Raw genomic sequence first — 56,825 nt, forward strand, 5'->3', positions numbered from 1 at the left:
GCCGCCCTCGGCGACCCCGACGTGGGGGTCGGCGCCCACCCCGCCGGGGGGGCGTTCCCCGCGCTCGCGGCGGCCCACCCCCGGGGCCACGCCCGGGGGGGCGCGGGGGGGCGGCCCCCCGCGCACGCCTCCGTGGCCCGTACCGCCCGGGCCGGGGACGCCGTCGCCCCGGACCCGGTGGACGCGCTGGTCCGGGAGAACGTACGGGCCCAGCTCGCCAACCTGGCCACCCACCCCTCGGTGGCCCGCGGCCTCGCGGCGCGGACCCTGGCCCTGCACGGCTGGGTCTACGACATCCCCTCCGGGACCGTCGAACGGCTCGAGGGCGCAGGCCGCCCCGTCACCCTCGCGGCCTGACCGCATACCCCCGTACCGGCACACCCCGTGTACGCCTTCGAAAGGAACCCGTCCCATGACGCACGCCCAGTTCGCCCCCGCCGTCCGTGAGCGGATCGCCGACGCGGCCGTCGAGGCCAAGGTCCGCAAGAACCTGACCTGGCGCCAGATCGCCGACGTCACCGGCCTGTCCGTGGCCTTCGTCACCGCCGCCGTCCTCGGCCAGCACCCGCTGCCCGAGCCCGCCGCGAAGGCCGTCGCCGACCTCCTCGGCCTGGACGAGGACGCCGAGATGTGGCTGCGGACCATCCCCACCCGGGGCTCCATCCCCGGCTCGGTCCCGACCGACCCGACGATCTACCGCTTCCACGAGATGCTCCAGGTCTACGGCACCACCCTCAAGGCCCTGGTCCACGAGGAGTTCGGCGACGGCATCATCAGCGCCATCAACTTCCGCCTCGACGTCCGGAAGGTCGCCGACCCCGACGGCGGCGAGCGCGCCGTGATCACCCTCGACGGCAAGTACCTCCCGACCAGGCCCTTCTGATCAGACTCCAGCGGGCCCGGGCGCGGGCACGGGCGCGGGACGGGGCCGCAGGCAGGCCAGGGCCGCCGCCGTGAGCGCGGCCGTCCCCGCCGGGAGGGCCGTGCGCGGATCGGGGGCGAAGTCCGGGGCGTGGTGGGCGGGGAGCGCGGCCATCTTCTCCGCGGCGCCCTCCCCGGGCGCCGCCGCCCAGGCCGCCGGGCCGATCACGCCCAGCATCCAGTAGCCGAGCCGCACCCCCGGGGCGCCGTGCACGGACCGGCCCGCGTCGCCGAACAGCCCGAAGTCCTCCGTGGCCAGCGACGGCGGCCACATCGCCACCCGCTCCGCCCCGAAGTGCCCCGCGTGCGCCTCCCGCACGGCGGCCGTCGTCGCCGGGTCGGGATGGGTGACGGGGGACTCCCGCTCGCGGACCACCTCCGGTTCCCGGGGACAGCCGGCGGCGGCGCACTCGGCGCGCACGATCCGCTCGACGGCCGCCGCCGCCCGCGCGAGCGCCGCCGCGCCCGCCGCCCGTACGGTGATGCCCAGCTCGGCCCGGTCCGGGATCACGTTGGCCCGTTCGCCCGCCCGGAAGGAGCCCACCGTCACGGCCACGTGGTCGGACGGCGCCGTCTCCCGCGCGACCACCGTCTGGAGCCGGGTCACCACGTGGGCCGCCGTCACCACCGGGTCCACCGTCAGGTGCGGGGCGCCCGCGTGGCCGCCCCGCCCGTGCACCACCACCCGGAAGGTCACGCTCCCCGCCGTCATCGGCCCGTACCCGTGCGCCACCATCCCGGCCGGCAGCGGGGCGCCGTGCTGCGCGAGCACCGCGTCCGGACGCCCGGTCCGCTCGTACAGCCCGTCGGCCAGCATCGCCCGGGCGCCCTCCAGGGTTTCCTCCGCGGGCTGCCCCACCACCACCAGCGTGCCCCGCCAGGCCGCCGGGCCGGCGTCCGCCAGCAGGGACGCGGCCCCGGCGGCCGCGGCCAGGTGCAGGTCGTGCCCGCAGGCGTGCGCGGCCGGGCCCTCGCTCGCGTAGGGCAGCCCGGTGGTCTCCCGCAGCGGCAGCGCGTCCAGCTCGGCGCGCAGCAGCACCGTCGGGCCCTCGCCCCGGCGCAGCACCCCGGCCACGCCGTGCCCGCCGATCCCGCGCGTCGTCGCGTACCCGGCGGACTCCAGCCAGTCGGCGAACAGCGCGGCCGTGCGCCGTTCCGCGCCCGACAGCTCGGGGTGTTGATGCAGATCGAGGTAGAGGGTGGTGAGGGGCCGGGCGAGGGAGGGGTACGCGGCCAGCACGGCGGCGCTGGTGGCGGTGGCGGTGGGCGGGGTCATGACGACCATGCTCGGGCACCCGATCCGGTGGCGTCCGTCAAGGCGCTGACACCTCGTGTCAGCGGAATGTCAGAAGGGGGCCGGGTGGAATGACGGCGCGGGCGGCTTTGCTGGAGGGGCACCGCACGGAGACGACCGCTTCGTGGTCGCGCACCCACATACCGCACCAACCGAAGGAGTCCCCATGGAGAAGTCGCCGCTCGCCTCGCTCGCCGACGAGATCCTGGAGCTGGAGTCGGAGACCTTCGAGATCTCGGACTACTCGGACGCCAGCGAGGTCGTGCTCGCCGGTTCCACCAGCTGCAGCTCCACCTCCACCTGCTCCTCCACCACCAGCACCACCTCCTGCAGCGCCTGACCCGAGCTCGGCAGGGCGTGCGCACGGATGCCCCGGGACCCTCCTACGAGGGTCCCGGGGCATCCGTGCGCGGGCGGCGCCGGGCCTCAGGGGAACGGGTGCGGCACCAGCCTGACCTCCGCGTCCGTCAACGGCCGGGCCCGCAGCCCTCCGCGCACCGCCGCCGTCCGCAGCCGGGGCATGTGGGGCGCCCGCTGGCGCGACCAGCCGAAGTCGATCGGCAGCAGCCCGGGGACGATCGCGCGCACCGTGCACAGACCCGCCCGGCGCTGTTCCGGCGTCGTCTGGTCGACCGCGATCACGTCGTACCCGGCGGCCGTCAACTCCCGCACGCACCAGAGCAGATCGTCGCGCAGGTCCGCGGTGCGCGGCCGCTCCCGCTCCTCCCACGCCGCGTACAGCTCCGCCACGGACCGTACGGCGAGCGGCTCCCGGTACGGGCGCACGTGGGCGGACATCGCCGGCAGCCCGAACAGCTGGGCATGGTCCTTGAGGTGCTTGACCCGGGAGAAGTCCCCCGCCATCGCCTCCAGTTCGGACCGCCGGGCGGCCACCTGCCCCGGCAGGTGCGGTATGTAGGTCAGGACCTCCGAGAGGGCGGCCTCCACCGCGGCCGCCGGATCCAGCGCGGCGCCCGCGCCGAAGGAGTACAGCCCCGGCCCGCCGTCGCGCCGTACCGCGAGTCCGGTGACCACCGGCACCGCGAGGTCGATCCGGTTGTCGAAGGCGTGCACGTCGTACCCCTGGAGGGCCGCCCGGTCCACCATCGTGCGGACCGCCGGCCCCGGTACGGAGGCCAGGTCGATCTCCGTCAGCCGCTGGCCGCCGTACCAGGCGAGCAGGAAGGCGTCCCGCTCGATCAGCTCCAGCAGGGCTGCGAGCAGCGCCTCCTCCGGACAGCCGCCGATCGCGCAGCCGTTGGAGCACTCGAAGACGAAGTTGTCGGCGGCGAGGCCCGCGCTGTAGTAGGCCAGGCGCGCCGGGACCAGCACCGGCCGGTCGTCGCGCAGGGAGTGCCCGTACACCCAGGGGATGGGCCGCCCCGGGTCGAAGGGCGAGACCAGCGGATCGTCGCGGTAGGTCGACTCCGGGTAGAGCCCGCAGCGCGCCGGGTCCAGGGCCCGCTCCCCGAGCTCCGCGTACGAGGCGGTGAGCACCTCGGTCGTGCCCGTACGGCGGTGCGTGCCCGCGTAGCGCTCCAGGCCCTCCAGGAAGGCCAGGTCGCGGCTGGCGGAGAAGCTGTTGGCCTGCCCGCTCCAGGTGACGTCGGTCAGGCCCGCGTACCCCCGCATGAAGACGCTGCCCGCGACGGGCGCGGTGGTCGGGGAGGTCACGTTGATCCAGGTGCCGCCGCCGAGCACCCCCGTCACCGGATTGGCCAGCGCCTCCCGGGGCACCGGGTACGCGGACGCCCCGCGCAGCCGCTGTGCGCCCGGGCCGGGTTTCGGCCGGGAGACCGGGCGCAGCGGACGCGGTCCACCGGTTCCGCGCGGGCCGCAGTCGGGGCACAGCGGGTCGGCGGCCAGCGGGTACGTCCGCACTTGGAGGGACTCCAGGTCCAGCCGCGTCACCTGGGGCAGGGCCCGGTCGGCCGCCAGCGGCGACGGGGCGCGCACACCGCCGCCCCGCACGGCCGCGTACAGCGCGGCCACCGCGTCCCGCACGTACGGGGACAGCCGCGGCCAGTCGGCCCCGACGGCGGTGACGGGACCGGCGCCGGTCTCCAGCGCGTCGCGTTCGCTGCGGCTGCGCAGCCGCTGCCAGCGCATGGCCAGGCACTGCCCGCAGGCGGGGGCGGTGCCGTCGCCGCCCCAGGGCCCGAGGAGTACGGCCCGGGCGCCGAGGTGGACGGCCGCGCCCGGCCGCACCGCCGCGAAGGGGTCGCCGGCGCGCGGCCCGAGGGCGTCGTGCACCCCGAGCGTGACCACGTCGGGGCCGCCGTCCGGGCCGGCCGCCCCCGTCAGGTGGCGTTCCAGTGCGCGCCGCGCCGACTCCAGCGGAGCGCCGGACGGAGCGCCGGTCCGGAGCGTGCTCGTCGCGGTCATGACTGGTTGCTCCAGCGGAAGGTCCTCAGCCCGATCCCGCCGAACAGCAGGGCGAACCCGCACAGTGCCGCGCAGCCGGTCCCGATGGCGGCCAGGGAGCCCGAGCCGGTCAGCGCTCCGGTGGCCGCGTCGTTGAGGTAGCGCAGCGGCAGCACCCGGGACACCGACCGCAGCCAGTCCGGCATCATGTCCAGCGGCAGGAAGGAACCGGACAGGAACGCCATCGGCACCATCAGGCAGTTGGCGATGGCGGCGACCGCCTCCGGGGTGTTGGCGAAGGTGCCGACGATCACGCCGATCGCCATGAAGGCGGTGACGCCCGCCACCAGCGCGGGCAGCACCAGCGGCCAGCGGCCGTCCAGCACCAGCCCGAAGCCGGGCAGCATGGCGACGGCGACGAACACCGCCGCCTGCACCACGCCCACCACCAACGACAGGACGTAGCGGGAGGCCAGCACGGTGGTCAGCGGCGTCGGCGTGAGCCGGATCAGCCGCAGCAGGTCGTCGCGCCGCCACTGCATCAGGGTGAACGCGATCCCGAACACGGCGGCGTTGGCGACGCCCCAGGACATCACCCCGGGCGCGATGTACGAGATGTACGGCCGCCCGCTCTGCTCCACGTCCTGGCCGCTGAAGATCAGGCCGAACACGACGAGGAAGAGGAGGGGGAAGGCGAAGGTGAAGAAGAGGGTGGCCTTGTCCCGGACCTGGGCCCGGTATCCGGCGGCGGTCAGTGCCGTGTACGCGCTCATGCCCGGTGCTCCGTGGTCTGTGCGGGGGTGTGGCCGGCGGCGGGGCCGTGGCGGCCGGTGAGTTCGAGGTAGACGTCCTCCAGGGTGGCCGTACGGGTCATCACCCCGTCGAGTCCGGTGAGCGCGTCCACGGCCTGCAGGACCCGGCCGGGGGCCGAGGTCTCCAGGACGAGCGAACCGCCCTGCTCGCTCACCCGGTCCACCCCCTCCAGCGCCGCAGCCTGCGCCGCCTCCAGCCGTCCGGCGGGCACCAGCAGCCGGGCCGGGGCCCCGGCGGCGGCGACGAGGCGGTGCGGGGAGTCGAGGGCGGCGATCCGGCCCGCGACGAGGATGGCCACCCGGTCGCACAGGGCCTCGGCCTCGTCCAGGTGGTGGGTGGTGTAGACGATGGTGCGGCCCTCGCCCTTGAGGGTGCGCAGCACCTCCCACAGGTCCCGGCGGGCCTGCGGGTCCAGGGCGGCCGTCGGCTCGTCCAGGAAGATCAGCTCGGGGTCGTGGACCAGCGCCGAGGCGATGGCGAGGCGCTGGCGCTGGCCCCCGGAGAGGTTCTCGACCAGGACGTCGCGCTGCTCGCCCAGCGCGACCGTCTCCAGCGTGCGGTCCGCGGCGGCCGCGTCCTTGCGGTAGAGCCCCGCCACGGTGGCCAGGTGCTCGCGCGCCGTCTGGCGGACGAAGAAGGCGGAGGCCTGCGTCTGTACGCCGATCCGCGGCAGCAGGGCCGTGTTGCGGGGCCAGGGCCGGTGGCCGAGGACCTCGACCGTGCCGGAGTCGGCCCGGCGCAGTCCCTCGACGATCTCTATGAGGGTGGTCTTGCCCGCCCCGTTGGGGCCGAGCAGCCCGAAGAACTCCCCGCGGCGCACGTCGAGCGAGATGCCGTCCACGGCTTGGCGGTCGCCGTAGCGCTTGCGTACCTCCCGGACGGAGACGGCGACGGCGGTCCCGGGTGCGTCGGGTGCGTCGGGCGGTGGGGTGCGGTCAGTTGTCATGGGCGGTGCGGTTCCCTCGGTGTCGGTGTGTCGGTGTGTCGGTGTCCGGACGGGGTGGGGGGCAGGGGCCGTGGGGGCGGGGCGCGCGGGGTCAGGAGCGGACGGCGTACGTGACGACGGCCGCCGCGCCCCCGGCCAGCAGCAGGACCAGCACGGCCGAGCCGATCCCGTAGCCGAGGTAGAGCCGCCGGGCCCGCGGCGGGTAGGCGGCCGCGGCGGCCCGGTCGCGCAGCCGCAGCCGCAGGTACGCCGCACTGGCCGGGGCCAGCCGGGTCACGCGCAGCGCGTGCCCCAGCAGGGCGTAGCCGTCGAGCGGTGGCAGCGGGACCAGGTTGACCAGGGCCTGGGCGCTGCCGAGCAGCAGCAGCGCGCCCAGGACCCGGCCGGTGGGGTCGGCCGCGGGCAGGGCGGTCCACCAGCCGAAGAAGGGCAGCAGGAACAGGAGGTTGGCGAACGCCCCCGCCCCGGCGACGGCGAGCTGGCGGCGACGGCGCTCCAGGTAGCGGTAGTTGTCCACCGTGCAGTACATGATCGCCACGGGGAGCCGCCAGCGCAGCCCGATCTCCCCGACCCGGCCGCCGACGTGCCGGGCGGCGATGCCGTGGGCGAACTCGTGCAGCGCGGTGCTCAGCCACAGCAGCGTGGCCACCGCCAGCAGCGGCACCGGCCGGGACAGCAGCCACCACAGGTCCTCCAGGAGTTCACCGGCCGCGGAGGCCAGCACCCCTTCCATGCCCACGCACACGAGGATCAGCACACCCAGCACCACCGGCCGCAGGACCGGCCGCAGGAACCGGTGCAGCCGCGCCGTCGTGGCGTCGGCGTCGGCGACCAGCCGCAGTGTCCCGCGCAGCAGGCCCCCGGTGCGCTGCGGCCCCGGACCTGCGGCCGGTTCGGGGGCCGGGCCGCCCGCGAGCAGCCGCCGGGCCCCCAGCAGCCCCAGCAGCTGCTGCCAGTTCCGCTCGCCGAGCCGGCGCCCGAACGCCTCCCCGTACGCCTCGCCGATCTCCGCCAGGCTCCGGGAGCCGTCGAGCCGCGAGACCAGGAAGTACTCCTTCGGCCCGATCTCGAAGGAGGCGCCGGAGACCGGGTCCTTCACCAGGTGCACCACGGACGGGCCGTTCAGCAGCGGCGGGGACAGCAGGATCCCCGGCCGCAGCGCCGGCCGGTGGTCCGCCGCGCCCGAGGGGGCGGCGGCGCTCACGGCCCGACCGCCCGCGCCCCGGCCGCGTCCCGCGCGCCGTCCCCGGCCGCCGGGGGAGCGGAGCCCGCAGCCGTCATCTCCTCGCGCAGCACCCGGCCCAGCAGGTGCGCCAGGTAGGCCTCGTCCCGGATGGTCACGTGCAGCCGGTTGTTGGTCATGTGCATGTACGGGGAGAGCAGCAGCGGCAGTGCCACCGCCGGATCCGTCACCCGCTCGTCGCGGCTGCCGTCCCAGGACCGGAAGACCAGCTCCCCGCCGACGGCCAGGACTTCGGCGCGCCGGCGCAGCTCGCGGCAGTGCTCGGCCCAGCCCGTGAGGAAGGCGGGCAGCCGACCCGTCCCGCCGGAGCCGAGCGCCGCCAGCACCCCCTCGAAGCGGCGCGCGAGCCCGGGGGCGGTGTGCCCGTAGGCGCGGTCGTACTCGGCGGAACCGATGAAGCCCGTACCGGGGAAGGCCTGGTGCCAGAAGGCGTAGTAGCGCTCCAGATAGCCGCCCAGCTCCTCCCGGCCGGGCAGGAACACCCCCGCCATCACCATCATCAGCTGCGCCGAGGTGCCCAGCAGCACCGTCCGCAGGTGCAGGTTCATCGAACCCAGGGCGTCCATGACCAGGTCGCTGGAGTGCGCGAAGTGCCATTCGGCGAGCTCCACCCCGGCCGGGCCGCCGTACTTCCCGAACTCCGGCTCGTAGGGCTCGTAGGAGTACGAGTTGTTGGGGCGCAGGTTCATGCGCCCGTCCGCGCCCATGAAGGCGGCCCGGTCGCCCTCGGGGAACTCGATGTCGAAGAGGGTGTTGTAGAACTCGTTGAGGAACCCGGAGTCCACCTCGTACAGCGCCGGCCGGGCCCGCAGGAACGCCGACACCGCCTCCTCGGTGCGCCGCCGCACCTCGGCCCCGGCCTCCGGGGACACCGGCCGCAGCCGCAGCCGCACGTGCGGCCCCTCCAGCCAGTAGTTGATGAAGAAGTGCCCCGCCAGCAGACCGTCCTCGGTGAGCGAGGCGATCAGCGGGCGCACGCACTGCACCAGCAGGGGCTGCGGGCTGGCGGCGTAGAAGATGTGCATGGCCTGCCAGGCGCCACGCGTCGGGGTCAGCTCTGACATCTGGAACCGCCTTCCGGCTGCGGAGGGTTCGAAGCGGCCGCCGGATCTGCGGCGGTCGTGGTGAAGGTCTCCACGGCCAGCTCGGCGACGTGCGCCCCGCGGGCCGAGAAGGTGTGCAGCGAGTCCGGGTCCGGCAGCATCTCCCGGAAGACCACCCGGTGTTCCGGCTCCCGCAGCAGCGGCTCGAAGGCGGCCAGCGAGAGCAGGCTCGCGAAGTCCACGTACTGGGGCTTGGCACCCAGCGCGGAGGGGCCCGCCGACACGGTCGCGAAGACCCGCTCCGGCAGCCCGTGGGCGCGCCGCCAGCGCTGCCACTCCAGGAAGTGCGCGGCCTCCCGCGCCCCGCGCACAGGCAGCGCGCCCGCCGTGGTGGTCCAGCTGCGCCGGCTCAGCACCACGTCCCCGTGCACCACGCGGGGCCGTGCGCCCACCCCGCCGTGGGCCACGGGCTCCGGAACCCCCGCCCAGACGTCCAGCGGGGACATCGAGGACGGCGACAGCAGCAGCAGGGTGCGGGGTACGGCGGGCAGCGCGAGCGGTACGAGGTAGCCGAGGTACACCGGGATCACCCGCAGGCCCAGCCGCCGCGAACGCAGCTCCACCCGGTCCGTCGCGGGGTCGTGCCGCGCGTACAGGTCGTCCAGGCGCAGCAGCCGGTCCTCGGGCAGGGTGCCGCTCTCGCCCGGGCAGACGATCTCGTAGTCGGTGAGCCGGCCGTGCAGGTTCAGGTTGGTGGTGACGGCGCCGCCGGTGACCTCGGCGAAGACCGCGCCGGGCGGAGTGACGTCGGCGGCGGTCGCGCGCAGCTGCCCGTCGAGGGAAGGGCGGCCGTCCTGCTCCTCGTACACGTGGGTGAAACGGCTGAACGGGAACGACAGCCCGCCGTAGGAGCGGTTCAGCACGGTCAGCTGCCCGCCCGTGGCCGGGTCGCGGGCCAGCTGGACGTGGTGGCAGCGCGGCGCGAACCCGGCCACCACCGGCTCCAGTTCCGCCGCCACCGCTGCCATGTCCGCCTCGTCCAGGCGCAGTTCGCCCTCCGTTCCGCCCCCGTCCCCGTACGCCGCCCAGTGCTCCCGCATCCGGCCGGTGAAGGCCCGCCGGGCCGCGTCCAGGGCCCGGATCCCGGGCAGGCCGAGCCAGTTCTCCTCCGGCACGTACGCACCGCGCGCGTCGAAGGGGGTGCGCCGCGCGGTGAAGGACAGGTACTGGTCGAAGAAGTCCTCGTGGAAGTCGTGGACCAGGCCGAGCAGGTCCTCGCAGCGTCCGCCCCGGCCGTAGCGGGCCGTGAAGAACCCCTCGAAGGTGATGCGCTGGGCGAGGGTCAGGTCGAAGGCGGGCAGGATCCGCTCGACCGAGCGCAGGGCGCCGCCGCCGGAGCCCTCCCGCGCCCACCCGGGCGACGGCGCGGCCAGCTCGCGGCCCGCGCTCACGTCCTCGTAGACCAGCGTCAGCGGCAGCGGCGCGTCCGCGGGCGCGCCGAGTTCCGCCTGGACCCGGCGCAGCCCGGTGCGCAGCGCGAGCAGCAGAGCGGCCCGCTCGCTGCGGCCGGCGTGCGGGTAGCGCTCCAGCAGCCGGGCCGGCTCCTCCAGCAGCTCCGCGAGCGCGTCGGCCCAGGGCCGCTCCAGCGCGGTCAGGGAACGCCGGAAGGCCCGTACGGGATCCCCGCCGTGCACCCGCGTGTCCAGGCACGGCACCCTCACCATCCCCAGTTCGAGCAGCGCCGCGATGTAGGCCTCGCACTCCCGCGGCTCCGCGCCGTGCTCCGCCGCCAGCCACGCGGCCAGCTCCCGGTGGCGCAGCTCCGGTTCCCCGCAGCGCTCCTCGCGCTCCGCGAACAGGGCGAGCATGCGGTCCAGGGTGCCGCTGCGGCGCAGGAAGAACAGCCGGTCCCGGACGGCGTCGAAGGTGACGGCGGCCGAGTCGTCGCCGGCCGTGACCGACCGGCGCACGTAGCGGATCCGGTCCTCCTCGCGCCCCCAGCCGGGGGCGGGGCGCAGCGGCAGGTCCCGCCGCCGCACCGGATCGGCCTGCACCAGCTCGGCGATCCGGGCCAGGACCACCACGTTCAGCCGGACGTGGCTGCTCCAGCGGTCCTCGACCCGGATGCCCTCCGCTCCCGCCGGGTCGGTGAAGCGGCCCGTCGCGACGCCGGTGAAGGTGCTGAAGGGACTGGTCTTGCACGCGGTGCGGTAGAGGTACGAGAGCACCGAGCGTTCGGCCTTGCGGGCGCGGCCCCCCGGCACCCGGCCGTCCGCGGTGGCCTCCGCGTACGCGTCGAGCTGCCCCTCCAGCACCGGCGAGGCCAGCAGCAGCCCGTGCCGCAGCCGTTCGTCGTCCAGCAGCCCGCGCAGCGCGGCCCGGGCCCGGCCCAGATCGGCGGCGAGCAGCGGGTCGCCCTCGGACAGCAGCTTCGCCAGCTCGCACACCCGCAGCAGCCAGCCGCCGAGGCGCTCCGCGGCGGCCCCGGCATCCGCTTCCCCGAACTCGCCGAGCTCCGCCAGGGTGCGCAGGGCCGCCCCGGGATCCGTCGGCGGCCGCCCGTTGTGGACCTGGCGCCGCAACCGCAGCAGCGCCCGGCGCCGGGCCGCGTCCGGCCCGCCCGGCTCCGGATCGGTCGCGCCGACCGCCCGGTGCAGCACCTCGCTCAGCCACTGCGCGTCCGCCCGCAGCGCGTCCTCGGCCGCGAGCACGTCGGCGGCCCAGCGCCGGGTGTCCGGGCAGCGCAGCGCGTCGGCCGCGGTCAGCGGCAGCCCGGCGACGCGCAGCATGAAGCGGCCGCCCGCTCGCCATTCGGTGGTGGTGTTCATCCTGATCGTCCGCTTCTCTCGTGGGCTCTGGCGCCCGGTCAGGCGATCTCGTGACGGAAGTCGGCGGGCCGCGGCCGCTCGTGACCGAGCAGCATGATCAGCAGCGGCGCCTCGTCGGTGCCGGCCAGCCCCAGCCGCTCGGCGTACGAGACGTTGTCGAAGCCGAGGGCCACGCCCGCGCCCAGCCCGTGGGCCGCCGCCGTGGTGTAGAAGGTCTGCGCCACCGCCCCGACGGCCGCGCCCACCAGGCGGTAGCCGCGGTCGCCCACCGCGTCCAGGACCGCGGTGGTGCGCACGGTCGGCACCAGTACGGCGGCCGCCTGCTCCAGGTTGTAGTTCGACAGGAAGTAGCTGCCCTGCAGGAAGGGCCCCGGCGCCCCGGGCACCACCAGGCGCAGCGAGTGGGCCGCCGGATCGTAGGCGTAACCGCCCGGATCGATGCCCTCGACGTGGTTGACGAAGGCGTACAGGGCGGTCAGCGGCGGCCCCCCGGGCCGCTCGGCCTCGCTCCCGAACCGGGTGGCCGCGCAGTCCGCCAGCGCCGCCGCGAGCTGCGCCGCCGTCACCGGCCGGGTGGCGTCGAACCGCCCGAAGCTGCTGCGCCGCGCCCGCAGCGCCGCCGCGGGCTCCAGCGGGGCGGCGGCCGGGGCGGGCAGCGCGGTCGCCCGCCCGCCCCGCGGCGGGTGCGCGGCGGCCGCGTCCAGGGCCTGCGGCGCGGGCCGGTCGGCGGTGCGGCCGAGGGTGGCCCCGTGGACGCGCAGCAGCGTCTCGAAGGAGTGGACCGTACGGGAGCGCTCGCGGTCCCGGTGGCGGACGGCCGCACCGGTGGGCGGCACCTCGGCCACCGGCCCGGCGTCGTCGCCCTCCCACTCCAGCGGGAGCACCGCGAAGATCCCCTCCTCCTCGGGGACCACGCCGAGCAGCCGGGCGAGGCGCTCCTCGTCGAACCACAGCGCGGGGGCGATCCGCAGGCCGTACGCCCGCGCCCACAGCCGCCAGGTCTGGACGAGCGCGCCCACGTCCATGCAGACGGCGTGGAAGGAGAAGCTGTTGTACTTGAAGGCGTTCTGCCAGTACTTGACGCCGAGCACCAGGTACTGGGTGGCGTCGTCCGGCCCCGCCCCGAGGGCCGCGCGGACATCGCCCGTGACGTCCCCGGTCAGCAGCCGGCGCAGCCCGTGCTGGTGCGGGGCGTAGTGGTAGAGGCCCGGGGTGAGCGGTCCGCCCGCCCCGGCGGCCCAGTACACGCCGACGGGGTAGAGCCCGCCGCCCGAGGCCGTGCCCCGCGACCAGTTGGCCTGCGCGTAGTGGGGCAGCGCCGCCAGGTCGGTGTTGGCCTGCACGGCCAGGCGCCGCCCGGTCAGCCCGTACGAGTCCTGGAGCATGCCGGAGAGCAGCGGCAGGGTGAACCCCGGCGCGGGCCGCGGCCCGTCCGCCGGATCCGGCAGCGGCAGGGTCTGTGCCTGCGGGTAGAACTTGGCCTTGCGGGGGCGGTCGGCCCAGTCGGGCACGAAGTCCGCGGGCTCCATGGGAACCCGGCCCCGGTACATGATGGCGCTGGCGTAGTCATGGGCGTAGCCCACGGGTCCTCCTCGGTCGGTCGGGGTGCCGGACGCGCCGGCGGCCGGTCAGGGGAAGGGGTGCGGAGCCGGGTTGAGGTCGGCGTCCGCCAGGTCCCGCTCGCGCAGCCCCGCCGCGCGCAGGGCCGTCCGCAGCCGGGGCATGCCGAGCGCCCGCTGCCGCGACCAGCCGAAGTCGATGGGCAGCAGCCCCGGTACCAGCACGCTCACGGTGTGCAGTCCCAGCGCCCGCTGCTCGGGCAGCGTCTGGTCGACGACGACCACGTCGAACCCCCCGGCCGCGACGGCGTCGACGCAGCGCCCCAGGTCCTCGCGCACGTCGTCCGCCACCCCCGCGGGGAAGCGCAGAGCCGACACCGGCCGCAGCGGCTCCCGGGCGGGGGAGCGCAGCAGGAAGTCGGCGTGCCGGCCCATCCCGGGCACCCCGTACACCAGCGGATGGTCGTGCAGCGCGGTGACCAGGCCGAAGTCGGCGGCCATCGCGGCCAGCCGGTCCGCGTCCCGCTCGGTGCGGCCGGGCAGGTTCACCGCGTCCGTGGCGATCTCGCACAGCGCCGAATCCAGCGCCGACTCCGGGTCCAGTCCCGCCCCCGCCCCGAAGCACATCCGGCCCGTCCCGCCGTCGAAGCGTTCGGCGACGGCGGTCACCACCGGGACCGGGAAACTGATCCGGGTGTCGAAGAACCGCGCCCGGTACCCGTAGAGGGCCAGCCGGTCGACCATCGCCCGGGTGGAAGCGCGGGTGCTGGTGGCCGGATCGATCTCCGGCAGCGGCTGGCGTCCGTACCAGGCCAGCAGGAAGGCGTCCCGCTCGACGACCTCCATCAGCCCGAAGTAGCAGGCCTCGGCCAGGCTCCCGCCGGAGGCACAGCCGTTGGAGCTCTCCTGGACGAACCGGTTCTCCAGACCGGGCGCGTGGTAGTACGTCAGGATCTCCGGCACCAGGCGCGGGAGGCGGTCGCGCAGCGACCAGCCCCACACCCAGGGGATCTCCCGGTCCGGGTCGAAGGGCCGCACCCGCGGGTTGTCCCGGTGGAAGGCGGCGTCGTAGAGGCCTGCCTCGCGCGGGTCCACGGCCCCGGCGAACTGCCGCAGCGAGCCGCGGACGCTGGTGGTCCGGGACCGCGCACGCATCCCCGCGTACCGCTCCAGCCCCTCCAGCACCCCGACGCGGGCACTGCGCGCGAAGGTGGCGGTGTGGCCGCCCCAGAACGTCTCGCGCAGGTACGCGCCCGAACGCATCGAGAAACAGCCGATGGTGGCGGAGGTGGACGTGGAGGAGACGTCCTGCACCAGGGACGGGCCCAGCGCCCCGCACAGCGGGTTCGCGAAGGCCGCCACCTCCAGGGCGTACGCCTCCACCGGACGGGTGCGGAAGGCACCCGGCCGGTACGCGGGCGCGGGCGCCAGGTCCGGCGGCCCGGGCGCGTCCACCGTCGGCGCGGCGCACACCGGGCACTCCGGGTCGGGCACCAGCGGGTAGCGCCGGACCGCGCCGGTGCGCAGGTCCAGCGCGCGGACCGAGGGGAACGGCGCCGCGCCCGGGCCCGGCGCGGCGGCGGCCCCGACCCCGGCGGCGGAGGCGACCAGCGCGGCCAGCGCGTCGGCGGCGAAGGCGTGCGCGTAGGGCCAGCCGCCCGCCGCGCACGTCCCGCCGCCCAGCTCCAGCGCGTCCCGCAGCGCGACGGACCGCACGGCCTGCCAGCGCCGCTCCAGGCAGCGCCCGCACCCCGGCGCCGAGGACGGCAAGGGTCCGACGACGGCCTGGTACCCGTACAGGTGCACGGGCACCCCGGGCACCCCGGGCACCCCGGGCACCTCGGGCACCTCGGGCACACCGGGCGGCAGCGTGCCGGGCTCGCGGGGGCCGCCGGGCACCTGCTCGGCCGGGAGCGGCCGGGTGAAGGCGTCGTCCAGACCCAGCGGGGCCAGCGCCACCGCCGGGCCGTCCAGGGCCGCCAGGGCACGCTCCAGCAGGTCCGTGAACCGTGCGGCGGCCTGCGCGCCGAGGGCCCCCGCCAGCGCCGGGGCGGTCCTCACCCGGCGGACGGGGGCGGGGGAGTCACGCGTCATCGCCGGGCTCCCGCACCACCGTCAGCAGTACCCGGACGGTGTGCAGGCCGGCGCCCGCCAGCTCCGGCGACCCGGTCGTCACCACGTACGCGTCCAGCCCGGCCGCCCCGAGCCGCTCCAGCACCCGCTCCCAGGACGTGCCCCCGCCCGCATCCGCCGCACCGGCGGCCACCGCGCCGCACACCAGGGTCCGCGGGTCCAGGTCGGCCAGCAGCGGATCGCCCGTGTCGGCCGGAGACCGGCCCGCCGGATCGGCGGCGTACTGCACCGCGCCCAGCAGCTCCCGCAGCGCCGCGAGCGCCGCCGTACGCCGGTCCAGCCCCTCGCCCAGCGCCCAGTGCTCCCCGGCGCGGGCCAGCAGCACCTCCACCCCGCTGCGCCCGCCCTCACCGAGGTCCAGCAGCTCCGGCCGCAGCCCGAGCCGCTCGGCCGACCGTACGAGGAAGGCCGCTTCGGCGTCCGCGCCGGCCGGGTCCGGCAGCGGCACCGGGGCCGCCGGCGCGCCCCGCACGGCCCGCAGCAGGGCGGCGTGCCCGAGCGCCGAGAGCAGTCCGGCGGCGGCCGCGTCGGCGGGGGAGGGGCCGGCCCCCGCGCCCGCCCGGGTGCGCTCGAAGAGCCGATCGGTGTTGTGCGGACCGAACGGCCGCACCGCCCCCGCCGGGACCAGGACCGCTTCCTTCGTCAGCAGGGACACGCCCCGCCGGCAGGCGTACACCGCGCCCGGCAGCCCGGAGGCCGTCGCCAGGTCCGCCGGGGCCACGACCTGATCCGTCCCCGCCGCACCGGGCTCCACCAGCCCCCGGGCCGGCACCACGTGCTCCGCGTACACCAGCGCCGCCGCGTCCAGCGCCCGCATCCGGGCCCCGGCCACGTGGTGGACGTCGAAGGCGGCCACGGTGCGCGGCCCCGCGTGCCCGATGCCCAGCTCGACCGCGCCGAGCTTCAGCGGGATCTGCGTCAGCTCCTCGTCCGCGTACCGGGTGAACACCCCCGCGTACGGGCGCACCAGCGCGGAGCGCCGGTTCAGCTCCGCCACCAGTGCGTCGGCCTCCCGGGCGGTCTCCAGGGTGGGCAGCGCGGGCGCCCCCGAACGGCCGGCGGCCGCCAGGTCCACCGGGGCCGCCGCGGGCTCGTCCGGCGCGCAGAAGGGGCAGCGCGGGTGCGGGAACAGCGGCTCGGCCGTGACGTCCAGCGAGGCCGTGTCCTGGACGAGCAGCCGCCCGGCGGTCTCGGCGGGCAGCGTCCCAGAGGTCGCGCGGAACACCTCGTAGCCCAGCAGGTTGCCGATCATCGCGGCCAGCGGCCGTCCCGGCACGGGCCCCGCCGCGAGGGGAGCCTCCGGCAGCGCCAGCGCGCTCCACAGCGCGGCCGCCCCCGCACCGCCGCGCGCCGCGCCCAGCCGCAGCGCGGCGCAGGACCAGCAGCCGGCGGTGCCGGACGTCATCAGCGGGCCGACGACCATGTCGTCCCCGTACGACCAGGCGGGCAGCAGGGAGCGGCCCTCGGGTATCCCGGCGCGCAGCAGGGGAAGCAGCCGGGCCGGGGCCGCGGCCCCGCCGGTGACCACCACGAAGTCGGCGTCCGCCAGTTCCGCCCAGCCGGGCGCGGCCGTGGACAGCGTACGGACCACGGCCGGACAGCCGTCCGCGGCGGCCTCCGCCGCCTCGGCCGCCACCTCGGCCGCGTCGGCCCCCGGCAGCAGGGCCACGTCCGCGCATCCGTTGCGCACCAGGCTGAGCGCGCACCAGCGGGCCACGGCGTCCTCGCCGAGGACGGCCACCCGGGTGCCGCGGAAGCGCAGGAAGCGGGCCTCCGCCCGGTCGGCGTAGTGGTCGGCGTAGGCGATCTGCGGCGCGTAGCGCCGGGCCACGTCGGGCTCGGGGACGGCCGGGGCCGGATCCGCCCCGGCGCCGGGGGCCGCCACGGGGCGGGCGAAGTCCCGTTCGTACAGGGTTCTGACGAGTTCGCCGACCATCGCGCGCTGGGGGTCGCCCAAGCCCTGACAGAGCTCGGTGACGGAGTGCTCGCCGGTCAGGTGCGGGACGATCAGCGTCGCGAAGCGGTACGCGGAGCGGGCGGTCAGGCGGAATCCGCCGTCGGCGTTGTGGAAGAGCACGCCGTCCGGGGTCTCGGTGAAGAGCACGTCCCGGCGGATCCGGGGCCGGGTGGCGGCGACGTCGTCGAAGCTGGCTTGGGACATGGAACACTTCTGATTGCGGTCTGGTGGGGTCGGAGACGTGAGGTGGGAAATGCCGGGACGGGACATGCCGGGGTGGGGAGGGCGCGTGGGGGAGCGCCCCGTACGGGAAGCGCGGGGGAGCGGGGCCGGACGGTCAGCGCGGCTGCGGCTGCGGCTGCGGGGCCGGGGTGGTGGGCGGCCGGGCCGTGGACCCGGGGCCGGCGGCGGATCCGCCGGCGCGGGCCAGCCACCGCGAGTAGACCCGGAGGAAGGCGTGGATCCGGTAGGGCTGGCCGGGCGGGCCGTCCTCCAGCATCCCCGCCTCGACGAGCTGTTCGAGGACGGTCTCGCTCCCCGCCCCGGACAGGTCCTGGGCCGGATCGAGCGCGCCCAGCCGAAGAAACGTTTCTTGCATCGGGGGTGCCAACGCGCCCACGGCCTGCCCGAACACCTCGGGCACCGAGAGCCGCGGGTCCTCGGCCAGGGCCAGCCGGGCCGGCGGGTCCTCCGCCAGCCAGGCCGCGCAGTCCGCGACGGACAGCCCCGGCCGGGTCAGCAGCCGCCCGGCGGCGATCCGCAGCGCCAGCGGGAAGTGCCCGCACACCGCCGCCAGTTCCCGTGCGGCGGCCGCCTCGGCCCCGATCCGCTCCGCCCCGACGAGCCCGGACAGCAACCGGTGGGCCTCGCCGGGTGCGAGCACGTCGAGCCGGTGCACGGCCCCGCCGTGGGTGGCGACGACGGCCGCGAGCCCGCGCCGGCTGGTCACCAGCACCGCGGCGTCGCCCGCCCGGGACAGCAGCGGCAGCACCTGGCCGGCGCCCGCCGCGTTGTCGAGCACCAGCAGCCGCCGCCCCCCGCCGCCCGGCCCGGGCAGCAGCTTGCGGGCCTCCTCCACGTCGAGGCCGCTGCCGTCCGGCCGGGCCAGGTCGAGGACGGACACCCCGCCGGGGAAGGAGCGGCGGACCTCGTGCGCGCTCTGCAGCGCGAGCGCCGACTTGCCGATGCCGGGGGCTCCGGAGACGACGACGATCCGGGGCCCGCCCGCATCGGTGAGCCGCCGCGCCATCGCCCGCAGGTCCGCCTCGCGCCCGGCGAAGCCGCGCACCGGCGCCGGCCCGTCGGGGGTCTCGGGCCGTACCGGCACCGCGGCGATCAACTCGGCCCGTGCGCGCGGGAGTTCGGGTACCGGGTGTGGATGCGGGCCGGCAGGAGCGGGCGGACCCAGCTCCTCGGCCCGCAGGATCGCGAGCTCCAGCCGCCGCAGACCCGGTCCGGGATCCACGCCGAGCTCCTCGCGGAGCCGGTCGCGCACCGTGCGGTACTCGGCCAGCGCCTCGGCCTGCCGTCCGGTGCGGTAGAGGGCCTCGACGAGCTGCTCGGTGAACCGCTCGCGGACCGGATGCCGACGGGCGCCCTCGTAGAGGTCGACGAGCACCTGGTGGCAGTTCCCGGCGGCCAGTTCGAGGTCGCAGACCCGCTCCAGGACCCGCAGCCGCTCCTGCTCCAGCGCGGGCACGGCGTCCCGCTGGAGCATGCGCGAGGCCACGTTGGCCAGGGGCTGTCCGTGCCACAGCGAGAGCGCCTCGCGCAGCCGGTACAGTTCCTCGCCGGTGCCGGTGCCGGTGCCGGTGCCGGCACCCGTACCCGTACCCGTACCGGCGGCGGCGCGTGCCCGCGCCGTCAGTAACCGGAACAGGACGAGGTCGAGGGTCTCGGTGTCGTTGTGCATCCGGTACCCGCCGGGTACGGCCTCGATGGTCGTCGCGGATATGCCGTATTTCGCGAATAACCTGCGCAGGCGCAGCACGCACGTCTGGAGCGCGGCCCGCGCCGTGGCGGGGGGCTCCTCGTCCCAAACGGCGCGGAGCAGATAGCCGGTGGAAACCACGGCGCCGGGATGGAGCAGAAGCGCCGCGAGCAGACTGGTGGGTTTGGACGGCTTGAGAACCACCGTCTCGGGGCCGTGCGCAATACTCAGGGGCCCCAATAGCTGGAACCGCATGCTGGTCCCCCGTGTCGGGTCACGTGTTTCGCAGACGAAGGTGCCGGGGGCGGTGGCCTGCGGAGCTTCCGTGCCGGACATGGTCCGGAAATAGTCCGGACCATTGCCAGAGGCAGCTCGCCGCTCCCCGTTGGGCGGTGAATATCTGGAACCCTACATAACGGATCTTGCGAAAGTCGAGGTGTCGACCGGATCATTTCCGGCGTTCCGGCCGTTCTTCTCCTCTGCGTCACGCGCAAGCCTCGTGGAGTTACTGGCGCCGCGTCAATACTGTTCACAAGTAAACGAGTTTTGATGGCCGGGGCGCCGGAGTCCTAATTGAAGAGGCATTCCGGGCCGCCGGGGGAGCGGAAGGGAATGATCTCTTCCGTGGCTGGATCCAGATGCTCGGAAGGGTGGATTCCGTTCATTGAACCGGAATCCACCCCTCGTCGGAAGCGGTACCTGCGGACCTGCGGAGGTGCCGGCCGCGGGCCGGCCGGGCCGCTATTCGAAGCGGGCCGTGTCGCCCGCTCCACGGCGTACGATTTCGGCCTCGCCGCCGGAGAAGTCGATGACGGTGGTCGGCCGGGTCCCGCAGTCCCCGGAGTCCAGCACGGCGTCCACGACGTGGTCCAGCCGCTCCTTGATCTCCCAGCCCTGCGTCAGCGGCTCCTCCTCGTCGGGCAGCAGCAGCGTGCTGGACACCAGCGGCTCGCCGAGCTCGGCGAGCAGGCTCTGGGTGACCAGGTGGTCCGGGATCCGCACGCCGACCGTCTTCTTCTTCGGGTGCATCAGCTGCTTCGGCACCTCGGAGGTGGCCTTCAGGATGAACGTGTAGGGGCCGGGCGTCGCCGCCTTGATCGCCCGGAACACGTCGTTGTCGACGTGCACGAACTGCCCCAGCTGTGCGAAGTTCTGGCACACCAGGGTGAAGTGGTGCCGGTCGTCGAGGTCGCGGATGGTACGGATCCGCGCCAGCCCGTCGCGGTTGCCGAGCTGGCAGCCCAATGCGAAACAGGAGTCGGTCGGGTACGCGACGAGCGCACCCGCGCGGATGCTGTCGGCCACGCTGCTGATGGTGCGCCGCTGAGGGTTCTCGGGGTGCACGTCGAAGTACTTCGCCATCCGCCGAGCCTACGGGACCGGATCCGGCCCCTCCGCCACCCGTGGGCCCGGCCGGGGGAGGCCCGGCGACGCCCCGCGCCCCCGCCCGGCGGACGCCGGGCGCGGCGGGGCGCGGGGGGCGGTCTGCTCCGTACGGGTTCTCTTGGGGCGCCCGTTCGGCCCCAGGGCCGAGTTTACGATCATCGTTTCGGCTTCAGGTCGTTTTGATGCTGCCATCCGGCGGTGGGCGATCTGGGAGGGCTGCGTGGCGACGTCACGGACCAAAGCATGGAGCGCGGTGGCCGCGGTGACGGGCGCCGTACTGACCGTCGCCGCCGCGCCGGGCCAACCCGTCGCCCTCCAGGACCTCTTGGGCGCGGCCGTCGGGGGACCGGGCCGGGAGGCCGCGGTCACCCTGCTGGTGGGCCGGGCCGTGGAGACCGGCCGGGCCGCCGGCGACGGCTGGTGCGAGGCCGGGGCCTTCCGCTCCGGCAAGTGCGGGGACTGGCGGGAGCAACGGGTGCTGGCCACCGCCCGCGGAGCCGGCTCCCTGCTGCGGGACCCCGCCGGCGCCCGCACCGAGACCCTGCCCACCGACGCCGGCGGCCCGCTGGAGATCGCGCTCCCCACGGCCCGGGCCGGCAGCCTCACCGACGTCACCGTCCAGGACGGACACGGCCGCCACCTGGCCGGGGCACTCGCCCCCGGCGGCGGCCGCTGGCGCAACACCGAGCCCCTGCGGGCGGGGGAGGACTACACCGTCCGGGTCGGCGCCCAGGCCGGTGACGGCACCCCGGTCGGCGTCACCCTCGCCTTCCGGACGGCGCCCCCGGCCGACGGGGGCAGGCTCACCGCCGAGTTCGGGCCCCGCCCCGGCACGTACGGGGCGGGGGAGATCGTGACGGCCGCCCTCAGCCACCCGGTCCCGGGTGCGGACGCCGACGCCCGCGCACGCGTCGAGCAGGCCCTGCGGGTCACCTCGGAGCCGCACGTCGAAGGCGCCTGGCACTGGGTCGACGACTCCACCCTGCACTTCCGGCCGCGCACCTACTGGCCCGCCCACACCGTGGTCCGCGTCCGCAGCGGACTCGACGGCGTCGAGCTGGGCGACCACGGGTACGGAGGCCCCTCCGAGCCCCTGGAGTTCACCGTCGCCGACCGGATCGAGGCCGTCACCGACTCGGCCGCCCACGAGATGACGGTCCGCCGCAACGGCCGGGTCGTGCGGACCATCCCGGTCACCACCGGCAAGGCCGGGTTCCTCACCCGCAGCGGCATCAAGGTCGTGCTGGGCAAGGAGCCCAAGGTCCGGATGCGCGGGGACACGGTCGGCATCCAGAAGGGCACCAAGGAGTTCTACGACCTTCCCGTCCAGTACGCGACCCGCGTGACGTGGAGCGGCGAGTACATCCACGCCGCGCCCTGGTCGGTGGAGGCGCAGGGCGAGGAGAACGTGAGCCACGGCTGCACGGGCATGAGCACCGAGGACGCCGCCTGGTTCTTCGACACCGTCCGCGAGGGGGACATCGTCGAGGTGGTCAACAGCGGCGGTGAGCCGATGCCGCCCTTCGCGAACGGCTTCGGCGACTGGAACATGGACTGGCCCGCCTGGACCGCGGGCAGCGCCCTGTCCCCGCCCGCCGCCCCGGCCGCCGCCGCCCCGGCCCGCCTCACCCCGACGACGTGACCCACCCCCACGACCCACACGTACCACCCGCCTCCTACGCCCCCTGCGACCCCTGCGGCCCGCGCGACCGCTGCGACCCGCCGGAGCCGCCCCCCGCCGGGCCCCCGGACGCCGTCCCCGTGCCCGTACCCGGGTACCGGCCGCGCCGCGCGCTGCTCGCGGGCGCGGCCGGGAACTTCGTCGAGTGGTACGAGTTCGGCGTCTACGGCTCCTTCGCCACCGTCATCGCCGACCGCTTCTTCACCCCGGGCCACCCGTCGGCCGACCACCCGGCGGGGTCGGCCGGCCCGCTCCTCGCCACCTACGCCTCCTTCGCCGTGGCCTTCTTCTTCCGCCCCGCCGGGGCCCTGTTCTTCGGCCGGCTCGCCGACCGGGCCGGCCGGCGCCGCGCGCTGGTCCTCGTGATCGGCCTGATGACCCTCGCCACCACCCTGATCGGACTCCTGCCGGCCCGGGACAGCGCGGGCGCCGCCGCGCCGTGGCTGCTCGTCCTGCTGCGATCCCTGCAAGGCCTTTGTGCCGGAGGGGAGTTCGGGGGCGCCGTGGCCCTGATGACCGAGCACGCGCCACCGGGCAGGCGCGGCCGGTACGGGGCCTGGCAGTCCCTCACCGTCGCCCTCGGCCTCCTCGCCGGGGCGGCCGTCGCCGCCCTGCTGGCCTCGCTGCTCTCCCCGGCGGCCCTGTACGCCTGGGGCTGGCGGGTCCCGTTCCTCCTCGCCCTCCCGATGGGCCTGGCCGTCCTCGGCCTGCGCGCCGCCCTGCCCGAAGCCCCGCCGCCCGCGCCCGCCGGGCCTCGCGCCGCATCCGCCGGGCCGGGTGCCGCGCCCGGCGCCGGGAAGGGGGCGGGGCGGGCCGTCGTACTGGGGGTCGGGCGGGTCATGGGGTGGTCGGCGGCGGGGTACACCTTCCTCGTGGTGCTGCCCTCGTACCTGCAAACCGCTCTCGGTGCCTCCTTCCGGGAGGCCCTGACCGCCACCGCCCTCGCCAACCTCGGCTTCGCCGCCTCGATCCTGCCCGCCGGGATGCTCAGCGACCGCGTCGGCCGGCGCCCCGTCATGCTCGGCGGGGCCCTCGTCGTCGCCGGGTGCGCGCTGCCGCTGCTGCACCTCCTGCGGGACCCCGCCGCCCCCGCCCCCGCCAGGGCCGCCGCCCTGCTCGCGGCGGGCGCCGCCGTCGGACTGCTCGCCGGGCCCGGTCCGGCCATGCTCGCGGAGATGTTCCCCGCGTCCGTGCGCTGCACGGGCCTCGCCGTCTCCTACGCCCTCGCCAACGCCGTCTTCGCCGGCTGCGCCGGCCTCGTCATCACCGCCCTGACCGCCGCGACCGGCGACCCCGACGTCCCCGCCTACTACGCCGGGGGCCTGTGCGCCCTCAGCATCCCCGCCCTGGCCACGCTGCGGCGCGACGACCACCTGCGGCCGCTGCGGTGAGGGTCATCGGCCTGATGTCGGGCACCTCGTACGACGCCGTCGACGCCGCCGCCGCGGACCTCACCCCCGACCCGGACGGCACCACCCTGCGCCTGGTCCCGCTGGGCATGGTCAGCGCCCCCTACGAGGACGCCCTGCGCGCCGACCTCGCCGCCGCCCTGCCGCCCGCCCCCACCACCCTGGGGGACGTGTGCCGCCTCGACACCCGCATCGGCCGGGCCTTCGCCGCCCTCGCGGTCCGCGCCGACAGCGAACTGTGCTCCGGCGAAGCCGAGTTGATCGCCTCGCACGGGCAGACCGTCTTCCACTGGGTGGACGCCGGGCAGGTGCGCGGAACCCTCCAGCTCGGCAGCCCCGCCTGGATCGCCGAGGCCACCGGCCGCCCCGTCGTCAGCGACTTCCGCCCCCGGGACATCGCCGCCGGGGGCCAGGGCGCCCCGCTCGTCGGCCTGATCGACCTCATGCTGCTGCGGGGCCGCCCCGGCACCCCCGCCGCCCTCAACATCGGCGGCATCGCCAACCTCACCGCCGTCCCGCCGGACGGCCCGCCCGTGGCCTTCGACACCGGCCCGGGCAACGCCCTGCTCGACGCCGCCGTACGCGAACTCACCGGGGGCCGGCTCGACTACGACGAGGACGGCGCCCTCGCCGCCGCCGGACGCATCCACGAACCGCTCCTGCTGCGCCTGCTCGCGGAGCCGTACTACCGCCGGCCCGCCCCCAAGAGCACCGGCAAGGAACTCTTCCACTCCGGCCACCTGCGCACCGCCCTGGCGCCCTTCCCCGGCCTGCCGCCGCAGGACGTGCTGGCCACCCTCACCCGGCTCACGGCCCGCACCGTCGCCGACGCACTGCGCCCCCTGCGCGCCACCGAGGTGATCGCCTCCGGCGGCGGCACCCGCAACCCCGTGCTGATGGCGGCGCTCCGCGAGGAACTGCCGGGCCACGTCGCCCTGTCGGACTCCGGCGAGCTCGGTCTGTCCGCCGCCGCGAAGGAGGCGTACGCCTTCGCCGTGCTCGGGTTCCTCAGCCTGCACGGCCTGCCCGGCAACGTCCCCGACTGCACCGGCGCCCACGGCCCCCGCGTCCTGGGTTCCCTGACCCCGGGCCGCCGCCCCCTGCGGCTCCCGCCCGTCCCGGACCGCCCGCCCCACACCCTCGTCGTCGCAGCCGCCCCCGTCGCGGGCTGACCGGGCGTCCCTTCGCCCGTCGCCGGGGCACCACGACGGCACGAGTGCGCCACCAGCGGGTTCGAAAAGACTTCCGGGGTCCACATCCGCGTACCCACGCGTCCAGCCCTCCGGCACGTGAGGCGCCGGGAGACCCACCCACGGGGGAACAGTGATCACTCGACGGACCGCACTCAGGGCAGGCGTGGCCGCCACCAGCATCGTCGGCACGGGCGGCATGCTGCTGCCCGCCGTCACCGCCACCGCGACCGAGCCCCGCGCCGCCGCGGCCGAGCTCGACGTCACCGGCATAGCCAAGTTCACCCAGCGGATGCCGCTCGCGCCCGTCCTCCAGCCCTACCTCACCACCAACACCACCAGCTACTACCGCATGGACCTGAAGGAAGTCTCCAGGGAGATCGTGCCCGGCCTGACCACCCGTGTGCGCACGTTCAACGGATCCTTCCCGGGCCCCGTCATCAAGGCCGAGTCGGGCCGCCGCGTCGTCGTCCGGCAGACCAACTCCCTCTCCGTGCCCACCTCGATCCACCTGCACGGCGCGCACGTCCCGCAGGACAGCGACGGCTCCCCGATGGACGTGATCGCGCCGGGCGGCGGCAGCAAGACGTACACCTACCCCAACACCCAGCCGCACGCGAACCTGTGGTTCCACGACCACGCGCACCACATGGAGTCGGAGAACGTCTTCCGCGGCATGACGGGCACCTACCTCCTCACCGACGACATCGAGCGCCGGCTGCGCCTGCCCTCCGGCAGCTACGACATCCCGATCTCGCTGCGCGACGCCCGCTTCGCCACCACCGGCGAACTCATCTACGAGATGGGCGACTTCCACAACCGCAACGCGATCCTCGCCAACGGCAAGCCCTGGCCCTACTTCGAGGTGTCGGCCCGCAAGTACCGCTTCCGCTTCACCAACACCGCCAACCAGCGGTTCTTCGACCTGCGCCTCGCCGACGACTCGGAGATCGTGCAGATCGGCACCGACGGCGGTCTGCTGCCCGCCCCGCACCGTACGAACACGGTCGCCATCAGCCCGGGCGAGCGCGCGGACGTCGTCATCGACTTCTCCCGCTACCCCGTCGGCAGCACCATCGAACTGGTCAACAAGGACGTCGCGCCCTTCGAATCGGCCGACACGGTCGGCAAGGTCATCCAGTTCCGGATCACCCGCTCCGCGTACGACAACAGCGTCGTCCCCGCCACCCTGCGCACCCTGCCGCCGCTCCCCGCCGCCACCGTCACCCGCGACTTCGACATGCGGATGGACGAGACCGGCAGCCCGGGCAGCCAGGCGTACATCAACGGCAAGACCTACGACATGGACCGGATCGACACCGAGATCGCCTACGGTGCCACGGAGATCTGGACCGTGAAGAACAGCAACAAGTTCGCCCCGCACAATTTCCACATGCACCTGGTGCAGTTCCGAGTGCTGGAGCGCAACGGCCAGCCGGTCACGGCCGGTTCGGAGACCGGCCTCAAGGACACCGTCCCGCTGAAGCCGGGCGAGACCGTCAAGCTCCAGGCCACCTTCACGGGATACCGCGGCACCTACGTCTACCACTGCCACCTGTTCGACCACGGCGCCATGGGCATGATGGCGAACATGCGCATCTCCTGACGCGCCCTCCCGCCCGCGCGGCGCCCCGGTGGACCCTCGGTCCGCCGGGGCGCAGCCGTTGCCGACCGGGCCCCACGGACCAGGGGGGTTATCCCCACCCCGGGGCGACCGGGCTGCCGGATGGGGCCCAGGGCCGCAGGCAACGAGGCTTGTCCCATGACGACTTCCAGGAACAAGGCCCTGCTCCTCGCCCTCTGCGCCGCCACCGCCGCCACCACCCTGAGCGTCACGCTCCCGGCGGCGGCCACCGCCACCACCTCGGCCGGAGCGGACGTGGCGGCCGGAGCGGGTGCCCCCGTCCCCCGGCTCGTCTGGCATCCCTGCGCCGCGCCGGGCGGCCCGGCCACCCAGGAGTGCGCCGACCTGCCCGTCCCCCTCGACTACGCGGACCCCTCCGGCCCCCAGATCAAGGTCGCCGTCTCCCGCGTCCGCAGCGACCGCCCCCGGGCCCGCCGGGGCGCGCTCGTCGTGATCCCCGGCGGCCCGGGCGGCTCGGGCGTCCAGCGCCTGACGCAGAAGGGCGAGGCGCTGCGCGGCCAACTGGGCGGCGCCTACGACCTCGTCACCTTCGATCCGCGCGGCGTCGGGGGCAGCACCACCGCCTCGTGCGGCCTCGCCCCCGGCGACCGCTACCTCACCAGCCTGCGCGCCTGGCCGGCCGCCGACGGCGACATCACCGAGAACGTGGCCCGCGCCCAGCGCATCGCCGAGGCCTGCGCTGCCAACGGCGGCCCCGTGCTGCGCAGTTTCACCACCGCCAACCAGGTCCGCGACATGGACCGGCTGCGCGAGGCCCTCGGTGAGGACAAGCTCTCCGCCTGGGGGGTCTCCTACGGGACCTACGTCGGCGCCGTGTACGCGCAGAAGTACCCGGAGCGCACCGACCGCTGGGTCCTCGACAGCAGCGGCGACCCCGACCCGGCCCGCGTCGCGCGGGGCTGGCTCGCCAACATGGCACAGGGTGCCGAGGACCGCTTCCCCGACTTCGCCGCCTGGGCCTCCCACCCCGACCGCGACAAGGACGGCCTGCGCCTGGCACACGACGCCGCGGACGTGGAACCCCGCCTGCTGGCCCTGGCCGCCTCCCTGGACCGCGCACCGAGGCCGTCCACCACCCCCGGCGTGCCCCTGACCGGCAACGGCCTGCGCCAGACCCTCCAGAACGCCCTCTACAGCGACTCCGCGTTCCCCGCCCTCGCACGGCTCCTCCTCTCCCTCGACGACCCGGCGGCCACCCCCGTCCTGCCGCCGGAGCTGGCCCGGCCGATGCGCGACGAGGACGCCGCCCAGCTCGTCGGGGTGCTGTGCAACGACGTGGCCTGGCCGCGCGACGGCGCCGCCGCGGGCCAGCGCGCCGTCGACGAGGACCGGGCGCGCCACCCCCTCACCGCCGGGATGCCGGTGAACGTGCTGCCCTGCGCCTTCTGGAAGTCCGCCCCCGAGCAGAAGCCGACCCGGATCACGGCGCAGGGCCCGTCCGACATCCTGATGATCCAGAGCCGCCGCGACCCGTCCACGCCCCTGTCCAAGGGGCTGAAGATGCGCGAGGCGCTGGGCGCGCGGGCCGTCCTGGTCACCGTCGAGCAGGGCGGTCACGGCCTCTACCTCGGCAACGGCAACGCCTGCGGCGACCGCACCGTCACCACCTTCCTCACCACCGGCAAGCGCCCCGCCCGCGACACCACCTGCGCCAACTGATCCCGGGCCGCGCGTACCGGGCGCGGCCGGGGCGGCGGTGGTTGACTGGTGGGCATGCCGCTCGACACCTACGGGGTGCTCTCGGGAACCCTGCACCGCCACTTCCGCGATCAGCCCGACACCCAGGGGCGGTGGTTCCACGTCAACCTGGAGGTCGACGCCCCCGCCGGCCGCTACCGCTGCGCCGTCGACGTGGACGGCAAGGAGTCCGCCACCGGCGTCCGGTGGAAGGCCTTCGTCCTGGCCGCCTCGGTGCTCGACCCGCTGCCCGCGCTGGCCCCCGGGTACCACGGGCTGTCGGCCTCCTGCGGCTCGGGCGCCGTCGACTGCCTGCGCCACCCGGCCCTCAGGGAGGGGCGCGGCCGCCTCTTCCCGCGCCGTCCGCCCGCGTGGCTCCGGTCCCTCCTGGACCGGCTGGACCCGCCCCGGCCCTGGATCAGCGGCTCCAACCTCGACGCCGCCGCGGCCCTCGAACCGATCCTGGTCCCGGGCCGGCCGGTCCTCGTCCTCGGCCAGCCCTTCGACCACGGCGGCCCGGGCATGCACAACATCCACCAGAACCAGGGCGATCCGTACGGCAGCCGGTGGTGGGCCGACAACGGCACCTGGCAGGACGGGGCCACCTTCACCCGGCGCCCCGACGGCCGCTACGACGTGTTCCTGAACAAGTTCTCCAGCCAGGCCGGCCGGACCGGCCCGGACGGCCATCCCCTCTGAGCCGACGGCCCGTCCCGTTCCGGCCCCGGAAAATTCTTGACCGATCGTTCCAGACGGTCTTATGATCTTGTGCATGGCCAGGACCAAGGAATTCGATCCGGACGCCGTGCTCCAGTCAGCCCTCGAACTGTTCTGGCGGCGCGGCTACGAAGCGACGTCGATCGCCGACCTCGTCGAACACCTCGGCATCGGCCGCGCCAGCATCTACGCGACCTTCGGCAGCAAGCACGAGTTGTACCTGCGGGCCCTGGACCGGTACGCCGAGTCCGGCGACCCCCTGCTGCTCGACGACCTGTCCCGGCCGGGTCCCGCCCTGCCCGGCGTACGGGCGCTGGTGCGGCGCTTCGCGGCCGAGGCGGCCTCCCCGGCCGACCGGCGCGACGGCTGCTTCGTCACCAATACCGCGGCCGAACTCGCCTCCCGCGACCCGGCCGCGGCGCGCCGCGTCGAGACCAGCTGGGACCGGCTCGAAACCCTGCTCCACGCCGCCCTCGTACGGGCCCGGGCGCAGGGCGAACTGCCCGCGGGGCGCGATCCCCGCGCCCTGGCCCGGCTGCTGCTCGTGGTGCTGCAAGGGGTGCGGGTCGTCGGCAAGGCCTCGGACGACCCCGCCCGGGTGCGCGACGCGGCCGAGCAGGCCCTGGCCCTGCTGGACTGAACCCCGTCCGTACGGGGGGAGCCTTCGGGCTCCCTTTTTCCGGACTCGATACTGGACCGAACGTTCAAATATGAGGGCGGGTGCCCAAGGCGCCCCCCACGAAGGAGTCACCGACATGCAGGACCGCTTCACCGGCAGGACCGCCCTCGTCACCGGCGCGGGCACCGGCCTCGGCCGCGCCATCGCCCTCGCCTTCGCCGCCGAGGGCGCCCGCGTCGTCGTCGCCGGACGCACCGCCGCCCGACTGGAGGAGACCGTCGCCCTCATCGAGGCGGCGGGCGGCACGGCAGCCGCCGTCACGGCCGACGTCACCGACTCCGACAGCCTGCGCGAGCTCGTCGCCAAGACCACCGACCGCTTCGGCACCCTCGACGTCGCCGTCAACAACGCCGGGATCCTGCGCGGCACCGGACCCGCCGCCGACATCGCCCCGGAGGACTGGGACGCCGTGCTGCGCACCAACGTCACCGGCGTCTGGCTGGCGATGAGCCACCAGATCGCCCACATGCGGGCCCACGGCGGCGGCACCATCGTCAACGTCTCCTCCAACCTCGGTGCCCACCAGCGCATCCCGGGCGCCGCCGCCTACATCACCTCGAAGGCGGCCGTCTCGGCCCTCACCCGCGCCGCCGCCCTGGACCACATCGCGGACGGTGTGCGCATCAACGCCGTCAGTCCGGGCGCCTCCGCCGGGCCCATGTCGCTGCTGCCGGGCGAGACCGAGGGCGGGCGGGCCGAGCGGGTCAGGACGCAGAACCCGCTCGGCCGGATCGCGGAGGCCGCCGAGGTCGCCGCCGCCGTGCTCTACCTCGCCTCGCCCGCCGCCGGTTCGGTCGTCGGGGCCGACCTCGTCATCGACAGCGGCTCATCGGCCTGACCCCGCACCGGGGTTCAGCCCCGGGCGGCCGGATCCGGCAGCGGGTTCCCCTCGCACCGCGCGTCGGCGGCGGGCAGCCGGCCGCCCGCCAGGAACCCCACCACGTACCCGTCCACACAGGCGTTGCCCGACTGGTAGGCGCCGTGGTCCCCGCCCCGGACGGTGACCAGGCGCGAACCGGCCAGCGCCCGGTGCGCGCGCAGGGCGCCCTCGTAGTGGGTCGCCGGGTCGTGCGTGGAGTTGAGCATCAGGACCGGCGGCAGTCCGCGGCCCGTCACCTCGACCCGGGGCGCCCCGGACCGGGGCCACTGCGCGCAGACCGCCGCGTAGGCCAGCTCCCGGGCCCCGGCCAGGGGGCGGGCGGCGGAGTCGGCCGCGCTCCGAGCCACCCACCCGCCCAGGTCACGGCTCCACGGGGTGTCCTGGCAGACGACGGCGAAGAAGTCCGCCGCGAACGCCGCCGCCATGGGGTGCGCCAGCTTCGCGGCGAGGGCCTGCCGGGCGGCCGGGGAGGCGGCCTCGGGGTGCTCCAGCACGCCGAGCACCGCCGCGAGGTCGGGGAAGCGGTCGCCGTCGTAGAGCAGGCCCGTCACGGCGGCGTCGAGGCGGTCCGCGGTGACCCGCGTCCCCTCCAGGTCCAGCGGGCGTTCGCGCAGCGCCGCGCGCACCCGCTCGTAAGCCGCCCGCCCCTCCTCGGGGGTGGCGCCCAGGTGGTAGACGGAGTCGTTCTTCGCCAGCCAGGGCAGGAAGTCCTCGTCGAAGCGCCGCTGGAAGCTCAGCGGCTGCCCCGTCATGAAGGACTCCCACCCCCCGGCGAAGTCGACGTTGCTGTCGAGGACCATCCGGTCCACGCGGCGCGGGAACTCCGTGGCGTAGTAGGCCCCGAGGAAGCTCGCGTACGACGGCCCGTAGTAGGAGAGCTGCCGCGCGCCGAGCAACGCCCGGTACAGGTCCATGTCGTGGACGGCCTGGTCGGTGGTGATGAAGGGCAGCAGGCCGCCCGAGGCACGGCCGCAGTCGGCCACGAACCCCCGGGTCCGCTCCAGCGTCGAGGCGACCGCGCCCGGCGACCGGTCGCGCAGGTCGCCGCCCGCGAACATGGCGTCGACCGCCTCCTGGTCCGAGCAGACCACGTTCGTGCTGGCCCCGACCCCGCGCTGGTCGAAGCCGACGATGTCGTACGCGGCCGCCAGCTCCGGCGCGTACGAGGCCAGCCCCGCGGGCCGGCCCAGCCCCGAGGCGCCGGGGCCCCCGGCCGCCACCATCAGGACGCCGCGCCGGGCACCGGGCCCCGCGGCCCGGTGCCGGGAGACGGCGACGGTGAGGTCGGGACCGGCGCCGGGGTGGTACCAGTCGCGCGGCACCGTCATCCGGGCGCATTCGAGCGGACCGGACGGGCAGGGCTGCCAGTCGAGGCGCTGCTGCGCGTACCGGGCGGGTACGGGCGGCGCGCCGGCGGCCGCCGAGGCGGCCGCGGGAGCGGCGGGCAGGGCGGCCAGGGCCAGGAGCCCGCAGGCCGCGGCCGCGGCCCACCGCGCCGGCTTCCTGAAGAGGTGCATGGGAAGGTGTCCCCCCGTAGGAGTGGTTCGGTCACTCCCCACCCTCCCCGGCCGGGCCGCCCGGGACGATCTCCCGGGCACCCGTTCCGGGGGTGGTGCTGGTGCCACCCCCCGGGCGCCCGCGCCGGTCAGGAGGAGCGGCGGACCAGGTGCGCCGTCAGGTGGTGCTGGAGGGGCTGCCCCACCGCCGCCATGTCGTGCACGACCGTCAGCCGGTCGCCGTCGAGGGTGTAGTGCCGCCGCGTGCCGGTGACCTCCTTGGCCTTCGGGGTCAGCGCCACCCGGTCGGTCCCGATCTCGAACTCCACCCCGGCGGCCCGCCCCGTGTACGTCTCCACGATGCCGGTCGGGTGCGCGAGCACCACCTCCAGGGAGGCGTCGGGGGCCACCCGCCACCATCCGGCCTCCCGCCCCGCGGGCCGCACCGGCGTCCCGGAGCCGTCGATCAGCCAGGCGCGCGCCTCGTAGCGCAGGAAGGGACGCCCGTCGTGGCTGAAGGTGACCTCCTGCTCGTAGCGGAAGTCCTGCTCCAGCGTCGGGTACTCGCCCCGCCCGCGCCCGTGCCACCGGCCGATCAGCCCGAGGACGGGCCCGAGCTGCGGGTGCGGCTCGGGGCCCTCGCCGAGGGCGTGGGTGTCGGGGTACGGATTGTCCTGGACCGGATCGAACATGCTCACCTTGCCTGTGTGTGAAGTGCCTGGCGGCACGCAGCCTAGGGGGTGCCGTTTCCGGCGCCCGTCCCGGCCGCACCCCGTCGCACCCCGGCGGGCCGGGGGCCGGAGGCGGAAGACGCGGCCCGCCCCACGAACTCCTCGTCGCCGTAGTGCACTTCGGCGCGGCTCCAGTCCACGCCGAGGGACTGCGTGAGCGTGCGGGCCAGGGGGAGGTCGGCGAGCGGGGCGATGAGGACGAGGCGGCCGTCGAGGGCGACCGAGCCGCCGCCCAGGTGCTCGCGCGCCTCGGGGTCGGCGAGCAGGGCGTCGCGCAGCCGGCCGGGGCTGACACCGGGGGCCTGGATCTCCACCGCGTCGACGTCCGGGGAGGTGCGCGGCAGGCAGCGGAAGGTCAGCACCGCCTCCTGGTCGTACCGCTTGCCGATGACTTCGGCGATGTGGTGCAGCCCGGCGGGGCCCACCCGGTCGAGGCCGAAGCGCCGTGACCGCTCGTACGTGGCCTGCTGCCGCTCGCCGGACCAGAACACCCCGTCCAGCAGCGTCGAGTCACCGGGCCGGGCGCCCTGGGCCCGGATGATGCCGCGGACCTCGCGGTCGAAGCCCGACAGGCGGGTCCTGAGCCGGGGGTCGGCCGGGTCCGTGATGACCGCCGTGTTGTTCGTGGCGAAGACCTCCGCCGTCGGGCACCCCGCGTCGGCGGCCGAAGCGGTGCCCGCCCCCGCCGAACCCGCCGCCAGGACCCCGACCGTGACCAGCGCCGTCAACCGCCTCATGCCGCAACTCCCCTGGTGTGCAACCCCGCCGCCGCGCCCCTTGGCGGCGGCGGGGATCATCCTAGGAGCGGGACGCGGCGCCCGGGGCGGGAGCGACCCGGATGGCCGGTGTACGCGATCAGTCCACCGGGCGGGCGAGGCCCTCGATCACCACGGCGCCGGGGAGGGCGGCGAAGAGCTCCCCCGGCAGGATCAGCTTGCCGCGCCGGCCGCCGCTGCCCACCAGGACGTACGGCATCTCCACGACCGCCGCGTCCACCAGCAGCGGCCAGTCGCCCGGCAGGCCCAGCGGGGTGATGCCGCCGTATTCCATGCCGGTCAGTTCCACGGCCGTGTCCATCGGGGCGAACGACACCTTCCGGGCCCCCAGGTGCCGGCGGACCACTCCGTTGACGTCGACCCGGCCCGCCGAGGGCACCAGGCAGGCCGCCAGGGTGCTCTCGCCGCCGCGCCGGGCGGCCACCACCACGCAGTTCGCCGACCGTTCGAGCAGCTCGCGCCCGTAGTGCTCGACGAAGGCGGCCGTGTCGGCCACCGCCGGATCCGTGTCGACGTACACGATCCGCTCCACCGGGAGGCCTCCCGCCCGGGCGCGGACCGCCTCGGCGACCGGCGGCACCAGCTCGGCGAGGCAGTCGGGGGCGGGGCGGGCGAGATCGAAGGAGCCGAGGGGAGAGCGCATGCCCGCACGGTAACAGCGGGCGCGCGCTCACACGGCGACGGCCTCGATGACCGACGCCGGCGCGGGTGTCGGCAGGATCCGGTGCAGCCGGAACCCCGCCCGGTCGAGCAGCCCCTCGAACTCGGCCGCGGTGCGCTCACGGCCCGCCGCCACCGTCAGCATGACGATGTCCATCTCCACGCCCGGATGCGGCACCCCGCCCCCCGGCAGGACCAGGTCCACGACCAGCAGCCGGGCCCCGGGCGCCGCCGCCCGGCGCACGGAGCCCAGGATCCGCAGCGCGTCCTCGTCGGGCCAGTCGTGCAGGACGTGCTTGAGCAGGTAGAAGTCACCGCCGGACGGGACCGCCGTGAAGAAGTCCCCGCCCTCCGTGCGCCAGCGGCCCGCACGCCCGGGGCCGTCCAGCACGTGGCCGGCGACCGTCGCCGGCCGGTCGAAGAGCACCCCGCGCAGCGTCGGCCCCCGGTCGAGCACGGCCCGCAGCAGCCCGCCCCGGCCGCCCGCCACGTCGATCACGCGGGCGCCCTCGGGGAACGCGAGGCTGCCCGCGACCAGTTCGTCGTCGCGTCCGGAGAGCGAGGCCATCCCGGCGTCGAAGACCGCCCGGTCGGCGGGGGAGGCGAGCAGGTGCTCGAAGAACGGCACCCCGTGGGCCAGCTCGAAGGACGGCCGTCCCGAGCGCAGCGTCCCCGGCAGCTCGGCGGCCGCCCGCCACAGCATCGGATCGGTGACCATCACCGCCGCGGCGTGCTGCGAGCCGGCGGCGTCGGTGCGCAGCGGCCGCCCGGCCTCCGCCAGGACGAAGGCGCCCCGCTCGTCCTCGTGGAACAGCCCGCGGACCGCGAGCAGCCGCAGCACGCGCCGCAGGGCGCGGGCGTCGGTACCGGTCCGGGCGGCGAGCTCCTCGGGGGTGCGCGCCCCGTCGGCGAGGTGGTCGGCGATCCGGTGGACGGCCACGGCCCGGAGCGCGGCGGCGTGGAAGTGCCCGTACATCAGCTCGTGCAGCACGGACGGCGCGGCGCGGCGGGAGCGGGCGCAGGGGTGCTCGGTGCGGTCGGTGCGGTCGGTGCGGTCGGTGTGCTCGCCGGGGCTGGCCACAGTCGCGCTCCTGTCGTGTCAGGGGGTGCCGCTCCGCCATGGTCGCCCCGCCGCCGGGCCCGCCGGAGCGCTTTCACCGCGACGCCACCCCGTCAAGTCGACTTCAGGGCACGGGGACCGCGTCGGCCCCGGCCCCGCGGGCGGCCAGTTCCCCCAGCCGTACGAGGCGTTCGCGCGTCTCCTCGTCGAGCGGCACGTAGCTCACCAGCCGCGCCCCCGAGGCGGGCTCCAGCCAGAGGTTGGTGTGCTCCACGTACAGCAGCCCCACCAGCGGGTTGAGGATGTACTTCGCCTTCCCGCCCTGCCCGACCACCTCGTGCCGCGCCCACACCTCCCGGAACTCCTCCGACGCCGCCTCCAGCCGCGCCAGCAGCGCCTTCCACGCGGGCTCGGCCAGGTGCTCGGCCATCGCGGCCCGGAACTTGGCCGCCATCGTCCGGTTCGAGTCGGGCAGGTTGACGACGGCCGCCCGCCACTGCGGGTCGGTGAAGGCCAGCCACAGGCAGTTGCGGTCCTCGGGCGGCAGCCGGTCCAGATCGCACAGCAGCCGCCCGTACGTGACGTTGTGGGCGAGGATGTCGTAGCGGCTGTTCTGGACGCAGGACGGGATCGGATCCAGCTGGTCGAGCATCGCCCGCAGCGCCGGGGTCAGCGTCGGGCAGGCCGTGTGCTGGGCCGGATCGGTGCTGGCGGCCAGCGCGAACAGGTGCGCCCGCTCACTGGCGTCCAGCAGCAGGGCGCGCGCCAGGGCGTCCAGCACCTGCGGGGACACCCGGATCTCGCGGGCCTGTTCCAGCCAGGTGTACCAGGTGACGCCGACCGCCGAGAGCTGCGCGACCTCCTCGCGCCGCAGTCCCGGGGTGCGCCGGCGCCGTCCGCGCACCAGACCGACCTGCTCCGGGGTGATCCGCTCGCGGCGGCTGCGCAGGAACTCGGCCAGCTCGTGCCGGCGGACGTCGCTCTCGGGTGCCACAGTGCTCATGGCACCAGGGTGCCGTACTCCGCATCCGGGTGCCAGGTACATCCACTACCAGGATAAAGACACTCTGGTACCCCGCTGAGCGGTGGAGCATCGTTCCCGGTGTGAGCGAAACGACCGTACGCACCCACCCCTCCTCCTCCCCCCACCGCGCGGAGCCGGCCACGCCGGGCGCCGGGGCGGCAGCCGCACTGCGCCCGCTGGGACTGTTCACCGTGCTCCTGGGCGCGGCCCTGCCGCTGATCGACTTCTTCATCGTCAACGTGGCGCTCCCCGCCATCGACAGCGACCTCGCGGCCGGCCCGGCCGTGCTGGAACTGGTCGTCGGCGGCTACGGAGTCGCCTACGCGGTGCTCCTCGTCCTCGGCGGCCGTCTCGGCGACACGGCCGGACGGCGCAGGCTCTTCATGACCGGCATGGCCGCCTTCGGCCTGACCTCCCTCGCCTGCGGACTGGCCCCCACCGCCTGGACCCTGGTCGGGGCGCGGGTGGCGCAGGGGGCGGCCGCGGCGCTGATGCTGCCCCAGGTGCTCGCCACCATCCAGGCCACCACGCAGGGCCCGCGCCGCGCCCGGGCGATGAGCCTCTACGGAGCCACCGCCGGGCTGTCCATGGTCGCGGGCCAGATCCTCGGCGGCGTGCTGGTCGCCGCCGACGTCGCGGGCTCCGGCTGGCGCTCGGTGTTCCTGGTGAACGTGCCCGTCGTGATCCTCGGACTGGTGCTCGCCGCCCGGGTGCTGCCCGAGACCCGCTCGGAGCGCCCCGCCTCGGTCGACGTACCGGGCACGCTGCTGCTCGGGCTGTCCCTGGTGTCCCTGCTGCTGCCGCTGACCGAGGGCCGGGCGACCGGCTGGCCGCTGTGGACCTGGGTGTCCCTGGCCGTGTTCCCCTTCGCCGCCGCCGCCTTCTACCTGACCGAACGCCGCGGGGACCGCACGGGCCGCACCCCGCTCGTCCCGCCGAGCCTGCTGCGCCTGGAGTCGCTGCGGCGCGGGCTGGTGATGCTGGTGCCCTTCTCCATCGGCTTCAGCGGCTTCATGTTCGTGGTGGCGGTGGCGCTCCAGCAGGGCCTGCGGATGGGGCCGGTGACCGCCGGTCTGGCCCTGGTGCCGATGGCCCTCGCCTTCTTCGCGGCCTCCCTCGCCGGGCCGCGCCTGGTCGGCCGCTTCGGCAGCCGGGTCGTCACCGCGGGCGGGCTGGTCCAGGGCGTGGGCATCCTGCTGCTCCTGCTGACCGTCCGGAGCGGCTGGCCGGACCTCGGCCTCGCCGCACTGGCCCCGGGCGTCGCGGTCGCGGGCCTCGGCCAGGGCCTCCAGCTGCCCGTGCTGATGCGGCTGATGCTCTCGGACGTCCCGGCCGACCGGGCCGGGGTGGGCGGCGGCGTCATGGTCACCACCCAGCAGTCGGCGCTCGCGCTGGGCGTCGCGACCCTGGGCAGCCTCTTCCTCGCGCTGGTCCCGTCGGCGGGGATGCGGACGGCCCTCGGCGTGACGCTGCTGGTCCAGCTCGGCATGATCGTGCTGACGGTCCTGCTCAGCCTGCGCCTGCCGCGCGTCGTGCGCTGACCCTCGCTCGGAGGGTGCAACTGCGAGGGCATCGCACCTGGTCACCGGGTGTACGACGGCTGTAGCCGAAATGGGTTCCCTGTGCCACCGTGAGCCCATGGAGGGCAACCGGAGCACCCACACGCACCACCACGACGACGCCCACGCCCACGGCCACGCGCACGGCGACGCCCACGGCCAGGGCCACGCGCACGGCGAGGCGCACGGCCACGGCGACGGGCGCGGCGCGCCGCCGTGGCACCGGATCGGCCACCTGCTCAGGCCGCACGGCCACGAAGCCGCCGACAAGGTCGACACGGCGATGGAGGCCTCCCGCGAGGGCATGCGCACGCTGTGGATCTCCCTCGCCGTCCTCGGGGCCACCACCGCCGTCCAGGCCGTCATCGTGGCCCTGTCCGGTTCGGTGGCGCTCCTCGGCGACACCGTGCACAACGCCGCCGACGCGCTGACCGCCGTTCCCCTGGGCATCGCCTTCGTCCTCGGCCGGCGGGCGGCGAACCGCCGCTTCACCTACGGCTACGGCCGGGCCGAGGACCTGGCGGGCGTGCTCATCGTCCTCACCATCGCCGCGTCCGCGGCCTTCGCCGCCTGGGCGGCCGTCGACCGGCTCCTGCACCCCCGCGAGGTCACCCACCTGTGGGCGGTCGCCGCCGCCGCGCTGGCCGGCTTCGCCGGGAACGAATGGGTGGCCCGCCACCGCATCCGCACCGGCCGCAGGATCGGCTCCGCCGCGCTGGTCGCCGACGGACTGCACGCCCGCACCGACGGCTTCACCTCCCTCGCGGTGCTGCTCGGTGCCGGCGGCTCCGCACTCGGCTGGCGGGCCGCCGACCCGGCCGTCGGACTGCTGATCACCCTCGCCATCCTGGTGGTGCTGGGCGACGCCGCCCGCCAGGTCGGCCGACGGCTGATGGACTGCGTCGACCCGGCACTCGTCGACACCGCCGAGGGGGCGCTGCGCCGGGTGGAGGGGGTGCTGGACGTGGGGCAGCTGCGGATGCGGTGGCTCGGCCACACCCTGCGGGCCGAGGCCGACATCGTCGTCGGGCACCGGCTGAGCGTCGTCGAGGCCCACGACGTGGCGGTCGCCGCGGAGCACGCCCTGATCCACGCGCTGCCCCGGCTCACGGCGGCGACCGTCCACACCGACCACGCCCACCCGGGCGGCCGGGACCCGCACGCCGCCCTCGGCCACCACGCCGGCGGCTGAGGCCCGTACGCACCGGGGAGGACCGCGGGCGCCGCGGTGTTACCGTCGCGCCCATGTCCAAAACCGAGATAGACGCGCTGACCGCGGAGTTCTTCGCCGCCTTCGACAACCGGGGCGGCAAGGCCGCCGACGTGGCGCGGCTGCGCCGGCTGGTCCTGCCCGGCGGCGTGATCGTCAAGACCGGACCGGAGTTCACGGCCTACACCCTGGAGGAGTTCATCGAGCCGCGCGAGCGGCTGCTGAACGACGGCCGGCTCGTGGAGTTCACGGAATGGGAGACCGCCGAGCGGACCGACATCGAGGGTGACGTCGCGTCACGCTTCGGCGAGTACCGCAAGTCCGGCGTCCTGGACGGTACGCCCTTCGAGGGCGGCGGGACCAAGGCCCTCCAGTTCGTCCGGACCCCGGACGGCTGGCGCATCGCCGCCTTCTCCTGGTTCGACCGGCCCTGACGGAGCGCGCGTCAGCGGACTGCCAAGGCCTCCTCCGCCCGCCGGACCAGGCCGGTGATCAGCGAGGCGATCTCCGGCCAGAGCGCACGCGGCAGGTCGTGCCCCATTCCGTCGAAGGTCACGAACTCGGCGCCGGGAACGGCCCCGGCGGTGGCCCGGCCGCCGCTGACGTCGCACATCACGTCGTCGCGGCCGTGGATCACCAGCGTGGGCACGGCCAGCGAGGCCAGCCGCGCCGTCCGGTCCCCGGAGGCGACGGAGGCCACCGCCTGGCGGGCGACGCCGAGCGGATCGTGGGCCCGGTCGAAGGACCGCCGGGCCCGGTCACGGACGGCGGCCTCGTCGAAGGGGAAGCCCGGGGACCCGAGGACCCGTACGGTCCGCACCATCCGCTCGACCACCTCCTCGCGCTGCGTCGCGACCGGCCCGGCCAGTGCGCCCAGCGCCTCGGGTTTGGCCTGCCCGACGCGCGGGTCGCCCGTCGAGGACATCAAGGACGTCAGCGACCGCACCCGGCCGGGGTGTTCGAGCGCGACCGTCTGGGCGATGGCCCCGCCCATGGACAGTCCGACCAGATGGGCGCCGTCGATACCCAGCGCGTCGAGCAGGCCGACGCTGTCGGCGGCCATGTCGGAGAGGGTGTACGACACCGATGACAGGTCCCCGGCCAGCGCGGCCCGCACGTCCGGCACGGGCGCGTCCGGAAAGTGCGAGGACAGGCCGACGTCGCGGTTGTCGAACCGGATGACCTGGACCCCGCGCGCGGCCAGTTCGGCGCAGAAGCCCTCCGGCCAGCCCAGCATCTGCAGGGCGATGCCCATGATCAGCAGGACGGCCGGGTCGCGCGGATCCCCGAAGCGCTCGTAGGCCACCTCGATCCCCGACGGGCCCACCCCGAACGCCTTCTGTTCGCTCATGCGCCCACGATAGAGCGGCTCCGGCCGTCACCCGGCCGCGGCGCCCCCGCGGGCGAGGCGGTGCACCCGGTCGAGGAACTCGGCCGGATGGAAGGGCTTCGCGAGGACCTCGTCCACCCCCGCCTTCAGCGCCTGCACGGTGCACTCGGGGTCGGCCGGGGGCAGCGCCAGGATCGGCAGGGACCCGTGGCCCGGGTCCCTGCGGACCTCCTCGAACAGGGCCACCTCGTCCAGCCCCGGCCCGGTGCGCTCGCACACCAGCAGGGCGACCGGTCCCTCCCGCTCCAGCAGGCCCAGCGTGTCCCGGCCGCTGCCACCGTCGACCACCGCGTAACCCCCGGCGACGAGCAGCCGCTCGAGCAGCCCCCACAGCCGGCGGTCCTTGACGATCAGGAGGACCCTGACGGGGGTGTCACTGCTCATGATGTGCCTCTTGCTCCGACGCGCGCCGCCTTCCTGACGGCGCAGGTGCCCATCCTCCCCTACTCCCGCCCCGCTCCCGGGCCCCCCGCCCGCTCCGGCAGGGGCCGGCGGCGTGGCCGTCGCGGGGGAGGGGGTGCTCGCCGAACCGCCCTGACATCGGTGGGATCCGGGGCCGGATCCGGCGGGTCTGCGGGCCTATTGACGGATCATCACCCACGATGACGCGATGAAGAGGTTCCCCCGCCTCGCGGCCGTCGCCGCCCTGGTCGTGGCGGGCGTCGCCGCAGCCGCTCCCGGCCCCGGCCGCCCGACGGACTTCCCCCCGACGGACAACCGCCCGGCGGAGACCCACCGGCAGGCGGCCCACGCGGGGGAGCACCGTCCACCGGAACCCCTCGCCCCGGCGCCCCTGGGCGCGACGGCCGCCCCCGACTCCTCCTCCTCCTCCTCCTCCTCGGACGCCCGCCCCGGGGACGCCCCGCCGGACGGCCCCGCTCCGGAGCGGGGCGAGGGCGGGTCCGAGGACGGGTCCGAGGACGGGCACGAGTACCGGTACGAGGAAGACCCGGACCGGGCCGCGGTCCCGCCGGCCGCCGTCGGAGCGCGGGCCGGTGCCCCCGGGGCGGACGCCGGTGCGGCGGACGGCCGCCCGGGGGAGGGGCTCACCACGGAGGTGCCGCTGCTGGGGGCGCGGGTACCGGAAGCCGGGCCGCTGGAGCTGCTGCCCCCCGGGGCACGGCCCGCCCGGGTCCTGCGGTCCGGGGACCGCGCGACGCGGATGGTGCCCGTCGAGGCCCGGCCGGGCTGGGTGCTCCCGGCGCAGCCGGCGCCGGGGGTGACCTACCGGGCCTTCTCCGTCCCGACCGCGCACGGCAGTGCCCGCGTCCACCTCGTCGAAGCCGACCTCAGCGGGCCCGGCGTACGGGCCGACCTGCTCTACCCCGGCTCGGTCACCGACCGGGCCCCGGTGTCCCAGATGGCCCGCCGCCAGGGGGCCGTGGCCGCCGTCAACGGGGACTTCTTCCACATGCTGGAGAGCCAGCACCCCGGCGTCGCCGCCACCGGATCCGCCTCCGGCCCCCAGGTGATGCACGGCCGCGCCCTGAAGGCCGCCGTCCCCGAGGGCCAGCGGTTCGGCTGGAAGCCGCTCCCGGGCGACAGCGCCCAGGACGTGGTCGGCGTCGGCACGGACGGCAAGGCCCGCACCGGCCGGCTCAGGCTGTCGGGCCGCGTCGAAACCAGGACCGGCGGGTTCCGCCTCGGCGGGTACAACCAGTACGCCCTGCCGGTCGGTTCCGTCGGACTGTTCACCACGGGATGGGGCTCCGCGTCCCGCGCGCGGGCGGTGTGCGGGACCGACGGCCACCGGGCCGGGCCCTGTGCCGATGAGGTCTACGAGGTCACCGTCCGCCGGGGCGAAGTCGTCTCCGGCACGGCGACCCCCGGCAGCGGCACGATCGCCGCCGACACCCAGGTCCTGCTCGGCCGGGACGCCGGCGCCCGCCTGCTGCGCGCACTGGCGCCGGGCACGCGGGTGCGCGTCGACTACGGCCTCGACGCCGGCCGGCAGACCCCGTTCCGGTTCGCCCTCGGCGCGCACGCCGTGCTCCGCGGCGGCCGGGTGCTGTCCGGCCTCGACGGGCGCACCGCGGAGCCCCGTACGGCGGTGGGCATCGCCGACGCCGGGGACAGCCTCTTCCTGCTGGCCACCGACGGCCGGGAGGGCACCTCCACCGGGCTGACGGTGCGCGAGCTCGCGGGCGTCCTGCGCTCGCTCGGCTGCACCGAGGGCCTGTACATGGACGGGGGCGCCTCCTCCACCCTCGCCACCCGCGACCCGGGCAGCGGGAAGGTCTCCGTGCGCAACCACCTCCAGCAGGGGGAGGAGCGCCGCGTTCCGAACGGCATCGCGATCATCGCCGGCCGCGGCGGCGCCCCCGCGGAGTGAGCCGGTGAGCCGGTGAGCCGGTGAGCCCCGGTGGGCCGGGGGAGGGCGGCCGGTGCGAGACTGACCGGCTGTGAACAGTACGCAGAGCACGGTCGGTTCGGGGCGACGCCGCCACCCGCGACGGGGGCGGCCGGGGCGCCGGCGCGGCCCGGCGACATGGGCCCTGGCGGTGGCCGCGGTGGGCGCGCTGGCCTCGGGCTGCGCCTCCCCGCTGCGGGACCTGGGCCCGTTGCCCCCGCGGTACACGGGTCCGGTGCTGCCCGCGGACGCGGTGGTGGCGGACCTGACGGCGGCGCTGGCCGCGGAGGGCGTGGCCGTGCGGCGGATGCCGGTGGACCCGAGCGGGGCCGAGTGCCACGAGGCCCTGGGCGCCGAGCACCCGCCGGTGGCGGCGGAGGCCGCCGTGCGGGCCGCCTTCGACCGGGCCCGCTCCGCCTACGGCTGGCAGCCCGCCACCGGCCCCGGGGAGGAGTACCTCAGCGTCGGAAAGGGCAACTGGACGGCGACGACGCGCATCGACACCCGCCCGTCGGCCGGGGCCCCCGCGGCGCCGGTCGTGATCAGCCTCGTCTGCGACGGCCGGCGCGCGACGCCCCCGGCGCCCGCGGGATCCCCCGGCCCGGGGTGAGTTCCCGGCCCCCGGGCCCACCCCTAGAGGTCGTCCCCGTACCGCATGCGGCCCAGCGCCGACATCGGCCGGTCGTGGGCGGCGACCGGGGCGGGGAGGGTGGTGGAGCCGGTGAGGTAGCGGTCCACCGCGGAGGCCGCCGAGCGGCCCTCGGCGATGGCCCACACCACCAGCGACTGGCCCCGCCCCGCGTCCCCGGCCACGAACACCCCGGGGGCCCGCCCGCCGGCCGCCGCGAAGCCCGCGTCACGGGCGTAGCCGCCCCCGCCGTCGCGTTCGAGTCCCAGTTGCCCGCACAGCCCGCCCGCCCGCTCGGGACCGGAGAACCCGAGGGCCAGCAGGACCAGCCCGGCCGGGATCACCCGTTCGCCGCCCGGCACGGGCCGGCGGTCCACGGGCTCGACGGCGGTCAGCCGCAGCGCCCGGACGCGTCCGGCCGGATCCCCTTCGAAGTGCAGGGTGGCGCAGGAGAACAGCCGCGGGTCGGCGCCCGCCCGTCCACGGGCCTCCTCGTGGGCGTGGGAGATCCGGTACACCTTCGGGTACACCGGCCAGGGCTCGCCGTCACACCGGCCGGGCCCCGGTTCCGGATTGATGTCGAGCTGGACCACCGACAGCGCGCCCTGCCGCAGCGCCGTGCCGAGACAGTCCGACCCGGTGTCGCCGCCGCCGACGATCACCACGTGACTGCCTTCGGCGGAGACCGGGGACAACGGGTAGTCGCCCTCGCACACGCGGTTCGCGCAGGTCAGGTACTCCATGGCCTGATGGATGCCGGAGAGGGTGCGCCCCGGGACCGGCAGCTCCCGGCGCTCCCCGGCGCCCACCGCGACGACCACGGCGTCGTACCGGCCGCGCAGCTCGTCCGCCCGCTCCGCCCCGCCGACGTCCGTTCCGGTCACGAAGGTGGTGCCCTCGGCCCGCATCTGCCGGATCCGGCGGTCGAGGTGCGCCTTCGCCATCTTGAACTCGGGGATGCCGTAGCGCAGCAGGCCGCCGATCCGATCGGCCCTCTCGTGGACGACGACGGTGTGTCCGGCCCGGGTCAGCTGCTGCGCGGCGGCCAGGCCGGCCGGGCCCGAGCCGATCACGGCCACCGACTTGCGGCCCCGCCGCTCCGGCGGGCGGGGCCGCATGTACCCGCGCCGCAGCCCCACGTCCGCGATCGTCTGCTCGACGTTCTTGATGGTCACCGGATCGTCGTTGATCGTCAGCACACAGGCGTCCTCGCAGGGCGCCGGGCAGAGCCTGCCGGTGAAGTCGGGAAAGTTGTTGGTGGCGTGCAGCCGCTCGTACGCGGCGCTCCAGTCGCCGTGGGCGGCGTACGCGTTCCACTCGGGGATGAGGTTCCCGAGCGGACACCCCGTATGGCAGAACGGGATGCCGCAGTCCATGCAGCGGTCGGCCTGTTGCGACACGAGGGGCAGCAGCGCCTGCCCCGCGTACACCTCGTGCCAGTCGCCGAGCCGCTCGGCGACCGGCCGGGCCGCGACGGGCTTGCGGGGGATCCTGAGGAAGCCGAACGGATCGGTCACGCGCCGCCTCCTGGCCGACGGGCGAGCGGGTCGGGGTGCGCCCCGGCGCGCGGTGCCCGCCGTATGCGACCTTTCGACCAGATTACGCCGTCCGGGTGAGGTCGCGCGGCGAGCTGACCTCGACGAACACCCCGGGGCCTACGGAGGGCGGGGTGCGCCCCGGGCGGGGGTGCGGTCCGCACCGCCGCCCGGGGAGGGGCTCAGTAGCCCCAGCGGGGCTGGCCGCCGTCCTGACGGCAGTGGATCATCCGGCCGTTGCCCGCGTGGGTGGAGCGGCCCACGTCCGCCTTGCGGCAGAACTGGCCCGCGTTGTAGCAGTTCCCGGCGTTGGAGACGATCTCGCAGTCGGCCTTCGCGGGCTCGTCCGGCGCGGTGGTCGGTGCCTTCGTCGTCGGCTTCGGCGCGGGCCTGGTGGTGGCGGACCGGGCCGGGGCCGGGTCGGCGGACGCCTTGGCGTCGGTGCCGGCGGCGGGCGGTACGGAGGGGCTCGGGACCGCCGTCGGGACCGCCGTCGGGGACGAGGTCGCGGACGGGGAGGGCGTGGGCGTCGGAGTCGCTGCCGGGGTGGGCGTCGTCGGCGCCGACGACATGAGGGACGGCGGGGGCGGGACCGCCGGTCCGCTTCCTTCCACCGGTCCGCAGGCGACGGCGACACCCGCCGCCAGCAGTCCTATGAAGGCGAGCCGGACCCGCCCGGCCCCGCGCCGGACCCCCCGTCCGGCTCTGCCGCCGTTCGCCGCCGTGCCGCCGTCGTTCGCGCTGTGCACAAGTACCCCCACCATGATTTTGTTAAAGAAGCAACATCATAGGAACTGATGTCCGCCCGTGCGGGGGATTCCGCCCGATCGTGCCGTTCCGGGCTGAGGGCCGATCAGGTTCTTTCGCCCCCGGCCGGGCAGCGGGGCCCCTCGCCCGCTCTGCTCCTGGTGCGTAATGGGTGCGGCTCACGCAGAGAGGGACCGCCCATGTGCACACGGATCTTGTGGAACACCAACGGCCACGCCGTCCTCACCGGCCGGACGATGGACTGGCCGGAATCCACCGAGCCGGTCCTGACCGTCTTTCCCCGGGGGATGGAACGCGACGGCGGCGCCCTGGCGGGCACCACCGTCGTCGGCGACAACCCGCTGCGGTGGACCAGCCGCTACGGCAGCCTCGTGACGACCGTGTACGGCGCCGGAACCGCCGACGGCCTCAACGAAGCGGGCCTCGCGGCGCACATGCTGTACCTGGACAGCACCGATCCCGGCCCCCGCGAGCCCGGCACGCCCGGCCTCCAGATCGCCCTGTGGATCCAGTACCTGCTGGACTGCGCGCGCACCGTACCGGAAGCCCTGGCCCTGCTCGACACCTGCCAGCTGGTGCCGGTGGAGCTGCGCGGCTTCCGGGCCACGGTGCACGTGGCACTGGAGGACGCGTCGGGGGACTCCGCGATCGTCGAATACCTCGCGGGCCGAAGGCAGGTGCACCACCACCGCGGCTACACGGTCATGACCAACGAGCCCGCCTACGACGAGCAGCTGCGCCTGCTGCGGCAGCAGGTGGAGACCGTGCGCGGGTTCGGCCACGACCGGCCCAGCAGCGACGTCCCCGTGCCCGGGAACGTCAACGCCGTCGACCGCTTCCAGCGCGCCGCCTACTTCAGCGCGCTGCTGCCCGAGCCGGCCGACGACCGGCAGGCCGTCGCCGGGATCCTGGCCGTCACCCGCAACGCCTCGGTGCCGTTCGGCGCGCCGTACCGCGAAGGGCGGTTCCGGACGTACAACACCGAGTACCGAACCGTCTGCGACCTCACCGCCAGGCGCTACTTCTTCGAACTGGCCACCAGCCCGAACCTCGTGTGGGCCGGGATCGACCGCTTCGACCTGGGGGCCGGTGCCCCCGTCATGACGCTGGATCCCGGGGCCGTCGACCTCGTCGGAGACGTCTCGGGCGGGTTCACGCCGTCTCCCGCGCCGTTCTGAGCCGTTCCGGGGCAGCCCGTACGGGCGTTGCGGCGTGCGCGGGCGCGGCCGGGTGGGGGACTGTGGACCCGACCGTCCCGCTGACCGCGCGTGTGTGAGGAGTCCCCGTGAACTGGACGCTGGAAGTCGTACCGGTCCCCGTCACCGACCTGGACCGGGCGAAGGAGTTCTACGCCGACAAGGCCGGCTTCACGGTCGACCTCGACGACGAGGTGGCGCCGGGGGTGCGGGTCGTCCAGATCACCCCGCCCGGCTCCCGGTGTTCCCTCGCGATGCTCCAGGGAATGCCCGCCGCGCCCGGGACGAAGGCGATGGCGCCCGGCTCCCTCCAGGGCCTGCAGATCTGCGTCACGGACATCGAGGCGGCCCGCGCGGAGCTCGTGGCCCGGGGCGTGGACGTCTCGCCGGTCCGGCACGTGGGCGCGACGGGCTGGGCGGAGGGCAAGGGCGGGACCTGGAACTCGTTCATGTCCTTCGAGGACCCGGACGGCAACGGCTGGGTGGTCCAGGAGGCCCCGTCGGAGCTCGCCGAACGCTGAACCGCCCCCGACCCGCGTCCGCGTCCGCATCCGCAACCCCGGCCCGGCCCGGCCTGCGCGGCCCGGCTCCCGCATCCCGGCGCCGGGATGCGGGAGCCGGAAGGCCGGGGCCGGGGCCGGGGCCGGAGCCCCCGGGGCCGCGACTCAGCGCTGGCGGTCCGCCAGGAGGGCGGCCGACGACGAGGCGTCCCGCTGGTGCGGGAGCGCGGGGACGGACCCGGATCCCGCCCGCGCCTCCCCCTCCTGGAGGGACACCGTCCGCGCGGGGGCGGGGATGGAGATCCCCTCGGCCCGGTAGCGCTGGTGCAGGCGCTTGATGAACTCGTGCTTGATCCGGTACTGGTCGCTGAACTCGCCCACGCCGAGGATGACCGTGAAGTTGATCCTGGAGTCCGCGAACGTGTGGAAGCGGACGGCCGCCTCGTGGTCCGGCACCCCGCCGGTGATGTCGGCCATGACGCTGTCCACCACGTCGAGGGTGACCCGCTCGACGTGCTCCAGGTCGCTCTCGTAGCCCACCCCCACCTGCACCAGGATCGACAGCTTCTGCTCCGGCTGCGTGTAGTTGGTCATGTTCGTCCGCGCCAGGCGGCCGTTGGGGATGATGACCAGGTTGTTCGACAGGTTGCGCACCACGCTGTTGCGCCAGTTGATGTCGACGACGTAGCCCTCCTCGCCGCTGCTCAGCCGGATGTAGTCACCCGGCTGGACGGTCTTGGAGGCGAGGATGTGCACCCCTGCGAAGAGGTTGGCCAGGGTGTCCTGCAGAGCGAGGGCGACCGCGAGGCCGCCCACGCCGAGGGCGGTGACCAGCGGCGCGATGGACACCCCGACGGTCTCCAGCGCGACCAGCACGCCCATCGTCAGGACCACGATCCGCGTGATGTTGACGAAGATGCTCGCGGAGGCGGCGACGCCCGTCCGCGACTGTGCCAGCGACTGGACGAGACCCGCGATGACCCGGGCGGCCGTGACGGTGGCGATCAGGATGAGCACGGCGGTCAGGGACTGGTTGACGATCCCCGCGAGCCGCGCGGTGAGCGGCAGCGCCGAGACCGCCACCGCCCCGCCCGCGATGACGGCGGCCCACGGCGCGAGGGTGCGCAGCGCGTCGACGATGACGTCGTCCCCGGTCCACCGCGTCCGCAGGGCGTGCTTGGCCAGCCATTTCAGCAGTGCGCGCAGCAGCACCCCCGCCACCCCGCCCGAGACCAGGGCGATGGCGGCGACCAGCCAGTCGTGCAGGACGAGCGCCCGGGTCAACGGACCGCCTCCGGGGCCGGGGCCGCGGTGAGGGGTTCCGCTGCCGGGCGCCGTATGTGTTGTGTCGTCACCATGCCACCTGTCGGGTCGGGTTGCGTGCGGGCTTCGTCCACGCGTGCGTACGCGAGCGGAGCGAGCTGCCATCCTCCCTCATGGAATGCGAGACTCCGCAGGTGGGCCGACCCGTCGGTGGCTCACGGCCCGGTGATGGCCCGCTCCAGGAGGCGGTGCAGGGTCTGCTGGTCCCCGGCGCTGAGGCCGGCCAGGGGGGAGTCCACGGAGAGCAGTCCGAGGAGCCGCTCGCGCAGGGCGGCGCCCCCGGTGGTGAGGACGAGGTGCTTGGCGCGCCGGTCGGTGGGGTGCGGGCGGCGCTCGACCAGGCCCTGCTTCTCCAGCTTGTCGATGACGAACGTGGTGTTGGACGGCTCGCAGCTCATGCGCTCGGCGAGTTCGCGCATGGTCATCGGTCCGCTCATCTCCCGCAGCGCGGTCGCCTGCGCCGCGGTGAGGCCCAGGGTGGTGGCGCGCTCGCGCACGTGCTCGGCGATCCGCTGGGCCATCCCGTTCACCAGACCGCACAGCTGGCGTTCGGCGACGGCCTGCGCCTCGGCCCGCGCCCGGGGGTCCGGCTCTGCCTGGGTTGTCATGGGGCCAGTCTAGCGAATCCATCAAGAGGAAATATTTACAGCTTGAATGATTCGAACTTGATGCTTATGGTTGGCCTCGCCGCCGGGGGACGGGCCCCCGGCGACGCCTGTCGGCGGTTCAGAGGAGCGAAGAAATGACTGATGTGACGGTGCGCCGGAGCGAGGGCACGACCCGGGACGAGCGGCTGTCCCGCCCGGCCGGAATCCGCTCGCTGCGGCTGGGCGACACGAAGGTGACGTACGTACCGGACGGCGACGTACGGCTCCGGCCGCTCGACGTGCTCCCGGACACCACGGAGGCGGACTGGGCCGCGCACCCCGCATACCTGGACGCGACGGGCCACCTGGTGGGCAGCGTCGGGGCGCTGCTGGTCGAGCACGGCGACCGCGCGCTCCTGATCGACGCGGGCTTCGGCCCGCGCAGGCACCAGGCCCCGGACGGCCCCGTCGCCGTCATCCACGGCGGCGCGCTCGCGGACGGACTGGCCGCACTCGGCCGCCGCCCCGAGGACATCGAAGCGGTGGCCTTCACCCACCTCCACGCCGACCACCTCGGCTGGGCCTGCCTGCCCGCCCCCGGCGGCGACCGGCCCGTGTTCGCCCGCGCCGCGTACCTGATCTCCGAGGCGGAGTGGGCCCGGCGCGACCTCCTGGAGGCCCAGGGCATGGGCGAGGAGGCCGCGGCCCTCGCGCCCCGCGTGCGTACGGTCACGGACGGGGAGGAGGTCTTCCCCGGCGTCCGCGTCCGGATCACCCCGGGCCACACCGTCGGGCACGCCGAGTACGTCATCACCGGCGGCGGACGCCGGCTGATCGCCTTCGGCGACGCCATGCACTCGCCGGTCCAGATCGGCCGCCCCGCCTGGTCCTCGGCCTTCGACCACGACCCCGCCCTGACCGCCGGCCACCGCCGCCGCCTCGTCGCCGAACTGGCGGAGCCCGGCACGATCGGCTTCGGCGTCCACTTCGCCGACGTGGTCTTCGGCCGGGTCGCCGCCGCCGAGGACGGCCCGGCCTGGCAGCCGCTGGACGCCTGATCCCCCCCGTATCCGGGGAAGCGGGCGGCCGCTGCCTCCCGCCGGGCGGCGCCCTCGTGCGTATCGGGTCGTGATCGCCGGAGTCGTCAATGGCTCGATCTGCGGCCGGAGTGCGGCTGGGGAACGGTGTTGCCCTCGCCTGCGGTGATCACTAAGGTCGGTCGGGTGACTGCCGGGTCGGCCTTGAGCCATGCACGAGTGAGCTTTCCGGCCTCGGCTTGAGCCCGAGGTGGGCCAGAGGCCCGCCCCCGTCTCCGCGTCCTTGCTGCTCCCGGCGCCCACATCCGGCGCCCCTTTCCAGCGGATCTCAAGACCGGAGACACATCACTCATGCCCCATGACCAGCGCTCCCCGCACGAATTCGAGCTGCCGACGGCCGTCGTGCAGCTGAACCACACTGCCGTCTACGCCAGCGACCGGCACCTGTCCGCGGAGTTTCTCGCCGCGGTCCTTGGCCTGAGGGTCGGCGCCCCGTTCGGGCCGTTCCTGCCCGTCGACCTCGGCAACGGCGTGACGCTCGACTACTACGAGAAGAGGAACGAGGCGATCCAGTCACAGCACTACGCCTTCCTCGTGCCTGACGAGCAGTTCGACGCCGCGATCGCCCGTCTGGAGGCGGTCGGGGTCACCTACTACGCCGACCCCGGCCGCACCGACCCCGGCAGGATCAACAGCCTGTTCGGTGGTCGCGGTGCCTACTTCGACGACCCGGACGGCCACAACATGGAGATCATGACTCGGCCCTACGCCCGCCCCCAGGCTTCGACCGGGCCCTGATCGGGTGGCGGCCCGAGCCGGGCCTGCGGGCCGTACTCACCGATCGGCGGGTACGGTCCGATGAACTCGCGCTCCGCATAAGTGAGGTGCACTCGCGTCACGCAAAACGATCCACCGGGCCACGGTCCACCGCGGGTGCGTCCTGGAGGTCGATGGAGCGGTACTCCTCCAGGACGGTGAAGCCGGTGCTGTCGTACAGGCTCATCGCGACGTCGTTGCCGCCGAAGACGTTGAACATCAGTGCCTCGTCACCGCCCTGCCGGGTGGCCCACTCGCCGACGGCCATCGCGGCCCGGCCGTACCCCCGGCCCCGGTGCTCCGGGTACACCTCCAGCGAGAAGCCGAAGGTCACGCCCGGCAGGAAGCCGTGGTTCAGCCAGCCGGTGCCGATCACCAGGCCGTCGGCCTCCAGCGCGTAGAAGGCGTGACCCGGGGTCCGGTGGCCCCGGGGGAGGTGCTCGGCGAAGTCCCGGTCGGACTTCTCCCGCGCCTGCTCCGGGGTCAGCGCGCCCGCCCGGACGATGTCCGCGACGTACGCGGCGACCTCACCGGCGTACCACCGGGGGTACTCCTCCTCGGTCAGGGGACGGACCGTCAGGCCCGGTGGCAGCGCGGGCCGCTCGGCGGCGGCGCGGATGCGGTTCTGTCCGCGTACGGGGTAGTCGGCGAAGGCACCCGCTCCGCCGGTGAGCCGCACCGCCACCTGCCGCGCGCCCCGCTCGGCACACCACCGCTCGGCCCAGGCGCGCCCCCGCGGCGCCGTCAGGTCGTGGATCCGGCCCACGGCCACCCCGTTGTCCTGCGTCATCCCGACCGCGACCCAGCCGGAGCCGTCCGTGGCCACCGTCCAGTCGTCGATCCCCCGCACCGCCCGCTCCAGCAGCGCCCGGGCCAACGGCTCCGCGCAGCCCGCGGCCCGGTACCCCGCCAGCACCCGCTCCTCGAAGTCGCGCCGCCACAGCGCCCGATCGGCCACGATCCGCATCTCGTCCATCCGGCCAGCCTAGGCCGGGCCACTGACAGGCCTCCCGGCCGGCCGCCACGGCAGCGGGACTGTCACCGGGGCTTCCTAGCATGAGCCCATGAACCACTCGCAAGACGGCACGGCCGCAGCCCTGTTGGCCCGCCTCCTCCTCATCCCCCCGCCGCCCGGCGCCGGGGCCGGCGACCCGTCGCGCGTGCTCCGCGAGGGGAGTCCGGCGCGCACGGCCGCGGCGGCCGTCGCCGCCGCCGGCGGGGCCCGGGGCGAGGCGGCCCCGCTGCTGCGCGCATGGGTACGGGACCACCTGGGACCGGCCGGGCGATGGCTCGGCCTGCACGACGCCCTCGCCGGCCACCGGGGCACCCTGCCCGCCCTGCTCGCCGACGTACCGCCGCCCGCGCCGCCGGCCGCCGCCGGGGAACTGCGGGCGCCCGTCCCGCGCAGCGTCCACGCGACGCTCGCCCTGCTGCTGGAGCACGCCCGCCCCGAGGACGCGGCCGCCGCCCTCTCGGCCCTGCCCGACGCGGCGGTCGAGGCCGTGCTCGCGTGCGGTACGCCGCCCGGCCCGGGCCTGGTGGCCGCCGTCACCGGGTACGGGGACACCCGTACCCGTACCGCCCTGGCCCGGCACCCCCGCGTCGACTCCCGGGTGCTGGCGCGGCTGCTCGCCGCCGGCGACGGCCGCGTCGGCGCGGCCGTCTACCGCAACCCGCGCTGCACGCCGTCCCTGCGCCGCGCCCTGGTGCGGGACCTGGACCGGATACCGATGGACGCGGACCTGCGGGCCGAACTGACCGCCCCCGGCGGTCGCCTCCCGCGCACCTGGCTCGTCCCGCTGCTCTGCTCCGGGGACCCCGCGCTCACCGGCCGTGCCCTGCGGCTGGGGTGCCGGGGCGCCGCCCAGCAGTACGCGCTGGTCAGGGTGTGGGAACGCGCCGGACCGGCGGCGCTGCGGGCGCTCCTGGAGGACGCGGAGGTCCTCCGCCACCTCACCGGCCCGGTCATCTCGGACGTGTCCGGGGCCCTGGCCGAAGGCGGCGCCGACGCCCTGGAGCGGCTGCGCGCGCGGTGCGAACCGTACGGGGACCCGGCCCGGCTGCCCGCCCTGCTGGCCGTCACCCGGGGCACCAGCAGCCTGCGCGACCTGCTCGGCGAACCGTACGCCCACGACGTCCGGGCGCTGGCCGAGGCGCACGCCGAGAGCCCGTTCATGCCGAGGGCGGGCGAGGAGCTGGCCCGGCACGAGGCGGCGAGCGACGCGCAGCGCCTGGCGTTCCGGCTGAGCGCGCTCAACGAGCCCTGGCGCAGGGGCGGACGCCGCGTCGGCAACGTCGACCCGCCCGCGCACCGGCTGGCCCGGGAGCCGCTCGACGACGGCGCGGCCCGCTGGGCGCAGGGCATGGCCGGCGCGGGCCTGCTGGACCCGGTCGACCTGGTCCGCACCGCGCACCCCGCCTCCCGCGCCCTGGACGCGCTCGCCCGGCTCGACGGCCGCGGGCTGCTGGGTGCCGCCGCCCCGGCCGCCCTGCGAGCCTTGGCCGCCGCCCACCTCGGCGACCGCCCCGGGGCCTGGAGCGCGCTGGACGCGCTGCTGCCGGGCCACGGGGGCACCGTCGAGGAGTGGATCACCGACGCCGCCCGTTCCGCAACGCCGCCCCCGCCCACCCCCGGCCGGGGCGTACCCCCGCTCCCGGTGCCCGGCCCGGAAGCGGCCGGGCGGGCGACCCCGCACGCCTCCCCGAGCCCGACGGTCCCCACCGTCCCGGCCCCCGCTCCGGCGCCCGGCCGGGGCGTACCCCCGCTTCCGGCGCCCGGCCCGGACGCGGCCGGGCGGGCGGCCCCGCACGCCTCCGCGAACCCGACGGTCCCGACCGTCCCGCACGCCGGCCGGGGCGCCGCCGGCCCGGCGGACGCGCAGGCCCCCGCGAGCCCGGGCGTGCCCGTGGCTCCCGCCGCCGCCACGGCGTCCGGCCCGGGCGCCGACGGCTCGGCGGATCGGCGGGCCTCGGCGGGCCCGACCGTCCCGGACGCCGCTCCGGAGGAGCCACAGGCCTCCGCGAGGCCGGGCGGGTCCGTCGGCCCCGCCGCCGCTCCGGCGGATGCGCAGGACTTGGCGGGTCCGACCGGGCCGGCTCCCGCTTCCGTGCCCGGCCCGGGTGCCGGCGGCTCGGCGGATCGGCGGGTCTCCGCCGGGCCGACCGCTCCCGCCGCCGCTACGGCCCCGCGGCGGGCGCACGAGCGGGCCGGGCTCGCGGCCTTGGACCTGCTGCGCTCCCTCGCGGCCGCCCCGGAAGAGGTCCCGTCGCCCGCCGACCCCGGCGTGCTCGGGTTCCTGGCCCGGCACCGGCAGGAGGACGCCCCCGGGCTCGCCACCCCCGACTGGCTGGCCCGCGCCTGCGCCGCCCGGGGCGTCGAACCGCCGGGCGGCGGCTCCTGGTACACCGCTCCCGGCCTGGCGCGGGTCCGCGCCGAGCCGCCGGTCTCCTGGGGCTCCGGCGTCGGCCTCATCGACAGCGCGTACACCCAGGGACTCCTTCCGGCCGACGAACTGCCCGCCCTGCTGCCCGCGCGCCGGCTCATCCTCCTCCCGCACGACTGGCGCCGCCTCGCCTTCGCCGAGGCCTGGCGCGCGGCCGTCGCCCGCCTGCTGCGCGCCGAACTCGGCACCGACCCCGACGCCTGGCTGCGGCTGGCCGACACTGCGTCGGCCGCCGTCGGCCCCGCCGACCGGCACACGGCCGTCGGCCCGAGCTGGACGGAGCTCCTGGAGCTGTCCCGGTCGGGCCCGGCGGCCGACGGGGCGGACCGCCACCCGGCGGGGCCGCCGGGCTCGCTCGCGCCCCGCCCCCGTACTCCGCAGGAGGCGCTGCGCCTGCTGGAACGCGGCAACCACGGCTGGGCCTGGCCGATCGGCACCCTGCTCGGCCTGGCCGACGCCGAGGCCTTCGACGCCGTCCTGCCCCGCCTCGGCCCGGACGGGCCCTGGCTGCTCGCCGCCCACCTGCTGCGCCACGACCGGACGCCCCGCATCGCCTTCGACCGGCTGCTGGCGCAGCGCGACCCGCGTGCCCTGCACGTCCTCGCCGCCCAGTCGCGATGGCTGCCGGCCGGGGAGGAGGAACGGCTGGCCGACCTCGCCGATCCGCGGGTCGACCTCGCCCTGCTGCGGCACGGCACCACGGCGCGTACGGCCCGCCGCGTCATCGCCCGTTCCCTGCCCCGGCCCGGGGCGGGGGCCGCGACGGTCGGAGCGCTCGTACGGGCCGACGTACAAGAGGATCCGTCCGCGCCGCCCGCGGGCGGAACCGGCTGGCTGTACTCGGCCGAACCCGACCTGATCGAGGAGGTCTTCGCACGCCAGGGCGCCGGCCTGAGCCTCGTCCAGCAGGTCGTCGGCTGCCTGCACCTGCTCGAACACGGCGGCGCCGCCCGCCTGGCCGGCCTCGTCCGGCGCGGCCCGCTCGGCCCGGCCGCGGCCCGGCTCTGCGTGAAGGCGCTGGCGGCCCCGGACCCGGCCGCCGTCCTCCGCGCCCGGGCCGCCCGGGAACTGGACCCGGCCAAGGCCGTCACCCGGCTGCGGCGGACCCGGAACGCCTGGCAGGTGCCGGGCGCCCTGTCGGCCGCACCGGGCGGCATCGACTGGGCGGCGCTGGAGGCCGCCCACGCCCGGGAGCCGCTCCCGCACTGGGAGCGGATCGTCAACCGGGCCGACGCCCCGGCCGACCTGCGCCTGCGGCACGCGGCCCTGGTGGCGGAGCCCGGGCCGGACGGTCTGCCCGACGGGGCCGCGCTCACCCGGGCCCGCGCCCGGTACGGGCTCGGCGGACTCCACCACTGCCCGCTCACCACGCAGCTCGACGGACTGCTCGCCCCCGGCCCGCACGCCCCGGGCCCGCTCACCGCGGCCGACCTGCTGCACGTCGTGGCCCCGGCGGCCCTGGTCCTCGCCTATCTGAACGGCGCCGCCCGGCGCACCGACGCCCCGCCGCAGGCGCACGCCGCCCTGGCCGGTCTCACCGCCCTCGTCGCGGACCGGCTCGGCTCCGACGCGGAGGCCTGGGCGCGGGTCGCCGGCCGGCTGACGGGACGGGACCCCGGCTGGGATCCGCTGTCCCCGGTGGCGGCGCTGCTGGACTGACCGCGGGCCCCGCATCCCCCTTCCGTCGCCCCGCTTCCGCCCCGGTCAGGGCCCGGGGCGGCGGCCCGTGGCCGACCAGGCGCGGGCGGTCAGCGGGACGGAGCCGTCGGCCGCGCGGGGAAGGGTGGCCCGCAGACGCTCGCGCAGGGCCGCGCGCCGTGCCGGGCCGAGCGAGGCGACGTAGCCGGGGGCCGGTCCCTGGCCGCCGAGGAAGGGATCCCAGTAGTCGGCGAAGTCCCGGAACACGGTCGGCACTTCGATCGCCGACACCGTCACCCCGGCCAGCCCCGCGCCGGTCAGCAGGGCGCGCAGCGGCTCGCGCCCGCACAGCGGGAACCGGGCCCGCTCGTCCACCGACCGGCAGCCGGGGTCCAGGGCGGCGGCGGCCTCCCAGAACCGGCACAGCAGGCCCATGCCGTCGTCGGCGTAGTCCCAGAGGTAGACCCCGACCGTCCCGCCGGGGCGGACCACGCGGACCAGTTCGGCGGCCGCGCGGGCCGGGCCGGGCACGAAGTTCAGGACGAGCCCGCTCACGGCCACCGCCGCCCGCGCGTCGGGCAGCGGCAGGGCCTCGGCATCACCGCGGACGAACCGCGCACGGGGGTCCCGCACGTGCCGCCGGGCATGCCGGACGTAGTCCTCGGAACGGTCCACACCGGTCACCCCCGCCGGCCCGGCGCCCCGCAGCACCTCCCGGGTGACCGCGCCCGTGCCGCATCCGACGTCCAGCCAGTCCAGGCCGGGCGGCAGGTCCAGCCTCCGCACGAACGCGGCGGCCACCG

General features: G+C 75.9%; 47 protein-coding genes (1 of these 47 cut by a window edge). 21 read left to right on the forward strand and 26 right to left on the reverse strand.

The window, feature by feature from the left end:
* The first annotated feature begins 132 nt into the window (after positions 1-132).
* Together ACGFXC_RS03970 and cynS are read left to right on the forward strand one after the other, a co-directional pair.
* Positions 133-357, forward strand: coding sequence for a carbonic anhydrase (locus ACGFXC_RS03970; protein ID WP_393709174.1), 225 nt, complete (start codon positions 133-135; stop codon positions 355-357).
* Positions 358-412: 55 nt separating this feature from the next.
* Positions 413-883 carry a cyanase gene (gene cynS, locus ACGFXC_RS03975; RefSeq protein WP_393709176.1) on the forward strand — a complete coding sequence of 157 codons (471 nt, stop codon included), beginning with the start codon at positions 413-415 and terminating at the stop codon, positions 881-883.
* Here cynS and ACGFXC_RS03980 read toward each other — a convergent pair whose 3' ends face one another.
* Positions 884-2,197 carry an amidohydrolase gene (locus ACGFXC_RS03980; RefSeq protein ID WP_393709178.1) on the reverse strand — a complete coding sequence of 438 codons (1,314 nt, stop codon included), beginning with the start codon at positions 2,195-2,197 and terminating at the stop codon, positions 884-886.
* Positions 2,198-2,381: 184 nt separating this feature from the next.
* Between ACGFXC_RS03980 and ACGFXC_RS03985 the strand changes: the two genes are divergently transcribed.
* Positions 2,382-2,555, forward strand: a complete 174-nt coding sequence (locus ACGFXC_RS03985; protein ID WP_007268044.1) for a thiazolylpeptide-type bacteriocin — start codon at positions 2,382-2,384, stop codon at positions 2,553-2,555.
* Positions 2,556-2,641: 86 nt separating this feature from the next.
* Here ACGFXC_RS03985 and ACGFXC_RS03990 read toward each other — a convergent pair whose 3' ends face one another.
* The 11 genes from ACGFXC_RS03990 to ACGFXC_RS04040 all read right to left on the reverse strand — a co-directional run bounded on the left by ACGFXC_RS03990 (position 2,642) and on the right by ACGFXC_RS04040 (position 20,393).
* Entirely contained in the window at positions 2,642-4,600 is a 1,959-nt protein-coding gene (locus ACGFXC_RS03990) for a TOMM precursor leader peptide-binding protein (RefSeq protein WP_393709179.1), read from the reverse strand.
* On the reverse strand, positions 4,597-5,352 hold the full coding sequence (locus tag ACGFXC_RS03995) for an ABC transporter permease (protein WP_393709181.1): 756 nt from the start codon (positions 5,350-5,352) through the stop codon (positions 4,597-4,599). The genes ACGFXC_RS03990 and ACGFXC_RS03995 overlap by 4 nt, the downstream gene beginning before the upstream one ends.
* Complete coding sequence (locus ACGFXC_RS04000; RefSeq protein WP_393709182.1) at positions 5,349-6,338, reverse strand: ABC transporter ATP-binding protein; 990 nt, start codon at positions 6,336-6,338, stop codon at positions 5,349-5,351. The genes ACGFXC_RS03995 and ACGFXC_RS04000 overlap by 4 nt, the downstream gene beginning before the upstream one ends.
* A gap of 91 nt (positions 6,339-6,429) precedes the next feature.
* Positions 6,430-7,542, reverse strand: a complete 1,113-nt coding sequence (locus ACGFXC_RS04005) for a peptidase M50 (protein WP_393709184.1) — start codon at positions 7,540-7,542, stop codon at positions 6,430-6,432.
* On the reverse strand, positions 7,539-8,645 hold the full coding sequence (locus tag ACGFXC_RS04010) for a lantibiotic dehydratase C-terminal domain-containing protein (RefSeq protein ID WP_393709186.1): 1,107 nt from the start codon (positions 8,643-8,645) through the stop codon (positions 7,539-7,541). Before ACGFXC_RS04010 ends, ACGFXC_RS04005 begins: the two co-directional genes overlap by 4 nt.
* Entirely contained in the window at positions 8,633-11,452 is a 2,820-nt protein-coding gene (locus ACGFXC_RS04015; RefSeq protein WP_393709187.1) for a lantibiotic dehydratase, read from the reverse strand. Before ACGFXC_RS04015 ends, ACGFXC_RS04010 begins: the two co-directional genes overlap by 13 nt.
* 38 nt (positions 11,453-11,490) lie before the next feature.
* A complete protein-coding gene (locus tag ACGFXC_RS04020; RefSeq protein ID WP_393709189.1) occupies positions 11,491-13,035 on the reverse strand; it encodes a SagB family peptide dehydrogenase in 1,545 nt (514 codons plus the stop codon).
* Between the two features lie 45 nt (positions 13,036-13,080).
* Entirely contained in the window at positions 13,081-15,105 is a 2,025-nt protein-coding gene (locus tag ACGFXC_RS04025) for a TOMM precursor leader peptide-binding protein (protein WP_393709191.1), read from the reverse strand.
* Positions 15,095-17,305 carry a TOMM precursor leader peptide-binding protein gene (locus ACGFXC_RS04030; RefSeq protein ID WP_393709193.1) on the reverse strand — a complete coding sequence of 737 codons (2,211 nt, stop codon included), beginning with the start codon at positions 17,303-17,305 and terminating at the stop codon, positions 15,095-15,097. The genes ACGFXC_RS04025 and ACGFXC_RS04030 overlap by 11 nt, the downstream gene beginning before the upstream one ends.
* Before the next feature lie 133 nt (positions 17,306-17,438).
* Positions 17,439-19,367, reverse strand: a complete 1,929-nt coding sequence (locus ACGFXC_RS04035) for a BTAD domain-containing putative transcriptional regulator (RefSeq protein ID WP_393709195.1) — start codon at positions 19,365-19,367, stop codon at positions 17,439-17,441.
* 405 nt (positions 19,368-19,772) lie between these two features.
* Positions 19,773-20,393: an L-threonylcarbamoyladenylate synthase gene (locus ACGFXC_RS04040; RefSeq protein WP_393709196.1), complete on the reverse strand. Its 621-nt coding sequence runs from the start codon at positions 20,391-20,393 to the stop codon at positions 19,773-19,775.
* A gap of 244 nt (positions 20,394-20,637) precedes the next feature.
* Here ACGFXC_RS04040 and ACGFXC_RS04045 point away from each other — a divergent pair, with 244 nt between their 5' ends.
* The 8 genes from ACGFXC_RS04045 (at position 20,638) to ACGFXC_RS04080 (ending at position 30,253) form a co-directional block, all read left to right on the forward strand.
* Positions 20,638-22,059: an Ig-like domain-containing protein gene (locus ACGFXC_RS04045; protein WP_393709198.1), complete on the forward strand. Its 1,422-nt coding sequence runs from the start codon at positions 20,638-20,640 to the stop codon at positions 22,057-22,059.
* Positions 22,060-22,178: 119 nt separating this feature from the next.
* Positions 22,179-23,489, forward strand: coding sequence for an MFS transporter (locus ACGFXC_RS04050; RefSeq protein ID WP_393709200.1), 1,311 nt, complete (start codon positions 22,179-22,181; stop codon positions 23,487-23,489).
* On the forward strand, positions 23,486-24,679 hold the full coding sequence (locus ACGFXC_RS04055; protein WP_393709202.1) for an anhydro-N-acetylmuramic acid kinase: 1,194 nt from the start codon (positions 23,486-23,488) through the stop codon (positions 24,677-24,679). Before ACGFXC_RS04050 ends, ACGFXC_RS04055 begins: the two co-directional genes overlap by 4 nt.
* A 151-nt stretch (positions 24,680-24,830) precedes the next feature.
* A complete protein-coding gene (locus ACGFXC_RS04060; protein WP_393709204.1) occupies positions 24,831-26,303 on the forward strand; it encodes a multicopper oxidase family protein in 1,473 nt (490 codons plus the stop codon).
* A 156-nt stretch (positions 26,304-26,459) separates the two neighbouring features.
* Entirely contained in the window at positions 26,460-28,001 is a 1,542-nt protein-coding gene (locus ACGFXC_RS04065; RefSeq protein WP_393709206.1) for an alpha/beta hydrolase, read from the forward strand.
* A gap of 54 nt (positions 28,002-28,055) precedes the next feature.
* A complete protein-coding gene (locus ACGFXC_RS04070; protein WP_393709208.1) occupies positions 28,056-28,718 on the forward strand; it encodes a DUF2278 family protein in 663 nt (220 codons plus the stop codon).
* A gap of 73 nt (positions 28,719-28,791) precedes the next feature.
* On the forward strand, positions 28,792-29,376 hold the full coding sequence (locus tag ACGFXC_RS04075) for a TetR/AcrR family transcriptional regulator (RefSeq protein ID WP_393709210.1): 585 nt from the start codon (positions 28,792-28,794) through the stop codon (positions 29,374-29,376).
* 115 nt (positions 29,377-29,491) lie between these two features.
* Entirely contained in the window at positions 29,492-30,253 is a 762-nt protein-coding gene (locus tag ACGFXC_RS04080; protein ID WP_393709211.1) for an SDR family NAD(P)-dependent oxidoreductase, read from the forward strand.
* Positions 30,254-30,267: 14 nt separating this feature from the next.
* Here the strand turns inward: ACGFXC_RS04080 and ACGFXC_RS04085 are convergent, their stop codons facing one another.
* The 6 genes from ACGFXC_RS04085 to ACGFXC_RS04110 form a co-directional block, all read right to left on the reverse strand.
* On the reverse strand, positions 30,268-31,812 hold the full coding sequence (locus ACGFXC_RS04085; protein ID WP_393709213.1) for an alpha/beta hydrolase: 1,545 nt from the start codon (positions 31,810-31,812) through the stop codon (positions 30,268-30,270).
* 128 nt (positions 31,813-31,940) lie between these two features.
* Complete coding sequence (locus tag ACGFXC_RS04090) at positions 31,941-32,483, reverse strand: FABP family protein (protein ID WP_393709608.1); 543 nt, start codon at positions 32,481-32,483, stop codon at positions 31,941-31,943.
* 41 nt (positions 32,484-32,524) lie between these two features.
* The gene (locus ACGFXC_RS04095) at positions 32,525-33,259 is read right to left on the reverse strand and encodes a hypothetical protein (RefSeq protein WP_393709214.1); all 735 of its coding nucleotides are present in this window, start codon (positions 33,257-33,259) and stop codon (positions 32,525-32,527) included.
* Positions 33,260-33,377: 118 nt separating this feature from the next.
* A complete protein-coding gene (locus tag ACGFXC_RS04100) occupies positions 33,378-33,941 on the reverse strand; it encodes a YbaK/EbsC family protein (RefSeq protein WP_393709216.1) in 564 nt (187 codons plus the stop codon).
* Positions 33,942-33,968: 27 nt separating this feature from the next.
* Complete coding sequence (locus tag ACGFXC_RS04105; protein WP_393709218.1) at positions 33,969-35,039, reverse strand: methyltransferase; 1,071 nt, start codon at positions 35,037-35,039, stop codon at positions 33,969-33,971.
* A gap of 103 nt (positions 35,040-35,142) precedes the next feature.
* Positions 35,143-36,021 (reverse strand): helix-turn-helix domain-containing protein, encoded by an 879-nt coding sequence (locus tag ACGFXC_RS04110; RefSeq protein WP_393709220.1) that lies wholly within the window; start codon positions 36,019-36,021, stop codon positions 35,143-35,145.
* Positions 36,022-36,209: 188 nt separating this feature from the next.
* Between ACGFXC_RS04110 and ACGFXC_RS04115 the strand changes: the two genes are divergently transcribed.
* The 3 genes from ACGFXC_RS04115 to ACGFXC_RS04125 all read left to right on the forward strand — a co-directional run bounded on the left by ACGFXC_RS04115 (position 36,210) and on the right by ACGFXC_RS04125 (position 39,245).
* Complete coding sequence (locus ACGFXC_RS04115) at positions 36,210-37,583, forward strand: MFS transporter (protein ID WP_393709609.1); 1,374 nt, start codon at positions 36,210-36,212, stop codon at positions 37,581-37,583.
* A 97-nt stretch (positions 37,584-37,680) separates the two neighbouring features.
* Positions 37,681-38,793, forward strand: coding sequence for a cation diffusion facilitator family transporter (locus ACGFXC_RS04120; RefSeq protein WP_393709222.1), 1,113 nt, complete (start codon positions 37,681-37,683; stop codon positions 38,791-38,793).
* 53 nt (positions 38,794-38,846) lie between these two features.
* Positions 38,847-39,245 carry a DUF4440 domain-containing protein gene (locus ACGFXC_RS04125; protein WP_393709224.1) on the forward strand — a complete coding sequence of 133 codons (399 nt, stop codon included), beginning with the start codon at positions 38,847-38,849 and terminating at the stop codon, positions 39,243-39,245.
* An 11-nt stretch (positions 39,246-39,256) separates the two neighbouring features.
* On the opposite strand, the gene ACGFXC_RS04130 is transcribed toward ACGFXC_RS04125, so the two are convergent.
* Both ACGFXC_RS04130 and ACGFXC_RS04135 read right to left on the reverse strand, forming a co-directional pair.
* Positions 39,257-40,162 carry an alpha/beta hydrolase gene (locus ACGFXC_RS04130; RefSeq protein ID WP_393709225.1) on the reverse strand — a complete coding sequence of 302 codons (906 nt, stop codon included), beginning with the start codon at positions 40,160-40,162 and terminating at the stop codon, positions 39,257-39,259.
* Positions 40,163-40,189: 27 nt separating this feature from the next.
* The gene (locus ACGFXC_RS04135; protein WP_393709227.1) at positions 40,190-40,585 is read right to left on the reverse strand and encodes a two-component system response regulator; all 396 of its coding nucleotides are present in this window, start codon (positions 40,583-40,585) and stop codon (positions 40,190-40,192) included.
* A 226-nt stretch (positions 40,586-40,811) separates the two neighbouring features.
* Between ACGFXC_RS04135 and ACGFXC_RS04140 the strand changes: the two genes are divergently transcribed.
* Both ACGFXC_RS04140 and ACGFXC_RS04145 read left to right on the forward strand, forming a co-directional pair.
* Positions 40,812-42,533 carry a phosphodiester glycosidase family protein gene (locus ACGFXC_RS04140; protein ID WP_393709229.1) on the forward strand — a complete coding sequence of 574 codons (1,722 nt, stop codon included), beginning with the start codon at positions 40,812-40,814 and terminating at the stop codon, positions 42,531-42,533.
* A gap of 70 nt (positions 42,534-42,603) precedes the next feature.
* On the forward strand, positions 42,604-43,161 hold the full coding sequence (locus ACGFXC_RS04145; protein ID WP_393709231.1) for a hypothetical protein: 558 nt from the start codon (positions 42,604-42,606) through the stop codon (positions 43,159-43,161).
* A gap of 23 nt (positions 43,162-43,184) precedes the next feature.
* Here ACGFXC_RS04145 and ACGFXC_RS04150 read toward each other — a convergent pair whose 3' ends face one another.
* Together ACGFXC_RS04150 and ACGFXC_RS04155 are read right to left on the reverse strand one after the other, a co-directional pair.
* Positions 43,185-44,696, reverse strand: coding sequence for a glutamate synthase subunit beta (locus tag ACGFXC_RS04150; RefSeq protein WP_393709233.1), 1,512 nt, complete (start codon positions 44,694-44,696; stop codon positions 43,185-43,187).
* Between the two features lie 200 nt (positions 44,697-44,896).
* The gene (locus ACGFXC_RS04155) at positions 44,897-45,478 is read right to left on the reverse strand and encodes a hypothetical protein (protein WP_393709234.1); all 582 of its coding nucleotides are present in this window, start codon (positions 45,476-45,478) and stop codon (positions 44,897-44,899) included.
* Between the two features lie 183 nt (positions 45,479-45,661).
* Here ACGFXC_RS04155 and ACGFXC_RS04160 point away from each other — a divergent pair, with 183 nt between their 5' ends.
* A complete protein-coding gene (locus ACGFXC_RS04160; RefSeq protein WP_393709236.1) occupies positions 45,662-46,660 on the forward strand; it encodes a linear amide C-N hydrolase in 999 nt (332 codons plus the stop codon).
* Positions 46,661-46,767: 107 nt separating this feature from the next.
* Positions 46,768-47,199, forward strand: a complete 432-nt coding sequence (locus ACGFXC_RS04165; RefSeq protein WP_393709238.1) for a VOC family protein — start codon at positions 46,768-46,770, stop codon at positions 47,197-47,199.
* Between the two features lie 144 nt (positions 47,200-47,343).
* Here the strand turns inward: ACGFXC_RS04165 and ACGFXC_RS04170 are convergent, their stop codons facing one another.
* Complete coding sequence (locus ACGFXC_RS04170; protein ID WP_393709240.1) at positions 47,344-48,462, reverse strand: mechanosensitive ion channel family protein; 1,119 nt, start codon at positions 48,460-48,462, stop codon at positions 47,344-47,346.
* 194 nt (positions 48,463-48,656) lie between these two features.
* Positions 48,657-49,109 (reverse strand): MarR family winged helix-turn-helix transcriptional regulator, encoded by a 453-nt coding sequence (locus ACGFXC_RS04175; RefSeq protein WP_393709242.1) that lies wholly within the window; start codon positions 49,107-49,109, stop codon positions 48,657-48,659.
* A 134-nt stretch (positions 49,110-49,243) separates the two neighbouring features.
* Here ACGFXC_RS04175 and ACGFXC_RS04180 point away from each other — a divergent pair, with 134 nt between their 5' ends.
* Together ACGFXC_RS04180 and ACGFXC_RS04185 are read left to right on the forward strand one after the other, a co-directional pair.
* A complete protein-coding gene (locus ACGFXC_RS04180) occupies positions 49,244-50,146 on the forward strand; it encodes an MBL fold metallo-hydrolase (protein WP_393709244.1) in 903 nt (300 codons plus the stop codon).
* Positions 50,147-50,476: 330 nt separating this feature from the next.
* Positions 50,477-50,923, forward strand: coding sequence for a VOC family protein (locus ACGFXC_RS04185; RefSeq protein ID WP_393709245.1), 447 nt, complete (start codon positions 50,477-50,479; stop codon positions 50,921-50,923).
* Positions 50,924-51,020: 97 nt separating this feature from the next.
* Here ACGFXC_RS04185 and ACGFXC_RS04190 read toward each other — a convergent pair whose 3' ends face one another.
* Entirely contained in the window at positions 51,021-51,917 is an 897-nt protein-coding gene (locus ACGFXC_RS04190; protein WP_393709247.1) for a GNAT family N-acetyltransferase, read from the reverse strand.
* A gap of 88 nt (positions 51,918-52,005) precedes the next feature.
* Between ACGFXC_RS04190 and ACGFXC_RS04195 the strand changes: the two genes are divergently transcribed.
* The gene (locus ACGFXC_RS04195; RefSeq protein ID WP_393709249.1) at positions 52,006-56,043 is read left to right on the forward strand and encodes a hypothetical protein; all 4,038 of its coding nucleotides are present in this window, start codon (positions 52,006-52,008) and stop codon (positions 56,041-56,043) included.
* Positions 56,044-56,088: 45 nt separating this feature from the next.
* Here the strand turns inward: ACGFXC_RS04195 and ACGFXC_RS04200 are convergent, their stop codons facing one another.
* Positions 56,089-56,825 carry the 3' portion of a class I SAM-dependent methyltransferase gene (locus ACGFXC_RS04200; protein ID WP_393709251.1) on the reverse strand. The gene runs 52 nt beyond the window's last position, so 737 of the gene's 789 nt are visible here — the last part of the coding sequence; the start codon falls outside the window, past its right edge; its stop codon occupies positions 56,089-56,091.

It is taken from the genome of Streptomyces sp. NPDC048507 (assembly GCF_043199995.1).
In the GTDB taxonomy this organism is placed as follows: domain Bacteria; phylum Actinomycetota; class Actinomycetes; order Streptomycetales; family Streptomycetaceae; genus Streptomyces.

Excerpts from the sequence above, each read along its gene's own strand:
- cynS (WP_393709176.1), top strand. The coding sequence starts at position 413 with ATGACGCACGCCCAGTTCGCCCCCGCCGTCCGTGAGCGGATCGCCGAC.
- ACGFXC_RS03980 (WP_393709178.1), bottom strand. The coding sequence starts at position 2,197 with ATGACCCCGCCCACCGCCACCGCCACCAGCGCCGCCGTGCTGGCCGCG.
- ACGFXC_RS03985 (WP_007268044.1), top strand. The coding sequence starts at position 2,382 with ATGGAGAAGTCGCCGCTCGCCTCGCTCGCCGACGAGATCCTGGAGCTG.
- ACGFXC_RS03990 (WP_393709179.1), bottom strand. The coding sequence starts at position 4,600 with ATGACCGCGACGAGCACGCTCCGGACCGGCGCTCCGTCCGGCGCTCCG.
- ACGFXC_RS03995 (WP_393709181.1), bottom strand. The coding sequence starts at position 5,352 with ATGAGCGCGTACACGGCACTGACCGCCGCCGGATACCGGGCCCAGGTC.
- ACGFXC_RS04000 (WP_393709182.1), bottom strand. The coding sequence starts at position 6,338 with ATGACAACTGACCGCACCCCACCGCCCGACGCACCCGACGCACCCGGG.
- ACGFXC_RS04010 (WP_393709186.1), bottom strand. The coding sequence starts at position 8,645 with ATGTCAGAGCTGACCCCGACGCGTGGCGCCTGGCAGGCCATGCACATC.
- ACGFXC_RS04015 (WP_393709187.1), bottom strand. The coding sequence starts at position 11,452 with ATGAACACCACCACCGAATGGCGAGCGGGCGGCCGCTTCATGCTGCGC.
- ACGFXC_RS04025 (WP_393709191.1), bottom strand. The coding sequence starts at position 15,105 with ATGACGCGTGACTCCCCCGCCCCCGTCCGCCGGGTGAGGACCGCCCCG.
- ACGFXC_RS04030 (WP_393709193.1), bottom strand. The coding sequence starts at position 17,305 with ATGTCCCAAGCCAGCTTCGACGACGTCGCCGCCACCCGGCCCCGGATC.
- ACGFXC_RS04035 (WP_393709195.1), bottom strand. The coding sequence starts at position 19,367 with ATGTCCGGCACGGAAGCTCCGCAGGCCACCGCCCCCGGCACCTTCGTC.
- ACGFXC_RS04040 (WP_393709196.1), bottom strand. The coding sequence starts at position 20,393 with ATGGCGAAGTACTTCGACGTGCACCCCGAGAACCCTCAGCGGCGCACC.
- ACGFXC_RS04065 (WP_393709206.1), top strand. The coding sequence starts at position 26,460 with ATGACGACTTCCAGGAACAAGGCCCTGCTCCTCGCCCTCTGCGCCGCC.
- ACGFXC_RS04070 (WP_393709208.1), top strand. The coding sequence starts at position 28,056 with ATGCCGCTCGACACCTACGGGGTGCTCTCGGGAACCCTGCACCGCCAC.
- ACGFXC_RS04075 (WP_393709210.1), top strand. The coding sequence starts at position 28,792 with ATGGCCAGGACCAAGGAATTCGATCCGGACGCCGTGCTCCAGTCAGCC.
- ACGFXC_RS04080 (WP_393709211.1), top strand. The coding sequence starts at position 29,492 with ATGCAGGACCGCTTCACCGGCAGGACCGCCCTCGTCACCGGCGCGGGC.
- ACGFXC_RS04085 (WP_393709213.1), bottom strand. The coding sequence starts at position 31,812 with ATGCACCTCTTCAGGAAGCCGGCGCGGTGGGCCGCGGCCGCGGCCTGC.
- ACGFXC_RS04090 (WP_393709608.1), bottom strand. The coding sequence starts at position 32,483 with ATGTTCGATCCGGTCCAGGACAATCCGTACCCCGACACCCACGCCCTC.
- ACGFXC_RS04095 (WP_393709214.1), bottom strand. The coding sequence starts at position 33,259 with ATGAGGCGGTTGACGGCGCTGGTCACGGTCGGGGTCCTGGCGGCGGGT.
- ACGFXC_RS04100 (WP_393709216.1), bottom strand. The coding sequence starts at position 33,941 with ATGCGCTCTCCCCTCGGCTCCTTCGATCTCGCCCGCCCCGCCCCCGAC.
- ACGFXC_RS04110 (WP_393709220.1), bottom strand. The coding sequence starts at position 36,021 with ATGAGCACTGTGGCACCCGAGAGCGACGTCCGCCGGCACGAGCTGGCC.
- ACGFXC_RS04120 (WP_393709222.1), top strand. The coding sequence starts at position 37,681 with ATGGAGGGCAACCGGAGCACCCACACGCACCACCACGACGACGCCCAC.
- ACGFXC_RS04125 (WP_393709224.1), top strand. The coding sequence starts at position 38,847 with ATGTCCAAAACCGAGATAGACGCGCTGACCGCGGAGTTCTTCGCCGCC.
- ACGFXC_RS04130 (WP_393709225.1), bottom strand. The coding sequence starts at position 40,162 with ATGAGCGAACAGAAGGCGTTCGGGGTGGGCCCGTCGGGGATCGAGGTG.
- ACGFXC_RS04135 (WP_393709227.1), bottom strand. The coding sequence starts at position 40,585 with ATGAGCAGTGACACCCCCGTCAGGGTCCTCCTGATCGTCAAGGACCGC.
- ACGFXC_RS04140 (WP_393709229.1), top strand. The coding sequence starts at position 40,812 with ATGAAGAGGTTCCCCCGCCTCGCGGCCGTCGCCGCCCTGGTCGTGGCG.
- ACGFXC_RS04155 (WP_393709234.1), bottom strand. The coding sequence starts at position 45,478 with ATGGTGGGGGTACTTGTGCACAGCGCGAACGACGGCGGCACGGCGGCG.
- ACGFXC_RS04160 (WP_393709236.1), top strand. The coding sequence starts at position 45,662 with ATGTGCACACGGATCTTGTGGAACACCAACGGCCACGCCGTCCTCACC.
- ACGFXC_RS04175 (WP_393709242.1), bottom strand. The coding sequence starts at position 49,109 with ATGACAACCCAGGCAGAGCCGGACCCCCGGGCGCGGGCCGAGGCGCAG.
- ACGFXC_RS04180 (WP_393709244.1), top strand. The coding sequence starts at position 49,244 with ATGACTGATGTGACGGTGCGCCGGAGCGAGGGCACGACCCGGGACGAG.
- ACGFXC_RS04185 (WP_393709245.1), top strand. The coding sequence starts at position 50,477 with ATGCCCCATGACCAGCGCTCCCCGCACGAATTCGAGCTGCCGACGGCC.
- ACGFXC_RS04190 (WP_393709247.1), bottom strand. The coding sequence starts at position 51,917 with ATGGACGAGATGCGGATCGTGGCCGATCGGGCGCTGTGGCGGCGCGAC.
- ACGFXC_RS04195 (WP_393709249.1), top strand. The coding sequence starts at position 52,006 with ATGAACCACTCGCAAGACGGCACGGCCGCAGCCCTGTTGGCCCGCCTC.